Raw genomic sequence first — 55,290 nt, forward strand, 5'->3', positions numbered from 1 at the left:
CGAATTCCGGGCCCATCTGGACCTTGGCCTTGATCCACTCGGGCTTGCGTTCGACCGGGACGGCTTTGTTGCGCTGTTCAACGCGCAGCAGCTTACGGCCTTCAGGTGCCAGGGTCATGAGGAACTCCATAATTCAGGTGGCGCGGACGCACCACGATGATTCGGTTCCTCCCCGCTCTGTATTGGACCTGAGAGTTTCCGCGTCCCTGCCTTGCGGCTGGACGCTTGCACCGTCGGTGAGTCCGGTTGCCCGGGCTGCTTTCCAGAGTTGCCTTGCCGCGGCGGTACATGGGCCTGAGAGATTCCTGGGGAGGATTTGCTCCTACGGCGCCTGCTGAAACGTACCGGCAGGGCTCTCCCGCCGCAGATCATAAGCGTGTGCCGCCTTCCGGTGACACGTCTCACATGGTATCCGGTGCCTGTGCGGCACGCAAAGGGCACGTGAGCATTCGTGAAGCTAAATCCTGCGGTAACTAAGGTCGAAGATCATGCGCCCGGCCTCGTGGGCCTTGTTTTCGAAGCTGGTGCGGATGCGGCCATCGAAGCGCGGAGCCCATCCGCCTACGTGGTCCACTCCCTCGTTGGGGCCGGTGTGCTCGGTGCTGACCGGTGCCCGGCCTTCCTTGACGGGGGCCCCGCCCACGATGGATTCGACTCCGGATTCCCACACTTGGGTAAGGGGGCTGTCCGCGCCGGCCCGCTCGCCGTCGTGCAGGTTTTCAAACTCGGTTGAGCCGGCCAGGACCTCGCGGACGTGGACGGCGTAGTTGGACCAGTCGGTGGCGATCCGCCACAGGCCACCCTTCTTGAGGGACCGCGCAGCGAGTTCGGCGAACGCGGGCTGGATGAGGCGGCGTTTGTGGTGCCGGGACTTGTGCCAGGGGTCGGGGAAGAAGACCCAGAGCTCGCTCACCGAACCGGCAGGAAGCATGGTAGCCAGGACCTCGGGCGCGTTGGCTTCGACCACCCGGACGTTGCTGAGCCCGCGGCTGTTGATCTTGATCATGGTGTTGGCCAGGCCCGGGGTGTAGACCTCCACGGCGAGGAAGTCCTTGTCCGGGTTCTCCTCCGCAGCGTGGCATACGGCGTCGCCGAGTCCCGAACCGATTTCAACGATCAGCGGTGCCTTGCGCCCGAACTCCGCTTCGGCGTCGAACACGTAGTCCGGGTGCACCGAGGTGTTGGCGACATGCCGCGGAACCTGGATGGCCCAGCGGTCCGAGTGCTCTTCCCACGCTGCCTGGCGGCGGCCCTGGAGGCGCGTCCCGCGGCGCACGAAACTGACCGGCCGGCCGCCGTAGGTGCCGAAGGAGGCCTGGCTGCCGGGGGTCACGGGGCGCGAAGACTGCGGTGTTTCAGGGGATTCTGGGGTTTCACTCATCCCCTCCAGAATACCGTTGCAGGACCAAACGCCCGCGGCGGAACCTGCGCACTCTCCCGTCACGAGGCGTCCGCGCACGGGAGTGACTGCCAGAATGGGTTGGTGACCCCCGCTTCAAGCGCCCCCAAGAACACCAAGCCACACTCCGGCGTCGCCGAGATACTTGTCGACGCCGAGATCGACGAGCTCCCCGCCGCCGAGCCCACCCAGGTCAAAACGCGCGGCGGACTCGTCTTCCTGGGGATCTGCCTGGTGCTCATCGGGCTGAACCTGCGGACGGTCTTCTCGAGCTTTTCGGCTGTCCTTCCGGAAGTCACCGCCAACGCCGGTCTGCCGGGCTGGGCGGTGGTTGTCCTCACCACCGTGCCGGTGACCTTGCTGGGTGTCTTCGCTCCGCTGGCGCCCATCCTGGCCCGCCGTTTCGGTGCCGAGAGGGTGCTGCTCGGCGCGATGGCCGTGCTGACAGCGGGGCTGCTGATCCGACCCGTGGACCTCGCCGGAGCGGGGCACTTGCCCGCACTGCTCACCGGAACCGCGGCGTGCGGCGCCGCGATCGCCCTGTGCAACGTGCTGCTGCCCGGCGTGGTCAAGCGCGACTTCCCACATCGGCTCGGACTCATGGGCGGCCTGTATACGACGGCGATTTGCGCGTCTGCCGCGCTTGGTGCCGGTTTCACCTACCCCGTCTTCACGGCGGCCGGGCACTGGACCTCGGCGCTGTGGTTCTGGGCGCTGCCCGCCGCCGTCGTACTTTTGCTTTTCCTGCCGCTGGCGATCCGCCAGCACCCCGTCCGCCACAACGCGGCCGACGGCGGTGCGAACGTCTGGCGTTCCGCCGTCGCCTGGCAGGTCACCGCCTTCATGGTGTTCCAGGCGATGATGTCCTTCAGCGTGTTCGCCTGGTTGGCGCCGATCCTGCGTGACCGCGGGATCGACGGCGGGACGGCCGGCTTGATCGTGTCGGTGTCGATTGTCCTGCAGATGCTTGGTTCGTTCGTTGCTCCGGGGCTAGCGGCCCGGTTCAAGGACCAGCGCGTCATCAACACCGTGGTGGCCCTCATGACCGGCGGCGGCTTCGCCTTGAGCATTTTCGGCCCCACGGACCTGATCTGGGTGTGGACCGGACTGTTGGGCCTTGGCCAGGGGAGCCTCACGGCCGTGGCGTTGACCATGATCATGCTGCGTACCCGCGATTCGCACACCGCCGCGCACCTTTCGGGCATGATGCAGGGCGTCGGCTATGGCTTGGGCTCCACGGGAACACTGATGGTCGGCCAGTTGCACCAAGCGACGGGTGGCTTCGCCGCAGCCGGCATCCTGTTCCTCGTGGTGGGGTCCCTGGCGGCCTTCTTCGGGTTCCGCGCCGGTCGGAACCGCTACGTCGGCTAGCCCGACTGACTCGCAGTTGTTGTCGTTTTCAGGGCTCAAAACGACGTTAACTGCGAGTCAGTTGGGTCCGAAAGGGGGAGGTTAGTGCGTCAGGTCCTTGCCCTTGGTTTCCGGGATCATGAAGGCGAACGCGATACCGATGGCCAACAGGATCACGGCGTAGACGTTGAACATGTTGGCTTGGCCGATGCTGCCGAGCCACGTCTGCAGGTACGGGGCCGTCCCGCCGAAGACCGCAACGCAGATGGAGTACGGGACGCCGACGCCGACGGTGCGGATCTTGGTCGGGAACAGTTCGGCGTACACGGCCGGGACAATCGAGGCGCTGCCGGCAATGAAAAACAACATCACGGACATCGAAACGGCCAGCTGCCAAGGGGAGTCCTTCAGGAGCCACGTCATGGGGAAGTGCAGCAACGCCGCCCCGGCGGAACTCACGATCAGCACGGGCTTGCGGCCGATGCGGTCGGACAGCTTGCCCCAGAACGGCAGCGACGCGATGAACGCGACGTTGCCGATGACGCCGGCCCACAAGGCTGCGCCACGATCCATCTTGAGGCTGCTGGCCGCGTAGCTCGGCGCCACGACGCCCCAGATGTAGTAGACGACGGTGAGGCCGACGGTCAGCCCGATAACCTGCAGGGCCTGCTTGCGGTATTTGACGATCTGCGGCCACATGGGCTCGCGCTTTTCCTTCGGAGCTTCGGCTTGGAACGCCTCGGTCTCCTTCATTTTGGCCCGCATGACCAAGGCGTAGATGCCCAGGGCGCCGCCCACCAGGAACGGCACGCGCCAGCCCCAGGCGTTCATGTCGGCCTTGCTCAGCACACCGGTCAGGATGGCGCCCAGCAGCGTCCCGGCAAGGATGCCGGCTGTGCCGGAGGTGTAGATGAGGGTCGCCCAGAAGCCGCGCTTTTCCTTGGGCGCCATTTCGGACAGATACGTTTGCGACGACGGCAGCTCGCCACCGTGGGCGAGGCCCTGGATGAGGCGGGCCACCAGGAGCATGACGGATGCCAGGGCCCCAACGGCCTGGAATGTCGGGGCGATACCGATCAACAGGCTGCCGACAGCCGCGAGGCCGACGGCGATGGTCATGGACGTCTTGCGGCCGATCCGGTCGCCGATCCAGCCGAAGACGAAGCCGCCGAACGGCCGGGCCACGAATCCGACGGCGAAGATCGCCAAGGTGGAGAGGACCGCGGACGTGGGGTCGGCGCTGCTGAAGAGCGCGCTGGCGATGAAGGGCGAGAACGTGGCGTAAATGGCCCAGTCGTACCATTCGACGGCGTTGCCGATGCCGGTGCCGACGAGGGTTCGCAGATGGGACTTGTGAACCTGGGCTGTGGCTGAAGCGCCTACGGTTGCGGTCATGTCTTGCTCCAAGGTCTGGGGGTGGTGGTTAGTTGCCGGCGGCGAGGGTGGCGATACGGGAGACCGCGAGCTCTGCGTAGAGCGCCGCACCATCGGACAGGACGCCGTCGTCGAACGTGGCGTAGGGAGAGTGGTTGAACGGTGAGGTGGTGTGGTCCACGCCCCGCGGCACGGCGCTGAGGCCCACGAAGGTTCCCGGAACTTCGGCCAGGACCCGGGAGAAATCCTCCGAGCCACTGATCGGCGTGGCCCAGCGGGAGAGCCGGGAATCGCCGAACATTCCCGAGATGACGTCCTCGGCGGTGTGCGTCTCGTCCTCGTCAGTGACGGTCATGGGGTATTCGCCGCGGTAGTCGACGTCCACCTCAAGGCCGTGCGCGGAGGCAATGCCCTTGAGGAGCTGCGGAATCGCAGTCATCATCCGCTCGCGGGAGGCTTCCGAGAATGTGCGGATGGTGGCTTCGAAACGCGCGGATTCGGGGATGACGTTGCGCTTGGTACCCGCCTGCAGCACGCCCACGGTCAGGACTACGGGATCGAACATGTTGAACTGACGCGTGATCATGACCTGCAGCGCCGTCACCATTTCCGCGGCCGCGGTCACGGGGTCCTTGGCCGAATGCGGCGCCGAGCCATGGCCGCCGGCGCCCAGGACCGTGACGAAGAGTCCGTCCGAGGCGCTCATCATCACGCCAGCTTTGGTGCAGAACTGGCCGTGAGGTTCCAGTGAGGAGAAGACGTGCATGCCGTAGGCGGCGTCAACACGGCGGCCTGCGGCGTCCAGGACGCCTTCGCGGATCATGTGGCCCGCGCCGTCGAAGCCTTCCTCGCCGGGCTGGAACATGAGGACGACGTCGCCGGCCAATTGATCGCGCCGCTCGGCCAAGAGGGTTGCGGCTCCGGCGAGCATGGACGTGTGGAGGTCGTGGCCGCAGGCGTGCATGGCGCCGTCGATCTTCGAGGAGAACTCGACGCCGGTGCGCTCCTGGACGGGGAGTCCGTCCATGTCGGCACGGAGCAACACAGCCGGCTTCTGCGCTGAGGCGTGCGCCGCCCCGCCCCGCAGGACTGCGGTGACCGACGTCGTGCTCTCGCCAAGGGTGATTTCGTACGGGAGTCCGTCGAGCGCCTTGAGCACCTTTTCCTGGGTGCGCGGGAGGTCCAGGCCGATTTCCGGTTCCTGGTGGAGCTCGTGGCGGAACCGGGCGATTTCTCCCTGCATCTCTTGGGCGTCTGCGGCGATCGACATCTGTTCTCCTGTTTCCTGAACGATTGGTAGGTATCCATAGCCATTGTGGAGTGACTAGCCTCACAATCTTCCAAAGCCCTGTAAAAATTCAGGAACATGCCAGAATTAACAAGAATCGCGCATCGACTAGGAGAGGATCGCTGATGGAACTCAGTGAGGAGGACCTCCGGCTGATCAATGCCCTCCAGATCTCGCCGCGGATCAGTTGGTCCGACGCCGCGGAGGTCCTGGGCGTCCATGCCACCACGTTGGCCTCCCGATGGGACCGCCTGCGGGAATCCGGAGCCGCTTGGACCACGGCGCACCTCATGGGCGACCCCAAGCATGCCTGCCTTGCCCTGTTGGACGTGGACTGCGAAATGCACCTCAGGCCAGAGGTAACGGCCGCGCTCGCGGCAATTCCGGAGATCATCACGGTCGAGGAGGCCGCCAGCAACCGTGACCTCATGCTGACCGTGATCACCCAGGACCTCGGTGAGTTCAGCAGCCGGCTATTGCCCCAGCTCAAGGAAATCCGGGGGCTCACCAAATACCGGACCTCGCTCTGCACCCGGATCCACACGAGCGGCTATGCGTGGCGGCTCAACGTCCTGAGCCGGGCGGAGCAGCAGGCCCTGCGCGCCCTCGCCGGGCCGGAAGCGCTCAATCCGTCCGCCCCTTACGCGCAGGTCACCCCGTTGCCGGCGAGCCATATGGAGCTCTTTCCCTTCCTCGCCCGGGACGGACGGGCTTCGGCCGCGGAAATCGCACGCGCACTGGGGCGGCACCCTGCAACGGTGCAACGGCAGCTCGGCCGGGTGCTCGCGAGCCGGATGCTGTCCTTCCGTTGCGAAATCGCCCAGCAATTCTCCGGCTATCCCATGACGTGCCAGTGGTTCGCGAATGTCCCAGCAGGCCAGCACGAGGCCGCGGCCGCCGAGTTGCGGGCCGTCAGGAACGTCAGGTTCACGGCCTCCACCACCGGCAGCACCAACTTTGTGATCATCATGTGGCTGCGCTCGCTGGCCGAGGTCATGGAGATGGAACTCGCCATCCAGCAACGCATTCCCGGGATCGAACTCGTCGAAAGCGTCGTGATGCTCAGCACGGCCAAGCGGGTCGGCTGGATGCTGAACCCGGACTCGACGGCGACCGGCGCCGTCGTGCCGACCGCCGCCGTCGGCTTGGCTTAGAGGCCGGCGTTGTAGACGTCTAGTCCGAAGCGGTTCAGCCCAGGGGTGCCTGCGTAGCCGAGATACGGGAGGCCGAAGGTGTCTTCAATGCTGGCCAGCAGACTGTAGTGGTTGTACGGCGTGGTGGACCAGGTGCCGCCCTTGGTGAAGGGGGAGATGACCAAAGCGCCCACCCGGCCGCCGCCCTGTCCGACAATCCCGGGAAGCGGGGAGTTGGGCCCGGGGCCCTCGCCGCAACACGCGGAAGCGTCTGATTGGGGGCTGTCGGATTCGTCGAAGGTGATCACCAGGACGCCGTCCTGGCGGAAGGCGGGAGACGAGGTGATCAGCGGAACGTACTGCTTTAGCCAGGCATCGGCGCTGGTCAGGCCGCCGGGCTGTCCGTCAACGCAGGGGGAGTCGTGTCCGTCATGGCAAAGGTTCGGCGTGATCATGGACAGGTTGGGCGTGGTGGAGACCGAAGCGAGATCGGTCTTCAGGGCTCCGAGGTCCACGTTGTTCTTCGCACAGTCCGGCGACCCCGTGATCCCCGCGAAGTAGACAAAGGGGTTGTGGCGGGCCGCGTACTGGTCCCCGACCCTTGCTTTCTGGGTGTCATCGGGTGCGCCGAGGGCCGGGTGGCGGCACGGCGTGCCCATGTCCTCCATGTAGCCCTTCCAGGTCTTGCCCGCTGCCGTCAATTGGCCTGCCACCGTGGGCACATCGGCGGGGAAGACGCAGCCGTCCCCAACGGCCTGGCCGGGATCTGCTGTTCCGGTCTTCGCGAACGGGGAGTACGTCTGGCAATCGGCCTGCATCTGCGGGTTGGGTCCTTGACCGGAAATCTGGGCGACGTAGTTCGGCTGCGAGTTGTGTGCCGTGCCGAAATACTGGTTCAGCAGGACGCCTTGGTTGCGCAGTGTGGTGGAAAGGTACGGTGCCGCCGAACCCGGTCCCCATGTGGTGTCGTACCCCTTGTTCTCGAGGTTGATCACGAACACGTGCTTGGCTCCCGGGAGGTACCCGGAGCTCTGGACGGTTTGGGGTTCGCTCGCTTGTGCCTCGGTCTGCTGCAATCCGAAGGCGATGCAGGAGGCGCCCAGCAGGACAACCAGCAGCGCAGCGAATCCGAGCCGCATCTTGGAAATGGCGAAGTTCTTGAAGGTCATGGCAGGGTCCATCCGTCCGCAAGTGCTTTCTGTTTCAGGCCGGCCCACTCTTCCTCCGCCGGCGGCCCGACAGGCGAGCAGGCCGGTCCGGCGGCATAAGGCGGCACGAGGTACGTGGGAGCGGTCAAATTGGGTGCTGATTGGAAATCAAGCACTTCGGCGATGTTGCGCGCGGCATTGTCCCGAGGCGTCAGGGCTTGAAGCCCCCAGCGCCACTCGATGGCCTTCAGGATTGAGGTGTGGTCGTAGGTATCGTGCGCCACGTATTGCCTGCGGGCGCGCGGAGAAATGACCATGGACGGGACGCGGAAGCCGCGCCGGGCGGTATCCGGATTGCTGTCCGGTGCCGTTTCCGGTGGCACGTGGTCGTAGAACCCGCCCCATTCGTCGTAGTTGACCACCAGCATGGTGTTCGCCCAGTTGGGGCTTTTGGTCACGGCGTTGTAGACCTCCGCCAGGAAGAGCTCGCCCGAGCGGATGTCGGCGTGCGGGTGGTCGTCGCCGGAGGTTCCGCTGGACTCATCCGTAAAGCGCGGATCCACGAAGGACACCGAGGGCAGCTTGCCGGAACTGCAGTCGCTGAGGAACTCGGCGTAGGGCCTGGAGATGCCGAGGTACTTTGTTCCCCAGAGGGCGGTAAAGGGAACGTCGCCGTAGTAGTACTTTCCCTGAACGCCGGCGGCTGCCAAGCGGTCCCAGATCGTGGGCAGGGTGCTGGTGACGGTCGAGTTATGGAGCCTGTCCGTGGCAGCAGAGTGCTGGTAGAAGCGGTTCGGATACGTTTCGGCGAGGGTGGCTGCGAAATAGCGGTCGCAGACGGTCCAGTCGGGACCCGCTTGACGCCAGAAGTCGAGGTCGCTCGAATCGTAGTATCCCACGGCGAATTCATCGTTCTCGCCTGCCCGCAGCCAGCCGTCGTTCTTGCCGTTGTTGAACTGGATCCGGCCGCCCTCGTAGGAATGGTCAGGGTCCGGATGCCCACAGCCCTGGAAATCCGTCAGGTGGTGGGTTGTATGCGGAATGCCGTAGCGGTCAACGAACGTCAGTCCGGCCTGTTTTCCGTCCGCGCCAGGCATCCAGCCAAGGAAATGGTCGAACGAGCGGTTTTCCATCATCACCACGATGATGTGGTCGATGCCTGAGGAACCGGGCTGTGGGAGTGCGGTTACAGCGGGCACGGTCCTCACGGTGGCGCCGCTGACAAGCGTCGCAGCCGTGGCAGATCCGGCAACGGACAGGAAGTTGCGTCTTGTGAAGTTCACGCCAAGCAGTGCATCACGGAATGATTACGGGAACAACCGATAGTCGGCTATTTAGTACAGAGTTTGCCCAGAGTTAATTTCAGGTGAATATTAATCACTTGAATGGATTTTGAAGGTGGCCCCAAACTCGTTTGGGCTTCTAGGCTGGGATGATGACAAGCCACGACGCAACAGCCGGCATACTGCAACGCCCCTATCTCCTGGCGACGGCGGGTGCCTGTGCGTTGGTCTTCCTGGCAGCGTTCGAATCCATGGCCGTCACTACCATCATGCCGCTCGTGAGCCGCGATCTGGACGGTGCCGGACTCTATGCGTTGGCCTTCGCCGGTCCGCTCGCCACGGGCGTGATCGGCATGGTGGCCGCAGGAAACTGGGCGGACAGGCGTGGGCCGGCCGCCCCGCTGTACGCATCCGTTGCGCTGTTCGCGGCCGGGCTGCTCATCGCCGGTACCGCGCTTTCCATGCAGATGCTCGTGGCAGGCAGGCTGGTCCAAGGCCTCGGCGGAGGCGCCATGACCGTGGCGCTGTATGTGGTGATCGCCCGGGTCTACCCCGCCAGGTTGCATGCCCAAGTCTTTGCCGCGTTCTCGGCGGCCTGGGTCATTCCCTCGATGATCGGTCCCTTCGCCGCCGGCGTGGTTGCCGAGTTGAGCAGTTGGCACTGGGTGTTCCTCGGGGTCGTGGGTTTGGTGGTTCCGGCCTTGGCAATGATCCTTCCCGCCATGCGGGGGGTGCGGTCCACGCCGGACGCGCGGGAAGCGGGCTCCTCGGAGCCAAGCTCCCCCAAGGCGGGCGCCGGAGGGGCGAAGCCTGGAGGCGCCGATGTTCCCTGGGCCTTCGGCCGCATGGGGTGGGCCGCCCTCGCCGCCCTTGCGGTTCTCGGCCTGAACCTCTCCGGACAGCTGCCCGGTGTCGGATGGGTGATTGCCGCCGTCGCGCTCGTCATCGCCATGCTGGCAGTGCGGCCGCTGGTCCCGCGCGGCACGCTCGGCGCGCACCGCGGATTGCCAAGCGTCATCCTCATGCGCGGAGTTGCCTCAGCAGCCTTCTTCGGTACCGAGGTTTACGTGCCGTACCTCCTCACGGAGCGGTACTCGTTCTCCCCGGCATTCGCAGGACTTGCGCTGACGGGATCGGCGATTGCCTGGGCAGCGGCGTCCGCAGTCCAGGGCCGCATGGGTTCCCGGCTCGGCAACGCCCTTGCAGTCAAGATCGGGTCTGCGCTGGTGCTCGGTTCGGTGGTCATCGTCCTCGTGACCACGGTGCTCGCGTGGCCCGCCGGAGTGGCGATTGCGGGCTGGCTGTTCGCGGGCGCCGGGATGGGCCTGATGTACCCGCGGTTGAGTGTCATGACCCTGGCGCTCTCCAAGCCCGAGGATCAAGGCTTTAACAGTTCTGCGATGTCCATCTCCGATTCCCTCGGCGGCGCCCTCTCGCTCGCCGTGACGGGTCTCGTCTTCAGTGCGCTGACGACGACGGCGGGTTCCTTCGCGGGGGTGTTCGTCCTGACGTCGGCCATCGCCGTCGTCGGGCTCGTCATTGCGCCACGGGTCGCGGCCCGGCGGCCTCCTGGTGTTGAACATGCGGTGGACGCCGAGGCGCACCGCGCAGCCGAAGCGGACGACGTGCGGGCCTAGGACGTGTGAGCCCCGGATGTCCGGGTGGCCCGGAGCACGCTGTCGATGGTGGTGGCGTGTTGGCCTTCAGGGCCCGTCACCGCGCGTTCGCGGGAATCGGCAACGTTGATCCGCCACGTCCCCGGACCGTTTGTGAGCGCCTCGACCAAGTCCTCGGGAGTGAAGAACTTGTCTTTCATGTCCTTGTGCCCGCTCCACGGAGTCAGGCCATCCGGATGATGCCCGACAACCAACAAAGCGCCGCCGGGAGCCACGGCCGCCGCAGCCGAGGCCAGGAAATCGCGCCACGGAAGAAGCGGAGAATGCAGGAACTGGGAGGACACCAGATCGAAGCCCGCTTCCGGGTGCCACGAGCCGAAATTCCGTTGCAGCCACGTGATCCGGTCCGGTAGCCCGATGTCGACGGCATGGGCTTCTGCCCGTTCAAGCGCGACGGCGGAGACGTCCACCGCGGTCACCGTCCAGCCGTGCTGGGCGAGCCAGATGGCGTCCGCACCCTCCCCGCAGCCGAGATCCAGGGCGGTGCCGGGAGCCAGTTCCTTGGCTTCCGCGATGAGTTGCGGATTGGGATTCCCGCTCCACCTCTTCGCCTTCTCCCGGTAGACCTCGTCCCAAAACAGCGCCGGGTCGGCGTCCTGGTCAGGGTTGCTGTGAAGGTGGGCTCCGCTGTCGTGGATTTCGCCGTGAAGGTGGGCTCCGCTGTCGTGCTGGTGCGTCATGGCTCAAGCCTGCCCTGACGTGGCCCCGCGAGGCAACGCCTGTACCCACCCAACTGACTCGCAGTTGTTGTCGTTATAAGCCCTCAAAACGACAACAACTGCGAGCTACTTGGGGGAACACCGCCTGCGTGAACCTGCCCTGTGGAAAGGCCCGCGGCCCGCGGATGCTAGAATAGATCTACTTGATGTGCAGTGATGCCCGCTTAGTCCCCGAATTTGGCTTGGTTCCAAAGTTGGGAAGTGGGCTTTTTTCATGTGAGAGGCACATCCTGCGTCGATGAACGCGTTTTCTCTGGTCCCGGCCACGGCTTATTGCCTACCGGTCGATCACTGACTTTTTCCTCGGCGAACCCTTGGCCCAACCGGCGTCGGGGGACGATGTCCGTTGGACACCGCCAGAAAGACCTTTGAAACACATGACTACTTTTGCTGCCCTTGGCACGCCCAAGGCCATCGCCGAGTCCCTCGCTGCGGATGGCATTGAAGAAGCTTTCCCCATCCAGGTCAAGACCCTCCCGGATACGCTCGCAGGCCGCGACGTCCTGGGCCGTGGCCGCACGGGCTCCGGCAAGACCATCGCTTTCGCTATCCCGCTTGTGGCACGTCTCGCCGAGCGCGAAGCCAAGCACTTCCGCAAGCCCGGCCGCCCCATGGGACTGGTCCTCGCGCCGACCCGTGAGCTGGCCACCCAGATCAACGCCACCATCGAACCGATGGCCAAGGCCATGGGCCTGAACACCACGGTCATCTACGGCGGCATCTCGCAGGCACGCCAGGAAAAGGCGCTGCGCGCCGGCGTCGACATCGTCATCGCTTGCCCGGGCCGCCTCGAGGACCTCATCCGCCAGCGCATCCTGACCCTCGAAGCCGTCGAGATCACGGTCCTGGACGAGGCCGACCACATGGCAGACCTCGGCTTCCTCCCGGTGGTCAAGAAGCTCATGGACATGACCCCCACCCAGGGCCAGCGCCTGCTCTTCTCTGCGACGTTGGACAACGGTGTTGACAAACTGGTCAACCGTTACCTGTCCAACCCGCTGACCCACTCCGTGGACGACCCCCAGGCCGCCGTCACCACCATGGAGCACCACGTCCTGGTGGTCAACGACCAGACCGTCAAGAAGCAGCTGATCGTGGAGCTGGCCTCCGGCGCCGGCCGCCGCGTCCTCTTCATGCGCACCAAGCACCACGCCCGCAAGCTTGCCAAGACCCTGACCGATTGCGGCATCCCCGCCGTCGACCTTCACGGCAACCTGTCGCAGAATGCCCGTGACCGCAACCTCGCCGAGTTCTCCAGCGGTGAGGTCCGGGTCCTGGTGGCCACCGACGTCGCGGCCCGCGGCGTGCACGTCGACGACGTCGAACTCGTCATCCACGTCGACCCGCCCACAGAGCACAAGGCTTACCTGCACCGCTCAGGCCGTACGGCCCGCGCAGGTTCCGACGGCACCGTGGTGACGCTGACGCTCCCCGAGCAACAGTCCGACGTCAAGAAGCTCATGAAGGCTGCCGGCGTCGACGTCTCGTTCGAACGTGTCACGGCCAACTCTCCCCTGATTGCCGAGCTCGTGGGCCAGGTCGCCGACAAGGTTGATCCCCGCACCCGTGCGGCACTGCTCGCAGCGAAGACCCAGCAGCCGGGCGGCGGCACATCCACCGGTGCCAACGCCCAGCGCAAGCGCAACCGCCGCACCACCCAGGCTGCACCCACTGCGGGTGGCCGTGGTGGTCGCGGTGGCCGTGGCAAGGTTGCGGCCGAGCCCGTGCGCACCGACATCAACCGCGCTGAGCGTCGCGCAGCAGCGAACGACGACGTCGCCCGCAGCACGCGTGGACGCGGCAACGCAGCTTCCGCTCACCGCAACGACGTTCCTGCTGCTCGTGGCCAAGGTGCGCAGGGTGGTCGCAGCGGACGCCCGGCAACCGGCCAGCGTGCAGCCGCAGGCAACCGCTCGGCATCGGCTCCGCGCACGGAATCCGCAACCTCAACGCGCACCGGTGGCAACAAGGCTGTCTGGTCCTCGAACACGGGTGGCAACTCCGGTGGCTCCTACGGCTCGGGCTCGGGCAATTCAGGGGCCGGTCGTCCGGCCCGCAGCGGTCCGCGCCGTGCGTCGGCTCCGGCGTCGAACGAGCGCCGCGGCCGCTAAGCCGCGCGGGGTCTAGGGGCTCCCGTCCCCGTAGGGACTACCACCCGCGCTCGCGCCATTCCGCAAGGTGTGGACGCTCTGCACCGAGCGTGGTCGGATCTCCATGGCCCGGATGCACCACGGTGTCGTCCGGGTAGGCCTCGAACAGCCGTTCGCTCACATCGTTCAACAGCGACGTGAAGCGGGCGGCATCGTTCTGCGTGTTGCCAACTCCTCCGGGGAACAACGAGTCGCCGCTGAAAATGTGCGCTGGCCCTTCGGGGTCCAGGTACACGTAGGCGATCGAACCCGGGGTGTGGCCGCGCAAGTGAACAGCGGTGATGTCGAAACCGTCGAAGTTCCCCACATCGCCATGCCGGAGCGGCACATCCACGGGCACGGGCAGCGCGTCGGCGTCGTCCACTCCGGCTGAAGTCTTCGCGCCCGTGGCTTCCACCAACCCGGGAAGCGCGCGGACGTGGTCCCAATGCTGGTGTGTCGTGGCGATGAGGGCCAGTTTCGGCGGCAACGCGGCGTCGGCGATCGACTCCGCAAGCATTGCTTGGATGGCCGGAAGGTCGTCCGCGGCGTCGATCAGGAGCTGCGCGCCGCTTGCCTTGGCGGTGAGCAGGTACACGTTGTTGTTCATCTCGCTGACCGAGATTCGCCGGATGGTGATGTCACGCAGTGAATGAATGAGTGAGTCCATTCGTCCACTCTACGGAAGCCGCCTGCGGCTCACCGACTACTCGCGGCCCTGCGAAACCCAGGTGGGATCCGCGGACCGTGAGCCGACGACGGCGTCCGCGGCGCCGTCGAGCACGTCCAGTTGGGCGGCACTCAACTCGAGCGACAAGGCACCCAGGTTCTCATCGATCCGGTGCGCTTTGCGCGTTCCGGGGATGGGGACCACGCTGAGCTGGAGGCGGCGGCCCTGGGCGTAAAGCCAGGCCAGAGCCACCTGGGCGGGAGTCGCCTCCCGGCCGGTGCTCTCGGACAGCTCGGCGGCCACGGCCCGCACTGCGGCAACAACTGCCTGGTTGGCGTCGAGTGCTCCGTCGGCAAAACGGGGGATGCGGTGCCGGAAATCGTTCTCGCCGAGTTGCTCGGCACTGACGGTGCCGGTGAGGAATCCCCGGCCAAGCGGCGAATAGGGTACGAAGCCCACACCCAGCTCTGCCGCGGTCGGGACGACGTTGCGCTCAACGTCCCGGCTCCAGATCGACCACTCGCTCTGCACGGCTGCGATCGGGTGGACGGCGTTGGCTTCCCTCAGCTCCTCGGCTGTCACTTCCGACAGGCCAAGGTGCCGGACTTTGCCAGCCCGGACAAGCTCTGCCATGGCCTCCACGGTTTCCACAATCGGAACGCGGAGGTCGCGGCGGTGCATGTAGTAGAGGTCGATGACGTCGGTGCCCAGGCGGCGGAGGCTCGCTTCCGCCGCCTGGGCCACGTACGCGGTATCTCCCCGGACATCGGTGTAGCCCTCGCGCGGGTTGCCCACGATGCCGAACTTGGTGGCCAACTGAACCTCGTCGCGTCGGTCGCTCAGCAGCTTCGCGATCAGTTCTTCGTTGTCGCCCGCGCCGTAAATATCGGCGGTGTCAATGAAGCTGATGCCGGCATCCACGGCGTGATGCAGCGTCTTGAGGGATTCGGCGGGATCCACCTCGCCGTACACGGGGGTCAATGCCATCCCGCCGAAACCGAGGGGGCTCACGGTCAGGCCGTCACCGAGTTGTACGATCGTGGTTTCCGGGCTCATGGTGCTTCTCCTTCGCCGAGTGTTCGTCTCACTGCTGGCAACCCCGTGGCGCGGGGGAGTATTCCGCGCTTATCGTTGGGCGGGCTCGCTCACTTCTTCACGCTTCTCCGTGGGAAGGGCCTTCAACCCGGCCGCGCAACCCACGATTCCTGCAATGAACAGCAGCTTGAGCGGGCTGGCCGGTTCGACGCCGGTGGCCATCGCCCAGCCAACGGTCAGTGCTGCCCCGATCCCGACCCAGACGGCGTACGCCGTGCCCAAGGGAATCCGCTTCACCGCGATGCCGAGTCCGATCATGCTGAGGCTTGCCGTGACGGCGAAGACCACGGTGGGGAGGGCTTCGCTGAAGCCGTCGGACAGCCCGAGAGCCGTCGCCCATACAGCTTCGAGCACGGCGGAGGCCAGCAGAATGGCCCATGCGAACTTGGCGGTCATGGCTACGCCACCACTTTCAAGCCGACTACGCACACACCGATTCCGGCGAGCAGGAGCAGCCGGGCCGCCGTCGGGCGCTCAACTTTGGTGATCATCGCGTATGCCGCCGTGAGGACGACGCCGACTCCCACCCACACCGCATACGCGGTTCCGGTGGGGATGGATTGCATCGCGAAGGCCAGGCCCGCGGTACTCGCAACCACGGTGACGAGGAAGACGGCTGAGGGCAGCGGCTTGCGGAAGCCCTTGGAGCGGTGGAGAGCTGCGGCCCAGACGGCCTCTAGGGCGCCGGACAGAATGAGGATTAACCACGACATGACAGATCCTTTGGCCAGTCTTGTCGCGTGCCGGGTACTGAACCGTCGTCCGGAGGTCCCTCTGCGGGCCTTCCTTCGAGGCTAGCAAATCCCGACGCCGGGTGGCCAGCTTTGGTGGCGAGCCTCACCAAGGGACATGTCGCCGCTGGGACTAGGAGTGCGCATGCTCCACGCGGTCGATGGAGATGACGGCGAGGAAGCCACGGCCCAGGATTTCCGGGCTGCGGGTATCGGAACCTACTACCGCGTCGTAGCGCGCCAGTTCCACGGACTCGGACTCAGCGGGTGCGACGGCGGTTCCACCCTCCGGGCCGTCCGCGGACACAGCCGATTCCGCGGGCTCCGCGCCGGGACTAACAGAAGCCTTGCCCTCCAAGAGGACTGCCAACTGACCTTGGAACACCGGGTGTGCGCGCTTCTTGGAGAGCTCGATGATGGACGTGTAGCCCTTGAATTCGCCGGCCCTGGCGATCACATTGAGGTCCCGGATGTCGCCGGTCGGGAGTGCGCTGGCCGAAGCCGCCTCGCCGGAAAACCGGAAAGGCCGGTACTTTTCCAAGGGGTGCTCTTCGCCGTCCACCGTGAGCAGCAGCAATTCGCCGTCGATCACGGTGATGACGCGCTCCATGCCGGGGAACGTCGAGAAATCGCCGGCCGATCCGACGTCGGCGATGCTGACCCGCCAGTCCCATGCTCCGTCCTGCGCCGATGCCGCTTTCGGATGGCTGGCGAGTTCGCGGGTCACCCCGCCTCCGTTGCGCCACGGTTCGGGTTTGAGCTCGGCAAAGCGGATGATCTCCATGCGCTCCAGCCTAGCCCGGGCCCGCGGTTGGCCGGCTGAACGCTCGCGTAACATCGGTGCAATCTTGGCGCGGTTCAACAATCCCCGAGGCGCTTGCTAACGTCATAGGGAGGGAAACGGTTGGAGGCGCGGCATGTTCGTCAAAGTGTGTGGTTTGAGCACGCCCGAATCCGTGCAGGCCGCCGTCGAGTCCGGCGCGGACGCCGTGGGTTTCGTGCTAACGAAGAGTCCGCGCGAAGTATCGCCTGACCGTGCCCGAGACTTGCTGGTCCATGTACCGGAAGGTGTCGCCGCCGTCGGGGTCTTCCGCCACGAGACAGCCGCCGATGCCGTCGCAACCGCGCTCGAAGCCGGCCTCGAGTGGGTCCAGCTCCACGGAAGCCGCGCGCCGGAAGACGTTAAGACCGTGCACGACGCCGGCATGCGGCTTATCCGGGCCGTCACCATGGGTGCCGCCCCGCACGAGTTCGAAGAGTGGGGCGAGGACCTTCTCCTGATCGACGCCGCCGTGCCGGGTTCGGGGGAGGCGTGGGACTATGCCTCGGTCCGGAACCTGGGCCTTGGTGCGCGCCACTGGTTGTTGGCCGGAGGATTGACCCCGTCCAACGTCGGAGCCGCGGCGCTCGAAGCCGAGGCCTGGGGCGTCGACGTGTCCAGCGGCGTGGAGTCCTCCCGCGGAGTCAAGGACCTCGACCTCGTGCGCGCCTTCGTCCAAGCCGCCAAAGCCTGACGTCCCCCCCAACGCTCGCTCACCTTTAACGCCTTTCCCCCCAACGCGCGCTCACCTTTAACGCCCTTTCGCCAAACGCTCGCTCAGATGATGTGAGCGGGCGTCTGCGGTTTTGCCCCCAAAAGTGAGCGAGCGCCGCAAGAAGCCCTTGACAGCCGCCGTCCGTCGTCGCATATTTAACACATCGGCTAATTAACCGAGGTGTTAAATATAAAGGCGCAAGAAATGTCCACAGACCGGCTCAGTCTCATCTTCTCGGCACTTGCCGACCCCACACGAAGGGCCATTTTGGCCCGGCTTTCGGAGGGTGACGCCACCGTGAACGAGCTTGCCGAACCGTTCGACATCAGCCTTCCCGCCGTCTCCCGGCATCTCAAAGTCCTGGAAAAAGCAGGGCTGATCAGCCGGAGCCGGAGTGCGCAGTGGAGGTCTTCCAAGCTTGAAGTGGAACCACTGCGCGAAGCCACCGAGTGGATGGACAAATACAGGCGCTTCTGGGACGCCAGTTTCACCCGCCTCGACGCCCACCTACGCAAGATTCAGCACGATTCAGAGGATCCAGGAGTCAAACCATGAACACCGAACAGCACATCCTTACCATGACCCGCGATTTCGATGCGCCACGCGAGCTCGTCTTCGACGCCTTTGTGGACCCCGAGCAGCTCGCCGCATGGTTCGGGCCTGTCGGAGTGGATTCGCCGCGCGAGCGGATCGTCGTCGACCCTCGTGTGGGCGGAGCCTGGCAGCTCGTCATGACCTGGGACGAGAACGGGGTCGCCAAGGAATCACCCATCGACGCGGTCATCACCGCATACGACCCGCCCGCCCTGCTGGTCGCCACCCAGAAAGCAGAGCCCGACGCCGGAATCACACTCTTGCTGGAAATGCGCCTTGAGTTCGAGGTACTGGATGGCGGCCGCACCCGGCTTCATCTCACCCAGGGCCCCTTTGACTCCGACGAATGGGTGGACATGACCCGCGAGGGATGGGGCACCTCGTTCACCAAACTGGACACGTTGCTGGTGCGGGAATAGGGAAGCGGTCCAAAAGGGGGCCGAAGTCAACTTGGAAGGTCGGTGCCCATCCGGGCTACACTCCACGGCGGGGACAGAATGCCATTGCTCTGGAGACCGAACGGTTCCGGAGACCGACGATCAAGCAGAATGCGACCTTTGAAAATTTCTTCCAAACTTCTTAACGGCCCTATCCGATACCTGACAGTCGCCCTCTTCGCCGCACTGGCGCTGTCCGGATGCTCCACACCAGGAGGGGGATCCGCAGCGGCGGGCACGCCGTCGTCCTCTTCCACGGGCGACCCGGCATCCGCAAGTGCAAGCCCGACTCCATCATCGGGGCCATTCGGGGGCTTCGCGTCGGCGGCCGAAATGTGCTCCACCATCTCCAAAGAAGCTACGGGAGCGTCGTTGTTGCCAATGTCGGCGGCGCAAGGCAAGACCGCCGAGCTGGAGCAATATAAGGCCGAGCTCGCCGCAACGGCGGATCGTGTCCCGGACGCGCTCAAGGCTGATTTCACCAACCTCAAGGACACTGCGATTGCCGGGTTGAAAGACCAGACCGTCTACTCAAGCGGCAAGTTCGAAAAGGCGATGGCTCCCGTTACCACTTGGCTGAGCGCCAACTGCAAGTAGCGGTTTTATCCACTTAAGCGAATAAACAGCTAGCGCAGTCCCGTTGCCGCGGCAAGAATGGCTTCATGCAGCTGCCAGTCATGCCTCCTGTCGCACCCATGCTTGCCAAGGCGGTTGGTGCCGTCCCGGATGGCGCCATGAGCTACGAACCCAAATGGGATGGTTTCCGCTCCATCGTTTTTCGTGACGGTGACGATGTCGAAATCGGTAGTCGCAACGAGAAGCCGATGAACCGGTACTTCCCGGAGCTCATCGAGGCGTTGAAGGCAAACCTGCCGGAACGCTGCGTCCTCGACGGCGAGATCATCCTGGTCGGCAGGTCCGGTGACCGCTTGGACTTTGAAGCCCTCCAGCAACGCATCCATCCGGCAGCCAGCAGGGTCAAGCTGTTGTCCGAGCAGACGCCGGCGAAATTCGTGGCCTTCGACCTGCTCGCCCTTGGCGATGAGGACTTCAGGGGACGGCCCTTCGCCGAACGGCGGGCAGCGCTTGAACAAGCGCTCGCAGACGCCGCCGCTCCCATCCACCTCACTGCGGCAACCCGGGACAAGGGAACTGCGGAGCAGTGGTTCAACCAGTTCGAGGGCGCAGGCCTGGACGGCCTGCTCGCCAAGCCGCTGGATGGTACCTACCAACCGGACAAGCGCGTGATGTTCAAGGTCAAACACCAGCGGACCGCCGACTGCGTCGTGGCCGGCTACCGGGTTCATAAGACGGGTGACGATCTTATTGGTTCGCTATTGTTGGGGCTTTATGACGACGGCGGCCGGCTTTCCAACGTGGGCGTGGTGGGATCCTTCTCGATGCAGCGGCGCAAGGAACTGTTCGACGAACTCCAACCCCTCGTGACCGGGTTCGAGGGGCATCCCTGGGCATGGGCCGAGCAGGAGGAAGGCAGCCGGACACCCCGCAACGCCGAAGGGAGCCGCTGGAGCGCAGGGAAGGACCTGTCGTTCACGCCCCTGCGGCCAGAACTCGTGGTGGAAGTGGCTTACGACCATATGGAAGGGGAACGGTTCAGGCACACAACGCAGTTCGTGCGGTGGCGGCCGGACAGGGATCCGGAGTCGTGCACCTATGAGCAGCTTGAGGAACCCGTGAAGTTCGATTTGTCAGCGGTCCTGGACACCGGGAAACCATAAATCAGGGAGATTTCAGGGCGAACCCCTAGGCCCAGGCCATCGCCCGCAAGGGACAATGGGAGATATGAAAACGCTGCTCAACATCATCTGGCTTGTCTTCGGCGGCTTCGTCCTGGCCTTGGGATATTTCATGGCCGGAATCGTCTGCTGCTTGTTGATCGTCACCATCCCGTGGGGCATCGCGTCGTTCCGGATTGCCTCGTACACGCTGTGGCCGTTTGGCCGCATGGTGGTGGACAAGCCCGGGAGCGGGGGCGTCTTTACGCTCCTAGGCAATGTCATCTGGTTGCTGGTCGCGGGCATTTGGATCGCGATCGGGCACGTGGTCACGGCCTTCGCCATGGCCATCACCATCGTTGGGATCCCGCTGGCCATAGCCAACCTGAAGCTCATTCCGGTATCGCTCATGCCGCTGGGCAAGCAGATCGTGCCGAGCAACCGACCGTTCGTCAGCGCCTACCGCTAGCACGGCGACGCCGGCCACCCGACCCCGGCGTCGGGCAGCGGGGCGCCATGGAGTGTTCCGGAGTAGCGTAGGCGGTGTCTGCACTGCCTCCCCTCGAAAGGAACAGTCCATGTCCGCCGCCAGGAACACTGTTGCCAAGAACATCGTCTCCACCCTCAAAGCCAACAATGTCCAACGCGTCTACGGGATCCCCGGGGATTCGCTGAACGGTTTCACGGACGCGCTGCGGGAAGAGGAGAGCATCCGTTGGGTGCACGTCCGGCACGAGGAAGCCGCGGCGCTAGCGGCCGCCGCCGAGGCGGGCCTCACGGATGAACTCGCGGTGTGCGCCGGATCCTGCGGCCCGGGCAACCTTCACCTGATCAACGGCCTCTACGATGCCAACAAGTCCAGGGTTCCGGTGCTGGCCATCGCCGCCCACATTCCCAGCGAAGAGATCGGCAGCCAGTACTTCCAGGAGACGCATCCCCAGGAGTTGTTCCGGGAGTGCAGCGTTTATGTCGAGCACGTCGCGCATCCTTCCCAGATGCCCAGGGTCTTGGAAATCGCCATGCGGACGGCCGTCGAGAAGCGGGGCGTCGCCGTCGTCGTGATTCCCGGTGACGTGGCCCTCGCGGAGGCGCAGAGTGACCGGACCTCCGTGATCCGGGCCGCCCGGCCGCAGATCCGGCCCAACCCCCGGGAGCTCGCCGAGGCAGCGAACATCCTCAACGCGGCCGGCAAAGTCACCATCCTGGCCGGTGCCGGCAGCGCGGGTGCGCACGCCGAGGTCATGGCCCTGGCGGACGCACTGGGCGCGCCAATCGTCCACGCCATGCGCGGCAAGGAGCACATCGAATACGACAACCCGTTCGACGTCGGCATGACCGGCCTTTTGGGCTTCAGTTCCGGCTATCGCGCGATGGAGAGCTGCGAAGCCTTGCTCATGCTGGGCACCGATTTTCCGTACCAACAGTTCTACCCGGAGAACGCAAAGATCATCCAGGTGGATATCAGGGGCGAGCAACTCGGCCGGCGGTCCCGGATCGATCTTGGCCTGGTGGGCACGGTCAGGGACACTGCAGCCTCGCTTCTGCCCTTGATCGAGCGCAAGGTAAAGCGCACACACCTGAGTACCTCGCTCAAGCATTACGCCAAGTCGCGCGCCAAACTCGATGACCTGGCTTCGCCGGCGAAGGACGGCCAGCCGATCCACCCGCAGTTCGTGGGCAGGCTCGTGGATGAGTTGGCCGGCCCGGATACGGTTTTCACGTGCGACGTCGGGTCCCCCACCGTGTGGGCGGCCCGGTACCTGAGCATGAATGGCCGACGCCGGCTGCTCGGCTCGTTCAACCACGGAACCATGGCCAATGCACTGTCGCACGGAATCGGTGCGGCGGCCGCGTATCCCGGGCGCCAGGTGGTGGCCCTCGCGGGGGACGGCGGCCTGACCATGCTTCTCGGCGAGCTGATCACCTTGGTGCAGAACAAGCTCCCGGTCAAAGTGGTGGTTTTCAACAACTCCTCGCTGAACTTCGTGGAGCTCGAAATGAAGGCCGCCGGATTCGTCAATTTCGGCACTGAGCTCGAGAATCCGGACTTCGCCAAACTGGCAGAATCGCTGGGCATCCGCGGAATCCGGGTGGACAACTCCTCCGGGTTGAAGGCGGGGTTGGCTGAAGCCTTCGCGCACGACGGTCCGGCCCTCATCGACGTCCGCACGGCCCGGCAGGAACTGTCCATTCCGCCGGCGATCAGTGCCGAGCAGGTCAAGGGCTTCACGCTCTACGCGATCCGGACGGTACTCTCCGGCCGCGGCGACCAGCTCATCGACCTCGCGAAGACCAATATCCGCCAGATTTTCTAGCCGGAATCGTTACCGGGCGGGGCCAGCCGTCACGGCTCCGGTGCGCAGATCGAAACTGAAGCTGCGCTCGATCACCCGCGCGCCGCCGTCGTGCGCCACCGCAAAAGTCAGCTCAAGCGAGTCCCCCGCCAGATCCTCCTCGGTGACCGTGTAAACCGGCGTGAAATACAGTGCTTCCGCGCCCGGTGCCAGATCGGAGGGCGGGAAGTCCGCCGGGTTCGCGTGCGGTCCCAGGAGTACGACGCCGGACGCCGCCAGGGTGCCGAGGTTGCGGGCGCGTCCAGTGAACGCGAGGATGTCCCCGGCTTTGTAGCCCGGAATGATGGGCCCGTAGTTGAGGTCCTGGGCTTCGCGGGTTCCGAGGATCTGCGCCTGCTCCGCTGAGTATCCTTGGCCGATTTCCTTCCACGTCTGAACGTCCCAGTCACGATCGTTGTCACAGGGGAGGACATGGAATTCACCGGCGTTCTGCCACACAGGGGGCCGGCCGGGAGTGATGGAGCGCAGTTCCATGTGAAACTCGAGGTGGTCGGGCTGGGTTCCCGGCGCACCCGCCGCACTAGGCGCACCCGCCGCACCCGCCGCACCCGCCGGGCCCGAAAGCTGCTCCGTCAGCTGCTCCACCGGCACGGAAACGAAGACGATCTCGCGGTATCCCTGCCGCTCGTACAAGACGCCGATGTTGCCGTCCGGAAGCCGCGCCGCCGTCGAGTAAGCCGAGCTTCCCTCGCAGAGGACCAGCTTGGCGGGCCAGCTGGCCCCGTTGTCCGTGGACAGGCTGAGGACCGTATTGCGGCGCAGGGAAGTGTCCTGGTTGTTGCTCGCGAGCAGCCAGCTGCTCGTGGCTGGGGTGGCCAGGGTTGCCACATTCGGCAGGCCGTCGAAGCGGACAAGCGAGCCGTTGTCGCTCGGGTCGGGGAGGTCCCCGACCGGTTCCAGCCGGCTCCACGTCTCGCCGCCGTCATGGGAGATTGCCGCCAGCCGCCGGGGCGTGGCGCGCGAGTGCAGGAGGAGGCGGCCGTCGTCGAGGCATGCCACTTTGTTTTCGTTGGGGCCGACCCCATCCGGACCCTTTCCGATGAGCGATCCGAGCGTCCAGTTCTCGCCGTGGTCGTCGCTGTATGCGGAAGCCGCCATGATTTCGCCGTCGACGAGCACCACGAACTGCTGGACCAGTCGCCCGGCGAACGGACCGGCGTGCATCTGGATTCCCTGACCGGCTGCGGCGAAAATCCCCGTGATGCCGCGGTCGCCGGCACGAGCGCCCGGAACACTGCCCCGCTTGAGCTGTCCGGTGAGCCGCCGATGCTGCCAGGTGACGCCGTCGTCGTCGGAAAAGCTGACATCGCAGTGCTGCACGTCGTCATCCGGTTCCAGGCCGCCTACCGCTTCGAAGAAACCGGCCTGCGTCCCCGCGGCATGGAACATGAAGATCCGCCCGGTCACTGCGTCCATCAAGAGGCTCGGATCGCCGTAGCCATTGAGCCCCGAGCCGCTGCGGACCACGCGCTGTTCCTCCCAGCTGCGGCCATTGTCCGTGCTGCGCCGCAGCAGGAGATCGATCGGATTGGGCAGGTCGTCCAAGTTCGGCCGGCCGTCATAGGCGGCGAGCACTGTCCCCGCCGTCGAGACGGCCAGCGCCGGTATGCGGTACTGCCGGTAGCCTCCCGTGCCGCGCACCGCCAGGACGTGCTCGACGTCGGGACGGGCTTGGGGGAGTGCGGCACCACGGCGCTGGAGGTAGGAGGTCACACCTCCATGATACGAGACGACGCCTTCGGCTAGAACGACCCTTAGCTGATCCTGCGCCGGTAGGCGGCCGTGGCGAAGAAGTACGCGATAATCAGGATGCCGAGGCACCATGCGAGGGCGACCCATATGTCGTTTCCGATCGGCCGTTGTTCAAACAGATCCTGGATCGTGTTGACGATCGAAGTGACCGGTTGGTTCTCGGCGAAGGCGCGCACGGGACCCGGCATGGTGGCCGTCGGGACGAAGGCCGAACTGATGAACGGCAGGAAGATGAGCGGGTAGGAGAACCCGCCGGCACCGTCCACTGACTTCGCTGTCAGGCCTGCAATGATCGCGAGCCAGGTGAGTGCCAGGGTGAACAGCGCCAGGATTCCAACGATCGCGAGCCATGCCAGCAGGCTTGCGGAGGTGCGGAATCCCATCAGGAGGGCCACCAGCATGATGATCACGAGCGAGAGCCCGTTCGCCACCATGGAGGTCAGCACATGTGCCCACAGGACCGATGATCGTGCGATCGGCATGGAGTGGAACCGCTCGAAAATGCCGCTCTTCATGTCGGTGAACAAGCGAACAGCGGTGTACGCGATGCCCGAGGCGATCGCGATCAGCATGATTCCCGGCAGCAGGTAATTGACGTAGTTCTCCGTGCCTGTCCTGATGGCGCCGCCGAACACGTAGGCGAAAAGCAGCATGAGGGCAATCGGCGTGATCGCGGTGGTGATGATGGTGTCCGCGCTGCGGAAGATGTGACGCATGGAGCGGCCCAGCAAGACGGCCGTGTCTCCGAAGAAATGTGTGCTCATGACTGGTCCTTACTTGACGTGACCTTGCCCTCGTTCCCCACCAGTGCGAGGAAGATGTCCTCCAGGCTGGGCTGTTTTTCGACGTACTCGACCTTCGCCGGTGGAAGTAGTTGCTTGAGCTCGGCGAGAGTCCCGTTCGCGATGATGCGCCCTTGATGGAGGATGGCGATGCTGTCCGCGAGTTGTTCTGCCTCGTCGAGATATTGCGTGGTGAGCAGGACGGTGGTGCCCCGTTTCGCGAGCTCCTGGATTACCTGCCACACCTCGATGCGTGCTTCGGGGTCGAGTCCGGTGGTCGGCTCATCGAGGAAGATCACCTCGGGCTGCCCGATCAGGCTCATGGCGATGTCAAGGCGACGGCGCATGCCTCCGGAATACGCGGACACCTTTCGGGACGCTGCCTCGGACAAGTTGAAGCGCGCCAGGAGATCGTCCGCCGCTTGCCCGGGGTCCTTCAGGTGCCGCAACTTGGCAACCAGCACCAGGTTTTCCCTGCCCGAGAGGATTTCATCGACCGCTGCGAATTGTCCGGTGAGGCTGATGGATTCCCGGACCTGCAGCGGGTGGGCCACGACGTCGAATCCGTTGACGGTCGCCGTGCCGGCGTCCGGACCGAGCAGCGTCGACAGGATTTTCACCATCGTGGTCTTTCCTGCTCCGTTGGAGCCGAGAAGGGCGAAGATGGTGCCCGGTGCCACGTCGAAGTCCACGCCGCGCAGCACGTGCAGCTCTTTGTAGGACTTTTCCATGCCCTGCACGCGGATCGCGGGTTCGCGGGTGGTGGATGCATTGTTCACGATTCCCGCTCCTTCCCATCGTCTCCGGCAGCGGCGTCGATCGCCTTGACCAGGCGTTCGCGCTCCTTGTTGATCCACTGACCGACCGTGTAGTTGCGCATGAACGTTTCGGCGAACTCCACGGGGTCGTCACCAACGACGTCGCGGATCGGCGTCCCGTCCGCGGCGCTCTGTTCGAAGAGATCGGTGAGGTCCCCGAGCATCCGCAGCAGCACATCGCCCTTGGTGATGGCACCGAAGTACATCAGGTACCGTTCCAGCGCGGTCGCCGCCGCGCGATAGTCCGCGGGAAGCTGCTCCACGCGTGCCTTGTTTTGCCGGTATTGCTTCTTCTGTTCGAGCGATCCCGTAAGCTGCTCGATCCACCCTGCGGCCATGTTCACTTTCCTCCCTTTCGGAGCTGTTCCAGTCGCTCGGACAGGAAACTCCACGTATTCCAGAATTCGTCCAGTTCCTTTTCGCCCTGCTCGTTGAGCGAATAGACCTTGCGCGGCGGGCCCTTCTCGGACGGCCGTTTCTCGACGTCGACAAGGCCTTTTTGCTCGATCCTGACGAGCAGCGCATACACGGTGCCCTCGGCGATCTCGGTGAAGCCCTGGCCTCGGAGCAGCGTCGTGATTTCGTACCCGTACGCGGGATTCCCGGTCAGGAGGGCGAGAACGATGCCCTCGAGGGTCCCTTTGAGCATCTCCGTCATTTGCCTGCCCATCGGACACCTCCTTTCACTACTCAGTGTTACTAGCTACTGGTACATAGTACCGCTAAGTAGTGGAAGCGCAAGCCCCTTCGGAAACCGCACCGAAGTGCACTCAGGGCTGCTGGAACGCGCCGTCCCTCAAGAGGGCCACGGCGGTCCCGGCGTCAAGTTCGGCGGCAATCTCGACGTCGTCCGCGTGCCCTGTACCGATCAACTCCCGGCCGCTGGAGCAATCCCGCAACGCGTGATGTAGCCGCGGCTCGACGGCGTTGAAAACAGCCATCGCCGCATCAGCCTCCGGCGAGAAACCTTCCCTGCCGTCTTCCGGCGTGAAGCCGCCCCGCCCGGCGGCAGTGAGTCCGGCAATGAAGGCGCCGGCCCCGATCTGATCTTCCAGGGCGGGCCGGAGGGAGCCGCCTGGCCACAGTTCACCGGCCGCGATCACCGTCACCACTAAATCCGGAGGGAGTTCGGCGGCCACCCACTCGGCGGTGGCGGCTGCGTTCCGCAGAGACACGGCCGCGATGAGCGGGACTTCCTGGGCGAGCTCATAAGCGATCGAAGAGCCGTTGGGCGATGGCAGCACGACGCGGCTCAACGACCGCGCGTCCCGCAGGCTCGACGGCGAGAGGCTCAATCCGCCTCCACCCCGCGGACCAGCCAGCTGGGCGTCCTGGTGGGCGGCGAAGTCCTCGGCCCCGGCGTCCTTCCACGCGTAGGGGAACACGATGGCACCGCGGTCGACGGCGACGCTGACGCATGTGGTGAAGGTGAGGACGTCAACCACGACGGCGAGGTCCGCTCCGGACGCAACCGCACGGGCGCCGTCGAGCCCCCATTCAAACCTCACGGTGAACGGAAGCTGCCGGTGCACCGTCCCTGGCGCGCTCATGACAGTTCGGCCTCCAGGTTGCGGCGGGCGGCATCCAGCCACAGGCTCCGCGCGCGTTCGCTGTGGAAGAGTGGATCCAAGGCGAGCAGATGGCGGACGACGGCGGCCCGGCCGGCAGCGAAGTCGGCATCGCTGACGTGGGCGTAGTCCTCGCGGACAGCAGCAAGGTAGCGGGCGTAAGCCGTTGGTTCCGCGCCGAGGATGGAGAGATCGGCGTCGCACAAGAGGGCGCCGAGTCGGTCTCCCGGTTCGGGGCTGTGGGTGGAGGTCAGCCTGACCAGCCGGGCAACTTCGTGGATCGTCGGTTCCGGGAGTCCCGCAAGAGCCAGGCGGTCTTCGGCCAGCCGGGCCGATTGCTCTTCGTCCTGCCCTGCGATTCCCTCGTAGACGGCGTCATGGAACCAGGCGGCCAACGTCACTGAGCGCGCGGGCGGCCCGGGTTCGGTGAGGAGATCCAAGGCTTCCAGGACCGCCAGCAAATGCGTGCGGCTGTGGTATTTCCGATGGTCCTCGCCCCAGCGTTCGAGGAGCTCAAAACCCAGCTCCTCATGTCCTGGAAGAGCCGAATTCCAGCGCTCCAGCAAGGGTACGGTGAGCGCCTTGCTGCGTTGGCGGGCGGGGATCCGCAAACCGCTCGCGATCAGTTTCCGCACAAGAATGCGCGCCTCCACGGGGATGGCGCCTGCGGACAGGAGGTCCTGGTAGCGGCGTTCCGGGACGTCGTAGTGGTCGCCATCGAAGGCACGCCCGGGAATTCCCGCGGCCCCGGCGAAGGCGTGCAACTCCTCGAGCGAGGTGTCCGAGACGAGGTGGGAAAACACGGTCCCGTGCGCGGGCCACAGCGGCGGATCAACGTAGACGGCCATGGCCCGCGCCAGAGAACTAGGAGTTTTTCCGGGTGGCTACCGCAGAGAGAGCGGTTAAACCCTTTTCGAAGTCGCCGCCCACCATCTTCTCCATGTTCATGAACAAAGCGAAGATTTTGCCGAGGCCTTTGTTCTCACCGGTCATGGTCCAGGTGACGCGGGTGCCGTCCCCTTCGGGCACGAACGTGAACCCTGTGGGATTGACTGCCTTCATCGGCTTGGTGAACTCGAGGCGGATGTCGATCCTGCCGGGCTCCTCCGAGCCGACGATTTCCATGGTTCCGGTGCCGGCCTTGTTGTTGCCGCTCCAGGCATACTTTGCTCCGACGCCGGATTCGTTGCCGGAATAGCTCCGGTTCAGCTTGGGGTCCACGGCTTCCCACGGAGACCACTTGGTCCACTCGTGGAAGTTGTTGACGAAGGGGAAGACGTCGGCGGGTGCGGCGGGGATCAGCGCATTGCGAGTGACTGTGAAGGGTGCCATGTGCATATCGTACGGCGCTTTGCCGGGATCGTGGGCGCGGGCCGAGTGCTGCGTTCCGGCACGCGGCGCGCGGCCCGGACCCACGATTTCGACGGCGGGTGCTGCCTTACATGCCCGGGACGTCGAGCGCTTCGTAGACGGTGATCGAGGCTTCGGGGGCCATGAGGAAATGCGGGTGGCCTTCGAGGAGCTTTAGCGCTCCGTCCATGTCTTCGGCTTGGAGGACGCTGTAACCGCCCACGCCGGTCTCTGCATCGGATACTCCAGAGTTCCCAACCACTTTGCCGCCACCGAGGGGTGTGCCAAGATCGGCAAGCCCAGCGCCAGCCTTCGCGGCCCAGTCCATCCACAGCTTCATGCCTTCGGCTGCTGCCTCAGGGGAGCTGTCAGCCATCATCGATTCCGCCGATTGTGGTGCATTGTAGAGAACTACGAACTTCTTCATTGCGTGTCCTTTTTCTCATGCGCGCCCCGGGGGGTGTTCCACCCGGTCACGCCTGATCCTAGGGCCAGGGAACGCAAACAGCGAGGGACTTTTCACCGTAAGCGGGGAAGGCTATGGACAGCAGTTTCGCCGTCGGCAAACATGGAGCAGGAGGGACGCTTCGCCAAAGTTGAGCATAGTAGACTCAACTTTGAGAAATAGTCATCTTTCCCGAGAGGAGCTCTTCCATGGACGTCAAATTCACCACCAAGAGCCAGGAGGCTCTTTCCGCGGCGGCCATGAACGCCTCCACCGCCGGAAATCCGCAGCTGGAGCCAGCCCACTTGCTCAAAGCCCTCATGGATCAACGCGAGGGCGTCGCGGTGGCGCTTTTGCGCGCCACTGGAGCGGACCCGGATGCCGTGAGCGTCCAGGCGAGTTCGGCCATCAAGGCCCTGCCGTCGTCGTCGGGCAGTTCAGTGCAGCAAGCGCAGCTTTCCCGCCCTTCGATGCAGGCCATCCAGGCCGCCCAGAACGAGGCCGAGAAACTCGGCGATTCCTTCGTGTCCACTGAGCACCTCCTCTTGGGGCTCTCTGCCGGTAGCGAAGCCGTGGGGAAGCTATTGCGCGACGCCGGCGCCTCCCACGAAGCGCTCCTCGCCGCCTTGCCGGGTGTCCGCGGTGACCGGAAAGTCACTTCGCAAGACCCGGAAAACACCTTCCAGGCGCTTGAGAAATACGGCACGGACCTCACCGCCATCGCGCGCTCCGGCAAGCTGGATCCCGTGATCGGGCGGGACAGCGAAATTCGCCGAGTGGTCCAGGTCCTGAGCCGCCGCACCAAGAACAACCCCGTGCTGATCGGCGAACCCGGCGTCGGCAAGACCGCCGTCGTCGAAGGCCTCGCCCAGCGCATGGTGGCAGGTGACGTCCCGGAAAGCCTGCGGGGCAAGACCCTCATCGCGCTGGACCTCGCATCCATGGTGGCCGGCGCGAAGTACCGCGGCGAATTCGAGGAACGGCTCAAGGCCGTGCTGGAGGAGATCAAGAACTCCAACGGGCAGATCGTTACATTCATCGACGAAATCCACACTGTGGTGGGCGCCGGTGCCACCGGTGAAAGCGCCATGGACGCAGGGAACATGCTCAAGCCCATGCTGGCCCGCGGCGAGCTGCGGCTCATCGGCGCCACCACCCTGGACGAGTACCGCGAGAACGTCGAGAAGGACCCTGCCTTGGAACGCCGCTTCCAGCAGGTCTACGTGGGCGAGCCAAGCGTGGAGGACACCATCGGCATCCTCCGCGGCCTCAAGGAACGCTACGAGGCCCACCACAAGGTAGCCATCGCGGACTCCGCCCTGGTAGCCGCCGCCACGCTCTCCAACCGCTACATCTCGGGCCGTCAATTGCCGGACAAGGCCATCGACCTCGTGGATGAGGCGGCGTCCCGGCTACGCATGGAAATCGACTCGGCTCCCGAGGAAATCGACCAGCTCCGCCGTGCCGTGGACCGTCTCACCATGGAGGAATTGGCACTCGAGCGCGAGACGGATGCGGCCTCCATCGAACGCCTCGCCGCGCTCCGCGCGGACAAAGCGGACAAGAAGGAAGCCTTGGGTGCGCTGAACGCCCGCTGGGAAGCCGAGAAGGCCGGGCTCAACCGCGTGGGCGACCTCAAGGCAAAGATCGACGAATTGCGGTCCGCCGCCGAAAAGTTCCAGCGCGAGGGCGACCTTGAAGCTGCCTCGCGCATTCTCTACGGCGAACTGCCCGCGTTGGAGCGCGAGCTCAGCGCAGCAGCCGAGGAAGAATCCGCCCGGGAAGCGCGCGGTGAAGCGAAGGCCGCCCTGATGGTCGCGGACGAAGTCACGGCGGACGATATCGCGGAGGTTATTTCGGCCTGGACGGGCATCCCCGCCGGCCGCATGCTCCAGGGGGAATCCCAGAAGCTGCTGCACATGGAAGAGGAGATCGGAAAGCGGCTGATCGGTCAGTCCAAGGCCGTGGCCGCCGTCTCCGACGCCGTCCGCCGCGCCCGCGCGGGCATCAGCGACCCCAACCGCCCCACGGGTTCGTTCCTGTTCCTGGGCCCCACCGGCGTCGGTAAAACCGAGCTCGCCAAGGCACTCGCCGACTTCCTGTTCGACGACGAACGCGCCATGGTGCGGATCGACATGTCCGAGTACGGCGAGAAACACTCCGTGGCCCGGCTGGTCGGTGCCCCTCCCGGATACGTGGGCTACGAGGAAGGCGGCCAGCTCACCGAAGCGGTCCGCCGTCGCCCGTACTCCGTGATCTTGCTCGACGAGGTGGAGAAGGCCCACCCGGAAGTGTTCGACATCCTCCTTCAAGTGCTCGACGACGGCCGCCTCACCGACGGGCAGGGCCGCACCGTGGACTTCCGGAACACCATCCTGGTGTTGACCTCCAACTCGGGTAGCCAGTTCCTAGTAGATCCAACGCTGGACTCCACGGCGAAGCGGAATGCGGTCATGGCCGTGGTCAACGCCTCCTTCAAGCCGGAATTCCTCAACCGGCTCGACGAGATTGTGCTGTTCGATCCGCTCAGCGTCGACGAGCTCGCCAGGATCGTCGAATTGCACGTGGACGAGCTGACCAAGCGGCTGCACGACCGCCGGCTCACCCTTGAGGTCAGTGACGGCGCCCGTGCCTGGCTCGCGATGTCCGGTTACGATCCCGCCTACGGCGCCCGTCCGCTGCGAAGGCTGGTTCAACGCGAGATCGGTGACCGCCTGGCCAAGGAAATCCTTGCCGGACAGATCGCGGACGGCGACACGGTACTGGTGGACACCGCGGCCGACGTCGACGAACTCACCATCGAGGGTCTCGAGGCTTTGACGGGTCCCGACGGCGGTGCTCCGGCGGGTAGCGGCCTGACGGTGAGGCGGAAGGAATAGCTACTTCTGCAGCACGGATTCCTTGAGCGTGTTTCCCGAGTTCACCACGATGAAGCAGTCCACGCGGCGGTCGCCGTTGTCCCAGCTCGTGGCACTCGGGTACACGTTCTGCTGCAGGAGCGCGTACTTCGTGGATGCCTCGTTGAGCACCAGATCACGGCAGATTTCGCGGCCTTTGTCACGCAAGGCAGTGGCGCCGGGGAAGGTGTCGTCAGCCTTGTACCGGAAGATGGCGCCCAGCTGGGCCGAATGGTCGGTGGTGCAGTCCACCACCTTGGACTTGATGGCGTTGGAGTCGAAATCGGCGAAGCAATCTCCCAGCTGGTAGTCCTTTGCCTCCACATCCGCCGGGAGGGGGCCGCGGCTGGTGGACGTGGCCGGCGCGGGGATGGGCGCGGCCGCCGGGCGGTTGGCCAGTGCCCCGACGAGGACCCAGATCACTACGCCGATGAGGATCAGCACGGCCAGCACGATGCCGCCAATGATGAGCCGATACCGCGTTATGGCGTCCAAAGCAGTCCGCAGGGACGAGCCTTTCTCGGAGGGAGCAGGGCCCTCGGGCCCGGTTTCGCCAGGCATGCCGGCGTCGGGGTACGTGCCCGAAGTCCCGGAATACCAGGTCCCGGAACCAGGGTCTACCGGCGACTCATTGTCGCCCGTACCGTTGTTGCCCTGGATCATGTTGTCCTGGCCCATGTCTGAGTTCGCGCCTTTCATGCCTGCCGCCCCATATTAGGGCGACTCTACCCAAGTTTTTCATGCCAATGAATGGAGATACTGCCAGGTGGAACTGTGACGGCGCTTTCGCGAAGCAAGTGGCAAGCAGTTGCTCCAGAAAGCATGTAATCTAGACATACGACAAATTGACCAAACATTCCGGGGCCTCACCGATCGCCAAGGTGACCACCTCCGGTCCAAGTACAAAAGGGGGTCACGCCATGGGGCGCGGCCGTCAAAAGGCAAAAGCTACCAAGCAGGCTCGGGACATCAAGTACTACTCCCCGAACACTGACTATTCGGCCCTTCAGCGCGAGCTGACTGGGCCATCAAGTCGTGCGACGAGCCGATTCGCGGATGATCCGCCGGAGCCGGACTACTCGGCTTACGAGGACAAGTACGCACAGGACTTGGAAGACGATGACGACGAGGTAGACACCCGCCGTATCGGATAGCTGTAGCAACAATCAGGTGCCTTTCGGCATCGAGTTGCGTACCGCCGTCGTACACGAGGTCGTTTGGCATCCCCGGATGCCTCCCAAAACGATAGAGCCCGTAGGGCGCGCCATGATTGGCGTGCGCTACGGGCCTTTTTCGTGCCCTCTAGCCGGTCAGTCCTTCTCGTGGCACAGATCCAGCAGGGGGATCAGTGTTTCGAGGTCGTTGGCGCGCGCTGCGGCCAGGATCTTCCGGTGGGCGTCCGCCACGCGCTCAAGCTTGGCGTCGTCCAAGGGGTACGAGCGGCTGATGAGCCGTTGAACCGGGTTGTCCCAGACGGATTCGAGGGTTTTCAGCAAGAATCCGTTGGGCGCAGGCGCCGCCAAGCCCAAATGGAACGCCCGCGTGGCGGTGAACAGTTCCTCCGGGTCGGCGCTTGCCGCACCCTCGGCGATAAGCAGCTCCAGCCTCGCAAGCTGAAGGTTGGTGTATTTTGCCCCACACTGCCTGATGGCCATGATCTCGAGGGCCTTGCGTACTTCGTAGACTTCCTCGACGGCTGATCGGGTCAGCGTCGTCGCGAAATACCCCGAGCCCGGGACCAAAGTGGCGAGTCCTTCGTGGACCAAGCGGTTCAGGGCGTCGCGGACCGGCGTCCGGGACACGCCGTATTCTTCGGCCAGCTGTTCCTGGACCAGGGGAGCGCCAGGCTCGACCACTCCGTTGACGATCTCATTGCTGATCCTGTCGTAGACGTGCTCGCTCAGCGGCCTCATCCCCTTGGCAGCTTGCGTGGCCATTCGCCTCATCCCCTTTTTCGTATCAAAACTCGTTCAATCCTACGTGCTTTACATCACAGGATTCACTGTATACAGTGAATCCAATTCTACCAACCCTGAAGAAAGTTGCCCTATGAGCCTGCGCATTCCACGCATACCCGGCATCGATTTTGCCGCCGTCGGCAAGCAGCTGGGTTACCTGGAGATCGAACATTCGGACAATGAGAATGACGCCGCTGTCATCCCTTCGCCGATCGCGGTCCTGAGTGGTGGGGACGGCCCCACGGTCCTCCTGATCGCCGGTACGCATGGCGACGAATATGAAGGACAGATCCTTCTCCAGGAACTCATCCGCACCTTGAACCCTGATGAGGTGACCGGGAGATTGATCATCCTGCCCGCCCTCAACATCCCTGCTGTCCGCGAAGGAAGACGTGTTTCCAGCGTGGACCGGGTCAATCTGAACCGTGCCCTCCCGGGCCGCGCCGACGGTGGACCGGCACTGCAGATCGCCTCGATCGTGGCCCAGGAACTCATCCCCATGGCCGACTTTGTGATGGACATCCACTCCGGGGGGATCGCGTCGGAGTATGTGCCGTCCGCGTTCGTCTACCAAGGACCGACGCCGGAGCTATGGGCCGCGAAGGTGGCGGCGGTCGCTGCATTCAAAGCCCCTTATTCCGTCGTGGTGAAGCCCATGCTGAAGGCCGGCTCCATCAGCAGCGCGGCCGATCAGGCCGGCGTGCCGATGATCTCGACCGAACTCGGTGGGAGGGGAACCGTATCCCTGCCGATCCTCGCAAGGGCCCGGACGGGACTTCGCTCGCTGCTTGGGCACTGGGGCGTGCTCAAGGACACCGGCCTCTCAGGTATCGGAGACCCGATCCAGTGGGTCGAACTCACGGCCCAGTCCGCAGTCCATTCCACCATGGCAGGCATCCTCGAGCCGGTGGTCGGACTTGGCCAGAAAGTCGCGGCCGGAGAGCTCGTGGCCCGCGTTCACTCAGTGGAAGAACTCGAGCGTCCTCCAAAAGACTTCTTTTCACCCATGGACGGGGTGGTCGCAATCATTCGGCATCCCGCCCTCGTCAATATCGGCACCACCGTGGTCAACATCGCCGTTGACCATGGAACAAGCTATGCGAAAGGCAATCATGAACCGTCCTAGATACATCTCCACAGCCGCCCTGCTGCTGGCCGCCGCCGTCGGGCTCAGCGGCTGCACCACTGCGTCACTCGACGCCGGCAAGGAAGCCGCCGCCAGTTCGATTCCCGGCAAGGACGCTGCGATTCCGGCGGCGCCCTTCAACAAGTCCGCCGCGAATCTCTTGCCCCCGGACGTCAAGGCCAAGGGGACATTGGTGGTCGGCACCGACCCCACCTTCGCGCCTTATGAGTTCTACGCGGCTGACAGCAAGACGGTTGTCGGCTGGGACGCGGACTTTGCGAAAGCAGTCGGCGAGACGCTGGGGCTTGAAGTCAAGATGGTTCCCGCGACCTTCGACACCATCCTCCCGGGCGTGAGCTCCAACAAGTACGACGTCGGCATCTCGGGTTTCAATGTCACGGCCGAGCGTAAGATGAATGCCGATTTCGCCTCCTACCAAAGCAGCGGCTCCGGCCTTGCCGTCAAGGCCGGCAACCCCAAGAAGCTGGCCCTCGACGCGATGAAGCTGTGCGGCACGAAGGTGGGTGGCGAAAAGGGGACCACGCAAGGGATCGAGACCCTTCCGGCGTTTTCGAAGCAGTGCGTCGTCGCCGGCAAAGCGCCGATCGACATCCAGTTGTTTCCCTCCCAGAACGAAGCCAACCTGGCACTCATCTCCGGCCGCGTGGACAGCGTCCTCTCAGGCCTTGTTGGCATGGGTTACGCAAGCAAGCTTTCCGGCGGTGCCTTCGAGCTCGCCGGCAACCAGGACTTCGAACCGACGCCGGTAGGTATCGCCATGCCCAAAGGCTCGCCCCTGACCAAGGCGATCGTCGCGGCGGTCAGGGCGCTGATCGCTGGCGACACGTACAAGGCGATCAATGCGAAGTACGGAATCCCGGACTCGGTGACCATCAGCGCTGATGCCGTGGACGCGAGTGGTGCGAAATGAGCACCGTGATCACCGTCCCGAAGATGGGAACAACGGACCGCGGACAGTTCACCGTGGTCTCGGCCAGGCACCCCTGGCGATGGGTGGCTGGCACTGCGGTAGGCGCCGTCGTGATCCTGTTGCTTGTTTCCGCGGTGAGCAATCCCCGTTTCGGCTGGGTCAAGGTGGCCCTGTATTTCCGTGACGTTGCCATAGTCAACGGGATCGGCATCACCCTGTTCCTGACGGTTGTCTGTATGGCTGTCGGGGTGGGGCTTGGCGTAGTGCTTGCGGTCATGCAGCTTTCGGCAAACCCCGTGGTCAAGGCCTCGGCAAGCGCCTATGTGACGATCTTCCGAGGCACCCCCGTCCTGGTCCAGCTGTTGTTCTGGTTCAACTTGTCGGCGCTGTATCCGGAGATCACCTTTGGTATCCCCGGCGTCAGCCTCGACGCCAACCAGATCATCACACCCCTCGCCGCGGCGATCCTTGGCCTGGGCCTCAACGAGGCTGCCTACATGTCGGAGATCGTCCGGGCAGGAATCCAGTCCATCGATCAAGGTCAAGGCGAAGCTGCGGGTGCCCTCGGCATGTCCCGCATCCAGACCCTCATCAGGGTGATCCTGCCGCAGGCCATGCGCGTCATCATCCCGCCTACGGGCAATGAGTTCATCGGCATGCTCAAGATGACCTCGCTGGTCAGTGTCCTGGCGGTCCCCGAGCTCCTGTACTCCGCCCAGATCATCTACTCGAAGAACCTGCAGGTTGTCCCGCTGCTCCTGGTCGCCAGTATCTGGTACATCATCGTCACCACGGTGTTCACGGTGGGCCAAGGCTACCTGGAACGGCACTTCGCCCGGGGAACGTCCCGTTCCGTCCCGCCGACCGCCGCCGAGCGGTTGCGGAAATTCTTCAGGGTACATTCCGCGCAAGGCTCACGAAAACAAGGATCAGGAAAGGAAAGCCAGTCATGACTATCGAGACGAAGGAAAGCCGCAAGGCGCCGGAGGCGCTTCCGCTGGTACGCGCGGAAGGCGTGCGCAAGAGTTTCGGCGACAATGAGGTCCTCAAGGGAATCGATCTCCACGTCCAGAGCGGCGAAGTGGTCTGCCTGATCGGCGCCTCGGGCTCCGGGAAAAGCACCTTCCTGCGGTGCGTGAACCACCTGGAGAAGATCGACGGTGGCCTGCTGTGGGTGGGGGACAGGGCCGTGGGCTACCGGATCAAGGGGGACAAGCTCCATGAACAGTCCCACAACGAAATCTGCGCCGACCGGACCGATATCGGGATGGTCTTCCAGCACTTCAACCTCTTCCCGCACATGACCGTGCTGGAGAACCTGATGGAAGCCCCGATCAGGGTGCTCAAGCACCGCAAGGCGGATGTCCGCCGTCGGGCGTTGGATTTGCTGGAGAAGGTGGGCCTGTCGGAGAAGGCGGGGGCCTATCCGCGGCACCTCTCGGGCGGGCAGCAGCAGCGGGTGGCGATCGCCCGGGCCCTGTGCATGCAGCCGAAGCTGATGCTGTTTGACGAGCCGACGTCGGCGCTGGATCCGGAGTTGGTGGGCGAGGTCCTCAGGGTGATGAAGGACCTGGCCCGGACGGGGATGACCATGATTGTTGTGACGCACGAGATGGGCTTTGCCCGCGACGTGGCGGATCGAGTGGTGTTCATGCATGGCGGCCGGATCATTGAGGAAGGTCCCGCCGAAGCCGTCATTGGCAACCCGCAGCATGAACGGACCAGGGCGTTTTTGTCCGCGGTCTTGTAGTTGTTGATAGTGCGCTCTCGGAAGCGATTGACAGAATGCGTTAGTGACGGCTAACGTATTAATCATGCTCGACCGACTGGAAGTTGCCGCGGAGCCGAACAGGCGGCGCCTGTTGCACCTGCTTGCGGCGGGCGAGCGCACCGTGACGGAGCTGGCTGGCGAATTCACGGTGAGCAGATCCGCCGTCTCGCAGCACTTGTTGTTGCTGGAGCAGGTAGGCCTCGTTGCGGCCCGCAAAGAGGGACGCAACCGCTACTACCGCTTGGATAACGACGGCATGAGAGAACTCCGGATGCTTTTTGAGCAGTTCTGGACCGCTGAGCTGGACATGCTCCTCGCTGACGCACAAAACTTCACCACCGACCGCCTTCAAACAACAGAGGAATGATCATGATTTACGACAAGACCGTTCTTCTTCCCCTCAACGTCGACCAGGCGTTCGAACTCATTACGCAGCCCGCACGCCTCCGCCGCTGGCAGACCGTTGCCGCCCGCGTCGACCTCAAGGTTGGCGGCGAGTACCGCTGGACCATCACCCCGGGTCACCACGCGGCGGGAACGTTCACGGAAATCGAGCCGGGCAAGCGCGTCGTCTTCACTTGGGGCTGGGAGCAGCCCGAAGCGCCGGCGGATAACGTCTCCACGGTAGCCATCACCCTTGAGCCGGCCGATGGCGGCACCTCCGTGCGCTTGGTGCACGAAGGCCTTCCGACTCCGGAAGCCCTGGCAGGCCACTCCGAGGGCTGGAACCACTACCTCGACCGTCTCCTCGCCGAGGCGTCCACGGGCGACGCCGGTGCCGACGAATGGGCAGCTGCCCCTGCCGATCTCAATGAGCTCACCTCCGCGGACGCCACGCTCGCCATCGTGCAGCGCGTGCTGGCGCACGTCACCGAAGCCGACGCGCAGACCCAGACTCCGTGCGCCGACTTCAACGTGTCGCAGTTGCTTGACCACCTTGCCGGCTCAATTGCCAACATCGCCAAGGCCCTGGGCGCCGAAGTAGCCGACGACGCCGGGAAGTCGCCCGAGGTGCGCATCGCCGACCTCGCCCAGCCGACGCTGGAAGCCTTCTATCGCCGCGGACTCGAAGGCACCATTGACATGGGCTTCGCCGAACTGCCGGCCACGATGGTCGCCTCCATCCTCAACCTCGAGTTCCTGGTCCACGCTTGGGACTTCTCCAAGGCCCTGGGCTTCGAGGTGTCGGTGGCGGATGAGCTCACCGACTACGTCGAGGTCCTCGCGCAGAACACCATCAGCGAGCAGGTCCGCGCAAGCGGCAGCTTCGCCCAGGCCAAGGAAGTCGCCGAGACGGCATCCAGCCTGGAGCGCCTGGTCGCTTTCACCGGCCGGACTGTTCACGCATAAGCTCGAGGCTACTCAACGAAGGGATAGCAATGCCGCAGGTTGATAGCTACAAGCAGGGAACCCCGTGTTGGGTGGACCTGTCGTCGTCGGACATCGAGGCCTCCAAGGCCTTTTACAGTGATCTGTTCGGCTGGGAATTGGACGCGATGGATGCCGGCAACGGCATGACCTACTACATGGCCAAGCTGCAGGACCGCTACGTGGCGGGCATGATGCAGCAGATGCCGGACATGGCTGCGGCCGGCGCACCGTCCTTCTGGGCCAACTACCTCGCCGTCGATTCGGTAGATGACGCCGCTGAGCGCGTCACGGCGGCAGGCGGCAACGTTCTCTTCCCGCCGGACAGCGTCCCCAACGGAAGCGGGCGGATGTTCTTCGCAGCCGATCCCACGGGTGCACAGATTGGCTTCTGGGAGGCCGGAACCCACCACGGCGCCGGGTTGGTCAATGAACCGGGCACGGTGGTCTGGAACGAACTGCAGACGAACGACGTCCCCAAGGCCGTCGCCTTCTACGAATCCGTGACGGGATGCTCCAGCGAGACGGCCGCGGCCGGAGACCTGCAGGAATACACCCAGCTCGTAGTGGACGGGAAGTCCGTAGGCGGCGCCATGAAGCAGCCCGTCGAGGGAATGCCGCCGTTCTGGATGACCTACTTCAATGTTGCGGACGTGAACGAGTCCGTGGCGAAGGCCGTCGAGCTCGGCGCCCAGGTCTTCGCGCCTGCCTTCGACGTCCCTGGCGTCGGCCGCATGGCAGTCCTCGGTGATCCAGCCGGAGCAGCCTTCAGCGTCATGGCCGCCGAAAGCAACTAGGCCTCAAACAAAAGTGCCCACCCAACTGCCGGATCGGCAATGGGGTGGGCACTTTTTGCGCGAAGAACCCTTAGGCGTAAGCGTTCACGAGGCGCACGGCGCCGCCGTCGACGCCCTTGGCGCCCTGGACGTAGTCCGGACCGCTCTTGATGATCGAGTCGGAGTCCGCGGCCACCGTACCCATGACCCACGACGGCAAGCCGCGCTCGTTGAGGCGGGCCACGGCGGCGTCGGCGATTTCGGGAGACACGATGGCCACCATGCCGACACCGAGGTTGAGCGTGCGCTCGAGGTCGGCAAGGGGAACATTGCCGAGCTCGGACACCAGCTTGAAGATGGCCGGCAGTTCCCAGGTGGCGCGGTCAACCGTGGCCACGAGGCCCTGCGGCAGGACGCGGGCCAGGTTGGCTGCGAGGCCGCCGCCGGTGACGTGGCTGAAGCCGTGCACGGCGCCGGGCGCAGTACCCAGGCCGCTGACCGGGAACGCGCGGGCGAGGTCCAGGCAATCGGCGGCGTAGACGCGGGTGGGCTCCAGCAGTTCTTCGCCCAGCGTGCGGCCGAGTTCGGAGACCTGGCGGTCAAGGGCCCAGCCGGCGTGGTTGATAACGCGACGGACCAGGGAGTAGCCGTTGGAGTGCAAGCCCGAGGAAGCCATGCCGATCACGACGTCGCCGGCGCGGACGCGGTCCGGGCCAAGCAGGGCGTCGGCTTCGACAACACCGGTAGCTGCACCGGCGACGTCGTACTCGTGCTCACCCAGCAGGCCCGGGTGCTCAGCGGTTTCGCCACCCACCAGGGCAGTGCCCGCCACGGAACAAGCGGCGGCGATGCCGCGGACGATGTCCGCGATGCGCTCGGGGACAACCTTGCCGCACGCGATGTAGTCGGTCATGAAGAGCGGCTCTGCGCCGACTACGACGATGTCGTCCACCACCATGCCCACCAGGTCGAAGCCGATGGTGTCGTGGATGTCCATGGCTTGGGCGATGGCCACCTTGGTGCCGACGCCGTCCGTGGACGTGGCCAGCAGGGGCCGCTTGTACGTGAGCAGCTTGGAGACGTCGTACAGGCCGGCGAAACCGCCGACGCCGCCGAGCACGGAGCTGTTGTGGGTCGCCTTGACGGCGTCCTTCATGAGTTCGACGGCGCGGTCACCCGCTTCGACGTCGACGCCGGCGGACGCGTAGGTGATGCCGGTTGTGTTCTCAGCGGCGGAGGATGCGGAGGTCATACAGACTCTTTCTTATCGGCGTCGGTCAGCAGGTTCTCAAACTCGGCGTCGGGTCCGGGATCGCAGCCCGTGGCGCCGGGCTTGTTGGCCGGGTCGTCCGAGTCCGCGGTTACGGCTTCGGCGGAGATGCCCGACGTCGGCAGCCCGCCGAGGTCGGTGCGCTCCAGGAGGTTCTTGCCCAGTTTGTCCGAACCCGGAAGTGCGATGGGGTACTGGCCGGTGAAGCAGGCGGTACAGAGGCGTTCGCGCGGTTGCTGGGTGGCGCCGATCATGCCGTCTTCGGAAATGTAAGCCAGCGAATCCGCTCCGATGGCCTGGGAGATTTCCTCGATGGTGGCGCCGTTGGCGATCAGTTCAGCGCGGGACGCGAAGTCGATGCCGTAGAAGCAGGGCCACTGGACGGGCGGGGAGGAGATCTTGACGTGGACGGCTGCGGCTCCGGCCTCGCGGAGCATCCTGACGATGGCGCGCTGGGTGTTGCCGCGGACGATCGAGTCATCCACTACCACCACGCGCTTGCCGCGGATCACGGATTCGAGGGCGTTGAGCTTGAGCCGGATGCCGAGCTGGCGCAGGGTCTGCGAAGGCTGGATGAACGTGCGGCCCACGTAGGAGTTCTTGACGAAGCCGTGCGCGAACGGGATGCCGGATTCCTCGGCGTAGCCCACCGCTGCCGGAGTACCGGATTCGGGGACCGGGATGACGATGTCCGCTACCTGGGTGTTCTCGCGGGCCAGCTGGCGGCCCATCTCCACACGGGACTCGTACACGGAGCGACCGGCAATCGACGCGTCGGGGCGCGCAAGGTAGACGTACTCGAAAACGCAACCGGCCGGCGTCGCTTCTGCGAAACGCTGGGAACGGACGCCGTTCTCGTCAATGGCGATGAACTCGCCAGGCTCGATCTCGCGGATGAAGCTCGCGCCGACGGTTGCCAAGGCGGACTGTTCCGAGGCGACAACCCAGCCGCGCTCGAGGCGGCCAAGGCACAAGGGGCGGATGCCGAAGGTATCGCGGGCCGCGTAGAGGGTGCCTTCGTCCATGAACACGAAGCAGAAGCCGCCCCGGATCTTGGGAAGCAGCTCAAGCGCAGTCTGTTCCAGGGTCTTGCCCTCTTCGCCTTCCAGGAGGGCGGTGACCAGGGCGGTGTCCGAGGTGTTGCCCTGCTTCATTTCTCCGGTCAGCTGACCGCCGTTGAGTTCGAGGATCATTTCCCGGAGCTCAGCCGTGTTGGTCAGGTTGCCGTTGTGCGCGAGGGCAACGGTGCCAGTGGCGGTTGCGCCCAGGGTGGGCTGCGCGTTGGCCCAGTGGCTTGCTCCGGTGGTGGAGTAGCGGCAGTGGCCGACGGCGAGGTGCCCGGTGAGGGTGTTCAGGGTTGTCTCGTCGAAGACCTGGGACACGAGGCCCATGTCCTTATAGACATTGATGCGCTTGCCGTCACTGGTAGCAATACCAGCCGATTCTTGTCCGCGGTGCTGCAACGCATACAGCCCGTAATAGGTGAGTTTTGCTACTTCTTCGCCCGGCGCCCAGACCCCGAAGACGCCACAAGCGTCCTGAGGTCCTTTTTCGTCGGGGAGAAGATCATGAGAAAGTTTTCCGTCGCCACGTGCCACTGGTCAATTGTCGCATGATGTTGGCGTGGTACTTTCCCTCACGCGACATTGTGACCCGGATCCTATGCCCCGGCGTCGTCCTCTGTGGGGCTGGGCACGGACTCGACGACGGCACGCTGGGAACGCCGCACGCTGACTTTGTCGAGGACGAGGGCCGCGACGGCGCCCAGCAGCACGCCGCCCGCGGCGAAGGACACAAGGAAAAAACCGAAGACCGCCCCCGTGTCGAAACTTTGGTCACCGGGGATCCCGTAGGCAACGAACGCGGCAACAATGATGCCGAGCACCCCGCCGAGTCCCATGAAGGGAACGAACTTCGGCGCACGGCGGACCGTGATCCCGCGGCGTTCCGGAGTGCCGTTGTCTGCCGCGGCGTTGCGTGCCGGGCTGTTGTGTGACGTGCTGTTTTGCGATGTGCCGTCGGCGTTCGCGCCCTCAGAAACCATGCCTTCCAGCTTACCGTTCCGAAGAGGTTGGTTTGTGGTCTGAAGTCAGACCATTGACAGATTGATGTGAAGTGGGTCACTATCGATGCGAGCGGTGTCGGCCCGTTCCCCCCTTCCGTTTAGAAAGAGAATAATCATGAGTGATCGTTCTACGGCAGCGAAGGTGCAGGCTGTGCAAGACGCAGATGCTGCGGCCCTCGCCGAGCTTGGCTACAAGCAAGAGTTACATCGCGGCATGTCCGGCTTCTCCAACTTCGCAGTCTCGTTTTCCATCATTTCGATTTTGGCTGGCTGCATTACCTCCTTCAGCATTGCGCTCAAGTCCGGCGGTCCGGCTGCCATCAATCTGGGTTGGCCGCTGGTTGGCGTTCTGGTCCTGTGCGTGGCGCTCTCCATGGCCGAGGTTTGTTCGCGGTACCCGACCGCCGGTGGCTTGTATTTCTGGGCCGGCAGGCTCGCCAAACGCAACAAGCGGGCCTGGGCCTGGTATGTCGGGTGGTTCAATTTCCTCGGTGAAGTGGCCGTCACGGCCGCAATCGACTTCGGCTGCGCCACAACAATGATGGCTTTCGCGGCGCTGACTTTCGGCGTTGAGCCCACCCCGGGCGGTACGTTCGCGCTGTTCGTCGTCCTCATGGTTATCCACGCCCTGCTCAACAGTTTCGGCGTCAAGATTGTCAGTTTCCTGTCCAATGTCTCGGCCTGGTGGCACATCGTGGGTGTTGCGATCATTGTGGCGGCGCTGTGGCTCATGCCCACGAGCCACCAGTCCTTTGACTGGACGATGACCGCGTGGCACAACGAAACCGGCTTCACTTTCGGGCCGTACGTCTTCCTCATGGGCCTGCTCATGTCGCAGTACACCTACACCGGCTACGATGCTTCGGCCCACGTTGCCGAGGAGACCAAGAACGCAGCCATTGCGGCTCCCAAGGGGATTGTCATGAGCGTCGTCATCTCCATCATTGGTGGCTGGATACTGCTCTACTCACTCGTCGCGGCGATCCCGGACGGCTCAGAGGAAGGCCTGACCACTCTTGGCGCTACGGCAACAGGCTTGCCCCCGGCGCAGATTTTCCTGGATGCATTGGGCAACCCCGGCGTAGCGAAATTCCTGCTGGCCATCGTGGTGGGCGCACAATTCTTCTGTGGCATGGCCTCAGTGACCGCCAACTCACGCATGACCTACGCTTTCTCCCGCGACAATGCACTGCCAGGCTCCCGCATCTGGGCCAAAGTCAACGCCCGGAGCGGCACCCCCACAAACTCCATCTGGCTCTGCGTTGGCTGCGCGATCGTGCTCGCTTCACCCGCCCTGTTCAACACCACCGCGTACTTTGCCGTAACGAGCGTGGCCGTCATTGGCCTCTACATCGCGTACATCACCCCGGTGTTGCTCCGCAGGCTCAACAAGAACTTCGTACCGGGCCCGTGGCACCTCGGGAAATGGAGTCCCGTCATCAACTGGATAGCGATTGTGTGGGTCGCCATCATCGTGATCCTCTTCGTTCTTCCGCCCGTCGCAGACATCACCATCGACACGTTCAACTACGCGCCCATCGCCGTCGTGGTCGTCTTCCTCCTTGCCACCGTGCTTTGGTACACCACGGGGCGCCGGACGTTCATGACGAGTGCCGAGCAGGAGCACCTGACGATCGACGCGGATAAGCTGCTCAACTAGCAACACACGCGGGCCGCCGGCGGTTCTCGCCGGCGGCCTCCCACCAAGGAAGGCCACCATGTTGTTCGCCGAACCGATTGAATCCCCCCTCCTGGAGACGGTCTTGCTTCCCGTGCGCGGACACATGGCTTTCGAGTCATGCGTTGAGCACTTGGGATCGGCAATCCAGTTGGGGATCTTCAAAACCGGTGAGCGCCTCCCGCCCGAGCGCGACTTGGCCGAGCGCATGCAGGTCTCCCGGGCCACGCTGCGGGAAGCGATCAGCGCGTTGCGAGCCGCGGGCTTCGTCACGACCGTCCGGGGGCGGGGCGGCGGAACCATCGTGGAACCGGTCGGCAACGCCCGGCCGCCGGAGCGCCTCGACAACAAGGACAGGCAGGGGGAAATCAGCGACATCCTCATCTTCCGTTCCGTGATTGAACCCGGGGCTTGCCAGCGGGCGGCCTCGATGCGGCTCAGCGAGGATCAGCGTCAGCTCCTGATTGATTCCTTGGCCGAGGTTGAAAACGCGGGTTCCCCGGTGGAATACAGGCAAGCCGACGCCCGCCTCCACCTGGCTTTCTCCGCTGTTGCGGGGTCGTCCGAACTCAATAAAGCCAGCACCACCATCCAGACAAAGATCCACGAGTTCCTCGCGGAAATCCCCTTTCTGCAGCGGAACATCGAACATTCAAACCAAGAGCATCGATTGATAGTGCAGGCCATCCTCGACGGCGAGCCTGCAGCGGCCCGAAGCGTCATGGAATTGCACTGCGAGTCCACTGCCGCACTACTCAAGGGACTACTGAAATGAGCAGCACTATGAACGACATTTCGAACACCGCGGACACCACTGTTCACCCCCGCAATGACCGTATGCTCACCGTTGAGCAACTCAAGGCGCGGATTGCCGAGGGCGCCATAGACACCGTGATTCTCGGCTTCACCGACATGCAGGGCAGGCTTCAGGGCAAGCTCCTTCACGCGCAATTCTTCCTGGATTCCGTCCTGGAGCACGGCACTGAAGGCTGCAACTACCTCCTCGCCGTTGACACCGAAATGAACACCGTGGATGGCTATGACATTTCCTCGTGGGAAAAGGGCTATGGTGACATGCTCTTCGACATGGATTTGGACACCATCCGTGTCCTTCCCTATCGCGAGGGGAGTGCGCTGATCCAGTGCGATCTGTCCACGACCGACGGCACTCCGGTCTCCGTTTCGCCCCGCGCCATGCTCAAGCGCCAGACGGCCAAGGCGGCCGAGCGCGGTTGGAAGGCACTTGCCGGAACCGAGCTTGAATTTGTGGTCTACAACGACTCCTACGAGCAGGCATGGGAGCTGGACTACAAGCACCTCACTCCTGCCAACCAATACAACGTGGACTACTCGCTCCTCGGATCCGGCCGCGTGGAACCCCTGCTTCGCCGGATCCGGAACGAGATGTACGCAGCCGGCATGACCGTGGAATCAGCCAAAGGTGAATGCAACTTCGGCCAACACGAGATCGCGTTCAAGTACGACGAGGTGGTCACCACGGCGGACAACCATTCCGTCTACAAGACCGCGGCCAAGGACATCGCCCATGACATGGGCCAATCCATTACCTTCATGGCCAAGCCCAACGAGCGCGAGGGCAATTCCTGCCACATCCACCTGTCCCTTCGCGGACTCGACGATGAACTGGTCTTCTGGGACAAGGCCACCGGCGCCCGCACCAAGACCTACGATCACTTCATCGCCGGGGTGCTTGCCACGATGCGGGAATTCACGCTCTTTTACGCTCCCAACATCAACTCCTACAAGCGGTTCGTCAAAGGCTCGTTCGCTCCGACGGCGGTGGCCTGGGGCCTCGACAACCGCACCTGCTCAGTGCGCCTCGTGGGCCACGGTCAGAGCGCCCGGCTGGAAAACCGGCTACCGGGTGGTGACGTCAACCCGTACTTGGCGCTGTCGGCCATGCTTGCCGGCGGGCTCTACGGAATCGAAAACGAGCTCGAACTCGAGCCCGCAACCCTTGGCAACGCCTACACCTCGGGCGCTCCCACCGTGCCGACGACGATGCGGGAAGCGCGGGATCTGTTCGCCAACTCCGTGATCGCCAAGGAAGTCTTCGGCGAGGAAGTTGTGCGGCACTACGTGAACTACGCCGACGTCGAACTGGCAGCTTTTGAGTCCGCCATCACGGACTGGGAGCTCCGCCGCGGCTTCGAAAGGCTGTAGGCGATGACTCAGAATCAGACACAGGCTCCAGGTTCAAGCCGGCCTCCTCGCATCGCGTTGACCACTTATCTTCAAAACGCGAAATGGGGGATTTGGGACGCGCGGGCAGCGGTACTGCCGGCAACGTATTTGGAAGCCGTGGTGGCGGCAGGCGGCACCCCTCTCCTGCTGCCGCCCATCGGCACCGATACTTCCGTCCTTGACCTCGTGGATGGCCTCGTTGTGGTGGGAGGCGCCGACGTCGACCCCGGAAATTACGACGCCGAGCCCCACCCGAGCACACGCAGCCAGCCCGAGCGGGACGAGCACGATATCTCGTTGACGCTGGCGGCCTTGGAGAAGGGCATTCCGCTCTTCGCGATCTGCCGCGGCGCGCAAATCCTCAACGTGGCCCTGGGCGGAAACCTCATCCAGCACGTGCCGGACGTGCTGCCCGAGGCGAACTACCAACCTGCTCCCGGAGTCTACGGGGAGGTTGAGTTCGATACTCGGCCGGGCAGCATCAGCGCGCAACTACTAGGTGAAAAGGCATCGGCGCCGGTCTATCACCACCAGATTCTTGACCGGGTTGCCGAAGGCCTTTGCGTCACCGCGCGTGCGGCGGACGGGACGGTCGAGGCCGTCGAATCGACCCAAGGAAGTTGGGCGTTGGGCGTTCAGTTTCATCCTGAACAAAATCGTTCCGACGTGCGGCTCTTCGAAGGATTCATTGAGGCTGCCAGAAGGTACCGGGACGGGGAACTCTACGCTGAGCGCCTCAACCCATCGACGGAATTCACAGCGACAGAAAAGAGCTGGGCGTGAGTGCCACAATTTTTGACATCATCAATCCGGCCACAGAAGAGTTCCTTCAAACCGTTGAGCTGGCATCCCTCGCCGAAACGGACGCGCTGATTGCCCGCGCGGCCGCTGCCTTCGAGACCTGGCGGAACGTGTCGCCGTCGGACCGGGCACTGCTCCTGCGCCGGTTCGCGGCCGCCGTCGACGCCGATCTGGAGAACCTCGCACAACTGGAAGTCCGCAACGCGGGGCATACGATCGGCAACGCCCGCTGGGAAGCGGGCAATGCGCGCGACGTCATCAGCTACTACTCGGCGGCTCCTGAGCGGCACTTCGGGCGGCAGATCCCCGTTGCCGGAGGCCTCGATGTGACGTTCCACGAGCCATTGGGCGTTGTCGGCATTATTGTGCCGTGGAACTTTCCGATGCCGATCGCGGCGTGGGGCTTCGCTCCGGCGCTCGCGGCGGGCAACACAGTGGTCCTCAAGCCTGCGGAACTTACGCCGCTGACCGCGATGAGACTCGGGGAGCTGGCGCGCGAGGCCGGCCTGCCCGATGGCGTGCTGACTATCATCCCCGGGAAGGGCTCCGTTGTGGGGGCGCGCTTCGTCACCCACCCTGCGGTGCGAAAGGTCGTCTTCACCGGGTCCACCGGGGTTGGCAAGCAGATCATGGCCGGTTGTGCCGACCAGGTGAAGCGCGTGACGCTCGAGTTGGGGGGCAAGAGCGCGAACATCGTGTTCGCCGACGCCGACCTTGAGGCCGCTGCTGCCGCAGCACCAGGCGGCGCGTTCGACAACGCCGGCCAGGACTGCTGTGCCAGGTCCCGGATCCTGGTGGAAAAATCGGCCTACGACAGCTTCTTGGAGCTTCTCGAGCCCGCCGTTCGGGCTGTCAAAGTCGGCGACCCGGCGGATGAAAGTACCGTCATGGGGCCCTTGATTTCCGCCCGGCAAAGGGAAACCGTTGCAGGCTTTGTGCCCTCGGGAGCGCCCATAGCCTTCCAAGGCGACGTGCCCGAGGGGCCGGGATTCTGGTTCCCGCCCACGGTCCTGGCTCCCGACTCCTTCGACGACCCGGCAGTGCGGGAGGAGATCTTCGGACCGGTCGTCGTCGTCGTTCCCTTCAACGACGAGGCGGACGCCGTCCGGATTGCCAATGACACCGAATACGGCCTCTCCGGATCGATCTGGACCCAAGACATTGGCCGGGCCTTGCGCGTGGCCCGCGGGGTGGAAGCCGGAAACCTCTCGGTGAACTCCCACTCTTCAGTCCGGTATTCGACGCCGTTCGGCGGCTTCAAGCAATCGGGCCTGGGCCGCGAACTGGGTCCCGATGCCCTCGATTCCTTCAGCGACGTAAAGAACGTCTTCATCGCGCACTGAACCCACCAACTTTGGAAGCCCCATCATTCAAGGAGAGATCACCATGACCGAATTCATTTCACACCGACTCAAGGACCGCACTGCCGTCATCACGGGCGGCGGCAGCGGGATCGGCCTGGCCACCGCAAAGCGTTTTGCCTCGGAGGGTGCCAACGTGGTCATCGCCGATATCGATCCGGCAGCCGGAGAAGCAGCCGCGGCCGCCGTCGATGGCATCTTCGTGAAGGTCAACGTCACAGACGAGCAGGAAGTCATTGACCTCTTCGCCGCTGCCAAGAGCCACTACGGCAGCGTCGATATCGCGTTCAACAACGCGGGCATTTCGCCGCCGGACGATGCATCCATCCTCGACACCGGAATCGACGCCTGGCGCCGGGTCCAGGAGGTCAACCTGACGAGCGTCTACTACTGCTGCAAATACGCGCTGCCTTACATGTTGGAGCAGGGCAAGGGCTCGATCATCAACACCGCGTCCTTCGTGGCCGTGATGGGTGCGGCGACCTCGCAGATCTCCTACAGCGCCTCCAAGGGCGGCGTGCTGGCCATGACCCGTGAGCTCGGCGTCGAATTCGCGCGCAAGGGTGTGCGAATCAACGCGCTGTGCCCGGGACCGGTCAACACTCCGCTGCTGAAGGAACTCTTCGCCTCCGATCCGGAGCGGGCCGCGCGGCGCTTGGTCCACGTGCCCTTGGGCCGCTTCGCCGAGCCCGAGGAACTGGCCGCTGCGGTCGCCTTCCTGGCGAGCGACGACGCCTCGTTCATTACCGCTTCGACCTTCATGGTTGACGGCGGAATCTCCGGAGCCTACGTCACGCCGATCGACTAGCGGAAGCTTCCAGGTCGGTTCCCCACTCCAGTGGTGGGTGGGGAACCGATGGGTTAGCTGCCCCGGTACGTGGAGAACGCGAAGGGGCTGAGCAGGAGCGGCACGTGGTAGTGCTCACCGGCGTCGGACACCGTGAAGCTCAAGTCCACCTCCGGGAAAAAGGTGTCAACGCCTTGTGCCTTGTAATACGGACCGGTCGCGAAGTTCAAGCGGTAACTGCCGCCGTCGACCCTCTCAGGGCCAAGGTCCTTGATCCGGCCGTCCGCGTCTGTGGTGCCGCTAGCTACGTGGCGCCAGTTGTCGCCGTCGCGCACGGAGAGAACGACGGCGACGCCGGCCGCCGGGCGCCCGGAACCGGTGTCCAGGATGTGGGTGGTGATCTGGGAAACACTCATTTGCTGGGTTCTCCTTCGCTGCTCCCGCTGTCTTCGCTGATCATGCCGGCAAGACGCAGCAGGGCGATTTCGCGCAATTGTCCGGCCACGATCTGGTCTTCTTCTTCCGCGGTATGGGTCAGGCGCTCGTGGAGGGAGGCCAGGATGTCGTTGGCTGTCCGTCCTGCTGCCCGGATGAGGAAGACGCGGCCGAACTTGGCCTCGTACTCTCGGTTGCCTTCGGCCAAAGCGGTGACGACTCCGTCATCGCCGGGGTCGACGCCCGCCTGTTCGGAGCGCGACATCGCGGCTTCGGTGGTCTGCGCCTTGGGTCGTTCGCCGATCCGAGGGTGGTGGGCCATCGCGGCCGCCACTTCGTCCGACGTGAACGGCTCGGCGGTTTCCCGGGCGAAATCGAGCAAGGAGTCCAAGCCGCTGAACGGACGCGCATCTGCGACGTGCTCCACCCAACGCTGGATGTCGAGGCATGGGCGGAGGACGTCGATGGCGTCCGCACGGTCCACGCTGTTGAATACTTCAAGCTGCATGCTTGTTCATTCCTCGTGCGAGTGCTGGCATCCATGGTGTTGGCTATGCGGAACTCCGGCGATTCCTGCCGGATGGACCTGCGCGCCTCCGCACTCCAGGCCTTCCACATCATGGAACTGTTATTTCAGCATACGTAATAGTGAATCCAATGACAGCCGTGGTGTCAAGAGAATACCGCACCCCGGTCCTCCCTCCTTCCCGCTTTGGCCTCTCTGCGACGCTCGCTCACTTATGCCGCCGTTTCCCGAAACGCTCGCTCACCTTCGGTGGGTTCTACCGAAACGCTCGCTCACCTTCGGTGGGTTCTACCGAAACGCTCGCTCACCTTCGGTGGGTTCTACCGAAACGCTCGCTCACCTTCGGTGGGTTCTACTGAAACGCTCGCTCACCTTCGTCGCCTGGTGGACAATGTCAGCAACGAGCCAAAGGAGTTCCGTCATGCCAGAGGTCCTGACTTCCCGGTATCTGTTCGGGCCGGGTCCCAGCAATTGCTATCCGGAAGTGACGGCCGCATTGGCGTATCCGGTGATCGGGCACCTGGATCCCGTGTTCATCGAGCGACTGGACCGGACATGCGCGGGGCTTCGGACGGTGTGGGGGACCCGGAATGCCCGCACCCTGCCATTGAGTGCCACTGGTTCCGGCGGCATGGAGGCTGCCTTTGTTAATACAGTGTCCGACGGCGACGTGGCAGTAATTGCCGTCAACGGGCTTTTCGGGGAGCGCATGTGTGAGGTCGCCCGGCGGTGCGGTGCCACGGTGGTCCGCGTCGACCATGAATGGGGCCAACCGGTGGATGCGGAGCGGGTCCTCGCCGCGCACCCCCATCCCAAGGTGATTGCCGCTGTCCATGCCGAAACCTCCACGGGTGTCCTGTCCGACGTCGCGCCCCTTGGCGCCGGCAAGGGCGACGCCTTGCTGATCGTGGACGCGGTGACGTCCATCGGCGGACTGGAACTCCTGTCTGACGACTGGGGGATCGACGTCGGGTATGCCGGGACGCAGAAGTGTTTGGGAGCGCCCCCTGGCTTGTCCCCGTTCACAGTGTCCGAGCGCGCTTTCGAGCGGCGCATCAAGGAGCCGCGTTCGTGGTACCTGGATATCGGCCTTCTGGGTGGGTATGTTGGCGCGGCGAGTGGCAGCCGGACGTATCACCACACGGCGCCAGTGACCATGATCGCGGGGCTAGAGGCGGGACTTGACCGCATCTTGGCCGAGGGGCTCGCGGCTGTTCAAGCGCGGCACCGTGCCGCCGGGGCCGAGTTGCGCGACGGCCTCGAAGCGATGGGGCTCGAGCTGTTTGCCGCGGAGGGCTCGCGATTGCCGAGCCTCACCACGGTCAAAGTGCCCGACGGCGTGGACTCGGCCGCCGTCCGCGCCTACCTTCTGGAGAACTTCAGTATGGAAATCGGCTCCGGGGCGGGTGCGTTTACGTCGACCGTTTGGCGGATAGGCATGATGGGGCCGAATGCCAACAGGGCGTCGGTGAAGCTCGTGCTTGGCGCGCTGGAAGAAGCGATCGCGAAGGCCTGACCCTCGCTCACATATCGACGCTCATGCCGTGACGCCCGCTCACATATCGACGCTCATGCCGTGACGCCCGCTCACATATGAAGGCAATTCCGAAATGCCCGCTCACTCCTGGCCGAAAATAGAGAGTCCTCCTGCAGATCATGATCTGCAGGAGGACTCTCTATTTGGCCTCATAGGTGAGCGAGCGTCGACCCGGGAGTCGTCATAGGTGAGCGGGCGTCGACCCGGGAGTCGTTATAGGTGAGCGGGCGTCGGCCCGGACGGCCTTGTTTGTGAGCGGGCGTTACAGGCCGAGTTCGGCCTTCAGGGCTGCTACGTGGCCTTGGGCCTTGACCTGGTACTGGGTCAGCTTGACCTTGCCTTCGCCGTCGAGCACTACGGTGGAGCGGACCAGTCCGTCTACCACTTCGCCGTTCACGAGCTTCTCGCCCCAAGCACCGTAGGCGAGGGCCACGGCGTGGTCTTCGTCGGAGAGGAGCGGGAAGGTCAGGGAGAAGTCGCCGGCGAAGTGTGCGATCTTTTCCGGGGCGTCGGGGGAGATGCCCAGGACTTCGTAGCCGGAGGACTGCAGGCTGGCAAGGCTGTCGCGGAAGTCGCAGGCCTCGGTGGTGCAGCCGGGGGTGGCGGCTTCCGGGTAGAAGTACACGATGACGTTGCGTCCGCGGTAATCGGACAGGGAAACTTTCTGGCCTTCGGAGTTAAGCAGCGCGAAATCGGGGGCCTGGGTTCCGGCGAGGAGTTTCTGGGTCATGTTGCGATCCTTGACTTGTCGGGCAACCGCCGTGGCCGGCGATCAATCTAATGGTGTAACGGGCTGCCTAGATGCAGTATTCCGCAGGTCCGCGGACGGTGGAGCCTGGTCCGGGCACGAACTGGTAGCCGCCTCCACGCACCGTGGCGATGACATGGCGGGCTGAGCCCAGCTTGCGCCGGACGCGTCCAACATACACGTCGATCGACCGAAATGCCGCGCCGGGACAGTCAAGTGACTCCAAAAAGCGTTGCAATTCTTCACGTGGGATGGGGCGGGACAGGTTTTCCACGAGGTAGCGGAGGAGGCTGTGTTCCATCGCGGTGAAGCTGACAGGCACACCGTCGAGGAGGACGGTATTCGCGGCCAGGTCTACTGCCACGGTGCTGCGTCGTCCGGCCAGGGAGACCGGCGACGGAGCGGTTGCGCGGTTTTCGGCGTCGGGCACTTCCGACGCCGAACCGCCGTCGGACGCTGCCGCACCGTCGGACGAGCCGGAAGAATCACCGGACGTTGCAGCTCCGGCGGCGGGCCAAAGGAGGACTTCCGCCCCCGGAGCAAGTTTGCGGGCCCGGGCCAGGACCGCTTCAGCGGCCCGGGCCCAAACCTCGGGATCGATCTCGCGGCCTTCGCCGGGCTGTACCCACACGGCGAGTCCGCGCGGGTGCATCCCGGGCCGAACCAGTCCGGGCCGAAGCGCGGAAGGCCGGGGGGCGGGCTGGTGCCGCGAGGCGTTGAGCCGTGCGGGCAGTTGCCCGTACGGGGCATGGACGTTGACGGCCATGGCTTGGCCTTACACGCCGCCGCGGCGAATCAGCTTGCCGCTGGGCGTCCGGCCGTCGATCTCGCTGCCGCGCAGGTACGTTTTGCGTACGACGCCGGAGAGCGCCTTGCCGTCGTACGGCGTGATCGGGTTCTTGTGCTTGAGCTTCTTGACGTCGACGACGAACGCGTCATCGGGCGCGAAGATGGAGAAATCAGCGTCGTACCCGAGCGCCAGCTGGCCTTTATTGTGCAGGCGGGCCAAGGCGGCAGGCTTCTCGGACATCCAGGAAACCACCTGCTCCAGGGTGATGCCGCGGTGCCGGGCTTCGGTCCAGATCAGAGAGAGCCCCAGCTGCAACGAGGAGACCCCGCCCCAGGCCACGGCGAAGTCGCCGTTTTCCAGGTCCTTCAGGTCAAGCGTCGAGGGCGAGTGGTCCGAGACGATGCAGTCGATGGTGCCGTCCTGTAGGCCCTGCCAGAGCAGCTCGCGGTTGGAGGCCTCGCGGATGGGCGGGCAGCACTTGTACGCGGTGGCGCCGTCGGGGATTTCCTCGGCCATGAGGGTGAGGTAGTGCGGGCAGGTCTCAACGGTGAGGTGCACGCCGTCGCGCTTTGCCGAAGCGATCATCGGGAGGGCGTCCGACGACGAGAGGTGCAGTATGTGCGCACGTGCACCGGTCCAGCGGGCCCTTTCGATGACCTCCGCGATCGCCTTGTTCTCGGCGCCGCGGGGGCGGGAAGCAAGGAACGTGGAGTAGTGTGCGCCGCCGGGGTGGGGTGCGTGGTCGATCGCGTGGGAGTCTTCGGCGTGGACGATCATGAGGGAGTCGAAGGACTTGAGCTCGGCCATGTCCTCTTCCATCTCGTCCGCGTCGAGATGCGGGAACTCGTCCACGCCCGAGTGGAGGAGGAAGCACTTGAAGCCGAAGACGCCCTC

The 55,290-nt window shown here is 64.5% G+C and carries 57 protein-coding genes, 1 pseudogene and 3 riboswitches (1 of these 61 only partly in view); of the genes and pseudogenes, 27 read left to right on the forward strand and 31 right to left on the reverse strand.

Translation table 11 applies throughout. The annotated features are described in order from the left end of the window. Both VLA65_RS14535 and trmB read right to left on the reverse strand, forming a co-directional pair. A pseudogene (locus VLA65_RS14535) lies at positions 1-118 on the reverse strand (lipoyl synthase); the annotation flags it as partial. Positions 119-167: 49 nt separating this feature from the next. Further along, positions 168-271, reverse strand: a riboswitch (glycine riboswitch). 1 nt (position 272) lies between these two features. Beyond that, a riboswitch (glycine riboswitch) is annotated at positions 273-371 on the reverse strand. 86 nt (positions 372-457) lie between these two features. Then, positions 458-1,381 carry a tRNA (guanosine(46)-N7)-methyltransferase TrmB gene (gene trmB, locus VLA65_RS14540; RefSeq protein WP_332602921.1) on the reverse strand — a complete coding sequence of 308 codons (924 nt, stop codon included), beginning with the start codon at positions 1,379-1,381 and terminating at the stop codon, positions 458-460. 102 nt (positions 1,382-1,483) lie between these two features. On the opposite strand from trmB, the gene VLA65_RS14545 reads away from it, so the two are divergent. Beyond that, positions 1,484-2,770: an MFS transporter gene (locus tag VLA65_RS14545; protein ID WP_442880311.1), complete on the forward strand. Its 1,287-nt coding sequence runs from the start codon at positions 1,484-1,486 to the stop codon at positions 2,768-2,770. An 81-nt stretch (positions 2,771-2,851) separates the two neighbouring features. Here VLA65_RS14545 and VLA65_RS14550 read toward each other — a convergent pair whose 3' ends face one another. Next, entirely contained in the window at positions 2,852-4,144 is a 1,293-nt protein-coding gene (locus tag VLA65_RS14550; protein ID WP_332602922.1) for an MFS transporter, read from the reverse strand. 28 nt (positions 4,145-4,172) lie between these two features. Continuing rightward, on the reverse strand, positions 4,173-5,393 hold the full coding sequence (locus VLA65_RS14555) for a M20 metallopeptidase family protein (RefSeq protein ID WP_307055427.1): 1,221 nt from the start codon (positions 5,391-5,393) through the stop codon (positions 4,173-4,175). Between the two features lie 143 nt (positions 5,394-5,536). Here VLA65_RS14555 and VLA65_RS14560 point away from each other — a divergent pair, with 143 nt between their 5' ends. Continuing rightward, positions 5,537-6,565, forward strand: a complete 1,029-nt coding sequence (locus VLA65_RS14560) for an Lrp/AsnC family transcriptional regulator (RefSeq protein ID WP_284991885.1) — start codon at positions 5,537-5,539, stop codon at positions 6,563-6,565. Here the strand turns inward: VLA65_RS14560 and VLA65_RS14565 are convergent. Beyond that, positions 6,562-7,713 carry an alkaline phosphatase family protein gene (locus VLA65_RS14565; protein WP_284991886.1) on the reverse strand — a complete coding sequence of 384 codons (1,152 nt, stop codon included), beginning with the start codon at positions 7,711-7,713 and terminating at the stop codon, positions 6,562-6,564. The genes VLA65_RS14560 and VLA65_RS14565 overlap by 4 nt on opposite strands. After that, positions 7,710-8,975, reverse strand: a complete 1,266-nt coding sequence (locus VLA65_RS14570; protein ID WP_332602923.1) for an alkaline phosphatase family protein — start codon at positions 8,973-8,975, stop codon at positions 7,710-7,712. The genes VLA65_RS14565 and VLA65_RS14570 overlap by 4 nt, the downstream gene beginning before the upstream one ends. A gap of 152 nt (positions 8,976-9,127) precedes the next feature. On the opposite strand from VLA65_RS14570, the gene VLA65_RS14575 reads away from it, so the two are divergent. After that, positions 9,128-10,612, forward strand: a complete 1,485-nt coding sequence (locus VLA65_RS14575; protein ID WP_332602924.1) for an MFS transporter — start codon at positions 9,128-9,130, stop codon at positions 10,610-10,612. Here the strand turns inward: VLA65_RS14575 and VLA65_RS14580 are convergent. Then, a complete protein-coding gene (locus VLA65_RS14580; RefSeq protein WP_332602925.1) occupies positions 10,609-11,331 on the reverse strand; it encodes an SAM-dependent methyltransferase in 723 nt (240 codons plus the stop codon). The genes VLA65_RS14575 and VLA65_RS14580 overlap by 4 nt on opposite strands. Before the next feature lie 416 nt (positions 11,332-11,747). Between VLA65_RS14580 and VLA65_RS14585 the strand changes: the two genes are divergently transcribed. Then, a complete protein-coding gene (locus tag VLA65_RS14585) occupies positions 11,748-13,481 on the forward strand; it encodes a DEAD/DEAH box helicase (RefSeq protein WP_284991890.1) in 1,734 nt (577 codons plus the stop codon). Between the two features lie 37 nt (positions 13,482-13,518). Here VLA65_RS14585 and VLA65_RS14590 read toward each other — a convergent pair whose 3' ends face one another. From VLA65_RS14590 to VLA65_RS14610, 5 genes are all read right to left on the reverse strand, one after another. After that, a complete protein-coding gene (locus VLA65_RS14590) occupies positions 13,519-14,169 on the reverse strand; it encodes an MBL fold metallo-hydrolase (protein WP_332602926.1) in 651 nt (216 codons plus the stop codon). Positions 14,170-14,205: 36 nt separating this feature from the next. Next, complete coding sequence (locus tag VLA65_RS14595) at positions 14,206-15,225, reverse strand: aldo/keto reductase (RefSeq protein ID WP_332602927.1); 1,020 nt, start codon at positions 15,223-15,225, stop codon at positions 14,206-14,208. Between the two features lie 69 nt (positions 15,226-15,294). Beyond that, positions 15,295-15,660 carry a DMT family transporter gene (locus VLA65_RS14600; RefSeq protein WP_059389909.1) on the reverse strand — a complete coding sequence of 122 codons (366 nt, stop codon included), beginning with the start codon at positions 15,658-15,660 and terminating at the stop codon, positions 15,295-15,297. Between the two features lie 2 nt (positions 15,661-15,662). Then, entirely contained in the window at positions 15,663-15,977 is a 315-nt protein-coding gene (locus VLA65_RS14605; protein WP_059389910.1) for a DMT family transporter, read from the reverse strand. A 9-nt stretch (positions 15,978-15,986) separates the two neighbouring features. Continuing rightward, positions 15,987-16,052, reverse strand: a riboswitch (guanidine-III (ykkC-III) riboswitch). Between the two features lie 76 nt (positions 16,053-16,128). Then, the gene (locus VLA65_RS14610; protein ID WP_332602928.1) at positions 16,129-16,779 is read right to left on the reverse strand and encodes a HutD/Ves family protein; all 651 of its coding nucleotides are present in this window, start codon (positions 16,777-16,779) and stop codon (positions 16,129-16,131) included. A gap of 133 nt (positions 16,780-16,912) precedes the next feature. Here VLA65_RS14610 and VLA65_RS14615 point away from each other — a divergent pair, with 133 nt between their 5' ends. From VLA65_RS14615 to poxB, 7 genes are all read left to right on the forward strand, one after another. Continuing rightward, positions 16,913-17,509: a phosphoribosylanthranilate isomerase gene (locus VLA65_RS14615; RefSeq protein ID WP_332602929.1), complete on the forward strand. Its 597-nt coding sequence runs from the start codon at positions 16,913-16,915 to the stop codon at positions 17,507-17,509. 225 nt (positions 17,510-17,734) lie between these two features. Beyond that, positions 17,735-18,085: an ArsR/SmtB family transcription factor gene (locus tag VLA65_RS14620; RefSeq protein ID WP_059389912.1), complete on the forward strand. Its 351-nt coding sequence runs from the start codon at positions 17,735-17,737 to the stop codon at positions 18,083-18,085. Beyond that, positions 18,082-18,543, forward strand: a complete 462-nt coding sequence (locus VLA65_RS14625) for an SRPBCC family protein (RefSeq protein ID WP_059389913.1) — start codon at positions 18,082-18,084, stop codon at positions 18,541-18,543. Before VLA65_RS14620 ends, VLA65_RS14625 begins: the two co-directional genes overlap by 4 nt. A 138-nt stretch (positions 18,544-18,681) precedes the next feature. Continuing rightward, entirely contained in the window at positions 18,682-19,158 is a 477-nt protein-coding gene (locus VLA65_RS14630) for a hypothetical protein (protein ID WP_307055444.1), read from the forward strand. A gap of 65 nt (positions 19,159-19,223) precedes the next feature. After that, positions 19,224-20,300 (forward strand): ATP-dependent DNA ligase, encoded by a 1,077-nt coding sequence (locus tag VLA65_RS14635; protein ID WP_332602930.1) that lies wholly within the window; start codon positions 19,224-19,226, stop codon positions 20,298-20,300. 64 nt (positions 20,301-20,364) lie between these two features. Next, positions 20,365-20,766 carry a YccF domain-containing protein gene (locus tag VLA65_RS14640; RefSeq protein WP_332602931.1) on the forward strand — a complete coding sequence of 134 codons (402 nt, stop codon included), beginning with the start codon at positions 20,365-20,367 and terminating at the stop codon, positions 20,764-20,766. A 109-nt stretch (positions 20,767-20,875) separates the two neighbouring features. Further along, on the forward strand, positions 20,876-22,612 hold the full coding sequence (gene poxB / locus VLA65_RS14645; RefSeq protein ID WP_332602932.1) for a ubiquinone-dependent pyruvate dehydrogenase: 1,737 nt from the start codon (positions 20,876-20,878) through the stop codon (positions 22,610-22,612). Between the two features lie 9 nt (positions 22,613-22,621). On the opposite strand, the gene VLA65_RS14650 is transcribed toward poxB, so the two are convergent. The 9 genes from VLA65_RS14650 to VLA65_RS14690 form a co-directional block, all read right to left on the reverse strand. Continuing rightward, a complete protein-coding gene (locus tag VLA65_RS14650) occupies positions 22,622-24,364 on the reverse strand; it encodes a sialidase family protein (protein ID WP_332602933.1) in 1,743 nt (580 codons plus the stop codon). Positions 24,365-24,405: 41 nt separating this feature from the next. After that, the gene (locus VLA65_RS14655; RefSeq protein WP_332602934.1) at positions 24,406-25,167 is read right to left on the reverse strand and encodes an ABC transporter permease; all 762 of its coding nucleotides are present in this window, start codon (positions 25,165-25,167) and stop codon (positions 24,406-24,408) included. Beyond that, entirely contained in the window at positions 25,164-25,916 is a 753-nt protein-coding gene (locus VLA65_RS14660) for an ABC transporter ATP-binding protein (RefSeq protein ID WP_332603015.1), read from the reverse strand. The genes VLA65_RS14655 and VLA65_RS14660 overlap by 4 nt, the downstream gene beginning before the upstream one ends. A gap of 44 nt (positions 25,917-25,960) precedes the next feature. Next, positions 25,961-26,341, reverse strand: coding sequence for a DUF1048 domain-containing protein (locus VLA65_RS14665; protein ID WP_332602935.1), 381 nt, complete (start codon positions 26,339-26,341; stop codon positions 25,961-25,963). A 2-nt stretch (positions 26,342-26,343) separates the two neighbouring features. Further along, the gene (locus VLA65_RS14670; RefSeq protein ID WP_059389920.1) at positions 26,344-26,673 is read right to left on the reverse strand and encodes a PadR family transcriptional regulator; all 330 of its coding nucleotides are present in this window, start codon (positions 26,671-26,673) and stop codon (positions 26,344-26,346) included. A 100-nt stretch (positions 26,674-26,773) separates the two neighbouring features. After that, the gene (locus tag VLA65_RS14675; protein WP_332602936.1) at positions 26,774-27,553 is read right to left on the reverse strand and encodes a 2-phosphosulfolactate phosphatase; all 780 of its coding nucleotides are present in this window, start codon (positions 27,551-27,553) and stop codon (positions 26,774-26,776) included. Beyond that, complete coding sequence (locus tag VLA65_RS14680; protein WP_332602937.1) at positions 27,550-28,419, reverse strand: DUF4031 domain-containing protein; 870 nt, start codon at positions 28,417-28,419, stop codon at positions 27,550-27,552. Before VLA65_RS14680 ends, VLA65_RS14675 begins: the two co-directional genes overlap by 4 nt. Before the next feature lie 16 nt (positions 28,420-28,435). Then, positions 28,436-28,903, reverse strand: coding sequence for an SRPBCC family protein (locus tag VLA65_RS14685; RefSeq protein WP_332602938.1), 468 nt, complete (start codon positions 28,901-28,903; stop codon positions 28,436-28,438). A 106-nt stretch (positions 28,904-29,009) separates the two neighbouring features. Next, on the reverse strand, positions 29,010-29,348 hold the full coding sequence (locus VLA65_RS14690; RefSeq protein ID WP_306962042.1) for a hypothetical protein: 339 nt from the start codon (positions 29,346-29,348) through the stop codon (positions 29,010-29,012). A 227-nt stretch (positions 29,349-29,575) separates the two neighbouring features. Between VLA65_RS14690 and clpB the strand changes: the two genes are divergently transcribed. Then, positions 29,576-32,245 (forward strand): ATP-dependent chaperone ClpB, encoded by a 2,670-nt coding sequence (clpB, locus tag VLA65_RS14695; RefSeq protein WP_332602939.1) that lies wholly within the window; start codon positions 29,576-29,578, stop codon positions 32,243-32,245. Here clpB and VLA65_RS14700 read toward each other — a convergent pair whose 3' ends face one another. Then, positions 32,246-32,962, reverse strand: a complete 717-nt coding sequence (locus tag VLA65_RS14700) for a septum formation family protein (RefSeq protein ID WP_306962038.1) — start codon at positions 32,960-32,962, stop codon at positions 32,246-32,248. It lies immediately after the preceding gene. Between the two features lie 221 nt (positions 32,963-33,183). Here VLA65_RS14700 and VLA65_RS14705 point away from each other — a divergent pair, with 221 nt between their 5' ends. Then, on the forward strand, positions 33,184-33,417 hold the full coding sequence (locus VLA65_RS14705; RefSeq protein WP_028265518.1) for a DUF3073 domain-containing protein: 234 nt from the start codon (positions 33,184-33,186) through the stop codon (positions 33,415-33,417). 156 nt (positions 33,418-33,573) lie between these two features. Here the strand turns inward: VLA65_RS14705 and VLA65_RS14710 are convergent, their stop codons facing one another. Next, positions 33,574-34,200, reverse strand: coding sequence for a GntR family transcriptional regulator (locus VLA65_RS14710; protein ID WP_059389925.1), 627 nt, complete (start codon positions 34,198-34,200; stop codon positions 33,574-33,576). Between the two features lie 112 nt (positions 34,201-34,312). On the opposite strand from VLA65_RS14710, the gene VLA65_RS14715 reads away from it, so the two are divergent. The 7 genes from VLA65_RS14715 to VLA65_RS14745 all read left to right on the forward strand — a co-directional run bounded on the left by VLA65_RS14715 (position 34,313) and on the right by VLA65_RS14745 (position 40,214). After that, a complete protein-coding gene (locus VLA65_RS14715) occupies positions 34,313-35,347 on the forward strand; it encodes a succinylglutamate desuccinylase/aspartoacylase domain-containing protein (RefSeq protein ID WP_332602940.1) in 1,035 nt (344 codons plus the stop codon). Beyond that, a complete protein-coding gene (locus VLA65_RS14720; protein WP_332602941.1) occupies positions 35,334-36,278 on the forward strand; it encodes an ABC transporter substrate-binding protein in 945 nt (314 codons plus the stop codon). Before VLA65_RS14715 ends, VLA65_RS14720 begins: the two co-directional genes overlap by 14 nt. Beyond that, entirely contained in the window at positions 36,275-37,231 is a 957-nt protein-coding gene (locus VLA65_RS14725) for an amino acid ABC transporter permease (RefSeq protein ID WP_332602942.1), read from the forward strand. The genes VLA65_RS14720 and VLA65_RS14725 overlap by 4 nt, the downstream gene beginning before the upstream one ends. Then, entirely contained in the window at positions 37,228-38,028 is an 801-nt protein-coding gene (locus VLA65_RS14730; RefSeq protein WP_284991911.1) for an amino acid ABC transporter ATP-binding protein, read from the forward strand. Before VLA65_RS14725 ends, VLA65_RS14730 begins: the two co-directional genes overlap by 4 nt. A gap of 64 nt (positions 38,029-38,092) precedes the next feature. Continuing rightward, the gene (locus VLA65_RS14735; RefSeq protein WP_332602943.1) at positions 38,093-38,416 is read left to right on the forward strand and encodes an ArsR/SmtB family transcription factor; all 324 of its coding nucleotides are present in this window, start codon (positions 38,093-38,095) and stop codon (positions 38,414-38,416) included. 2 nt (positions 38,417-38,418) lie between these two features. Beyond that, a complete protein-coding gene (locus tag VLA65_RS14740; RefSeq protein WP_332602944.1) occupies positions 38,419-39,399 on the forward strand; it encodes a TIGR03086 family metal-binding protein in 981 nt (326 codons plus the stop codon). Between the two features lie 29 nt (positions 39,400-39,428). After that, on the forward strand, positions 39,429-40,214 hold the full coding sequence (locus VLA65_RS14745; protein WP_332602945.1) for a VOC family protein: 786 nt from the start codon (positions 39,429-39,431) through the stop codon (positions 40,212-40,214). A gap of 70 nt (positions 40,215-40,284) precedes the next feature. Here VLA65_RS14745 and purM read toward each other — a convergent pair whose 3' ends face one another. The 3 genes from purM to VLA65_RS14760 all read right to left on the reverse strand — a co-directional run bounded on the left by purM (position 40,285) and on the right by VLA65_RS14760 (position 43,507). Next, positions 40,285-41,445, reverse strand: coding sequence for a phosphoribosylformylglycinamidine cyclo-ligase (gene purM, locus VLA65_RS14750; RefSeq protein WP_236813108.1), 1,161 nt, complete (start codon positions 41,443-41,445; stop codon positions 40,285-40,287). Further along, on the reverse strand, positions 41,442-43,061 hold the full coding sequence (gene purF, locus VLA65_RS14755; protein WP_284991916.1) for an amidophosphoribosyltransferase: 1,620 nt from the start codon (positions 43,059-43,061) through the stop codon (positions 41,442-41,444). The genes purM and purF overlap by 4 nt, the downstream gene beginning before the upstream one ends. Positions 43,062-43,123: 62 nt before the next feature. Beyond that, entirely contained in the window at positions 43,124-43,507 is a 384-nt protein-coding gene (locus VLA65_RS14760; RefSeq protein WP_306962021.1) for a hypothetical protein, read from the reverse strand. A gap of 136 nt (positions 43,508-43,643) precedes the next feature. Here VLA65_RS14760 and VLA65_RS14765 point away from each other — a divergent pair, with 136 nt between their 5' ends. The 6 genes from VLA65_RS14765 to VLA65_RS14790 are packed head-to-tail and all read left to right on the forward strand — an operon-like array spanning position 43,644 to position 50,381. Further along, entirely contained in the window at positions 43,644-45,188 is a 1,545-nt protein-coding gene (locus tag VLA65_RS14765; protein ID WP_332602946.1) for an amino acid permease, read from the forward strand. A 58-nt stretch (positions 45,189-45,246) separates the two neighbouring features. After that, positions 45,247-45,981, forward strand: a complete 735-nt coding sequence (locus VLA65_RS14770; protein ID WP_284752949.1) for a FadR/GntR family transcriptional regulator — start codon at positions 45,247-45,249, stop codon at positions 45,979-45,981. Next, a complete protein-coding gene (locus tag VLA65_RS14775; RefSeq protein ID WP_332602947.1) occupies positions 45,978-47,390 on the forward strand; it encodes a glutamine synthetase family protein in 1,413 nt (470 codons plus the stop codon). The genes VLA65_RS14770 and VLA65_RS14775 overlap by 4 nt, the downstream gene beginning before the upstream one ends. A 3-nt stretch (positions 47,391-47,393) precedes the next feature. Then, entirely contained in the window at positions 47,394-48,194 is an 801-nt protein-coding gene (locus VLA65_RS14780) for a gamma-glutamyl-gamma-aminobutyrate hydrolase family protein (RefSeq protein WP_059389935.1), read from the forward strand. Beyond that, positions 48,191-49,555 carry an aldehyde dehydrogenase family protein gene (locus VLA65_RS14785; protein WP_332602948.1) on the forward strand — a complete coding sequence of 455 codons (1,365 nt, stop codon included), beginning with the start codon at positions 48,191-48,193 and terminating at the stop codon, positions 49,553-49,555. The genes VLA65_RS14780 and VLA65_RS14785 overlap by 4 nt, the downstream gene beginning before the upstream one ends. A gap of 43 nt (positions 49,556-49,598) precedes the next feature. After that, positions 49,599-50,381, forward strand: coding sequence for a 3-oxoacyl-ACP reductase (locus VLA65_RS14790; protein WP_171983479.1), 783 nt, complete (start codon positions 49,599-49,601; stop codon positions 50,379-50,381). 53 nt (positions 50,382-50,434) lie between these two features. Here VLA65_RS14790 and uraH read toward each other — a convergent pair whose 3' ends face one another. Both uraH and uraD read right to left on the reverse strand, forming a co-directional pair. Next, on the reverse strand, positions 50,435-50,776 hold the full coding sequence (gene uraH, locus VLA65_RS14795) for a hydroxyisourate hydrolase (RefSeq protein ID WP_265979873.1): 342 nt from the start codon (positions 50,774-50,776) through the stop codon (positions 50,435-50,437). Continuing rightward, positions 50,773-51,303, reverse strand: coding sequence for a 2-oxo-4-hydroxy-4-carboxy-5-ureidoimidazoline decarboxylase (uraD, locus tag VLA65_RS14800; protein ID WP_332602949.1), 531 nt, complete (start codon positions 51,301-51,303; stop codon positions 50,773-50,775). Before uraD ends, uraH begins: the two co-directional genes overlap by 4 nt. A 439-nt stretch (positions 51,304-51,742) precedes the next feature. Between uraD and VLA65_RS14805 the strand changes: the two genes are divergently transcribed. Continuing rightward, a complete protein-coding gene (locus VLA65_RS14805; RefSeq protein ID WP_332602950.1) occupies positions 51,743-52,837 on the forward strand; it encodes a pyridoxal-phosphate-dependent aminotransferase family protein in 1,095 nt (364 codons plus the stop codon). Between the two features lie 283 nt (positions 52,838-53,120). Here the strand turns inward: VLA65_RS14805 and bcp are convergent, their stop codons facing one another. From bcp to allB, 3 genes are all read right to left on the reverse strand, one after another. Beyond that, positions 53,121-53,588, reverse strand: a complete 468-nt coding sequence (gene bcp, locus VLA65_RS14810; RefSeq protein ID WP_306962004.1) for a thioredoxin-dependent thiol peroxidase — start codon at positions 53,586-53,588, stop codon at positions 53,121-53,123. 67 nt (positions 53,589-53,655) lie between these two features. Next, complete coding sequence (locus VLA65_RS14815) at positions 53,656-54,372, reverse strand: winged helix-turn-helix domain-containing protein (protein WP_332602951.1); 717 nt, start codon at positions 54,370-54,372, stop codon at positions 53,656-53,658. Positions 54,373-54,381: 9 nt separating this feature from the next. After that, positions 54,382-55,290, reverse strand: partial view of an allantoinase AllB gene (gene allB, locus VLA65_RS14820; RefSeq protein ID WP_306962000.1) — the 3' portion only. Its footprint extends 453 nt past the window's final position; only the last 909 of its 1,362 coding nucleotides appear in the window; the start codon falls outside the window, past its right edge — the gene reads right to left on this strand; it ends in the stop codon at positions 54,382-54,384.

Origin of the sequence: Arthrobacter sp. S2(2024), assembly GCF_036662515.1 — a bacterium.
GTDB lineage: Bacteria > Actinomycetota > Actinomycetes > Actinomycetales > Micrococcaceae > Arthrobacter.

Bases quoted from the DNA above. Each gene is read 5' to 3' on its own strand.
- VLA65_RS14770 (WP_284752949.1), top strand. From the start codon at position 45,247: ATGTTGTTCGCCGAACCGATTGAATCCCCCCTCCTGGAGACGGTCTTG.
- VLA65_RS14690 (WP_306962042.1), bottom strand. From the start codon at position 29,348: ATGAAGAAGTTCGTAGTTCTCTACAATGCACCACAATCGGCGGAATCG.
- VLA65_RS14595 (WP_332602927.1), bottom strand. From the start codon at position 15,225: ATGAGCCCGGAAACCACGATCGTACAACTCGGTGACGGCCTGACCGTG.
- VLA65_RS14805 (WP_332602950.1), top strand. From the start codon at position 51,743: ATGCCAGAGGTCCTGACTTCCCGGTATCTGTTCGGGCCGGGTCCCAGC.
- VLA65_RS14680 (WP_332602937.1), bottom strand. From the start codon at position 28,419: ATGGCCGTCTACGTTGATCCGCCGCTGTGGCCCGCGCACGGGACCGTG.
- VLA65_RS14780 (WP_059389935.1), top strand. From the start codon at position 47,394: ATGACTCAGAATCAGACACAGGCTCCAGGTTCAAGCCGGCCTCCTCGC.
- VLA65_RS14600 (WP_059389909.1), bottom strand. From the start codon at position 15,660: ATGACCGCCAAGTTCGCATGGGCCATTCTGCTGGCCTCCGCCGTGCTC.
- VLA65_RS14775 (WP_332602947.1), top strand. From the start codon at position 45,978: ATGAGCAGCACTATGAACGACATTTCGAACACCGCGGACACCACTGTT.
- VLA65_RS14565 (WP_284991886.1), bottom strand. From the start codon at position 7,713: ATGACCTTCAAGAACTTCGCCATTTCCAAGATGCGGCTCGGATTCGCT.
- VLA65_RS14790 (WP_171983479.1), top strand. From the start codon at position 49,599: ATGACCGAATTCATTTCACACCGACTCAAGGACCGCACTGCCGTCATC.
- VLA65_RS14625 (WP_059389913.1), top strand. From the start codon at position 18,082: ATGAACACCGAACAGCACATCCTTACCATGACCCGCGATTTCGATGCG.
- VLA65_RS14765 (WP_332602946.1), top strand. From the start codon at position 43,644: ATGAGTGATCGTTCTACGGCAGCGAAGGTGCAGGCTGTGCAAGACGCA.
- VLA65_RS14655 (WP_332602934.1), bottom strand. From the start codon at position 25,167: ATGAGCACACATTTCTTCGGAGACACGGCCGTCTTGCTGGGCCGCTCC.
- VLA65_RS14620 (WP_059389912.1), top strand. From the start codon at position 17,735: ATGTCCACAGACCGGCTCAGTCTCATCTTCTCGGCACTTGCCGACCCC.
- VLA65_RS14685 (WP_332602938.1), bottom strand. From the start codon at position 28,903: ATGGCACCCTTCACAGTCACTCGCAATGCGCTGATCCCCGCCGCACCC.
- VLA65_RS14660 (WP_332603015.1), bottom strand. From the start codon at position 25,916: ATGGAAAAGTCCTACAAAGAGCTGCACGTGCTGCGCGGCGTGGACTTC.
- VLA65_RS14735 (WP_332602943.1), top strand. From the start codon at position 38,093: ATGCTCGACCGACTGGAAGTTGCCGCGGAGCCGAACAGGCGGCGCCTG.
- VLA65_RS14610 (WP_332602928.1), bottom strand. From the start codon at position 16,779: ATGGAGATCATCCGCTTTGCCGAGCTCAAACCCGAACCGTGGCGCAAC.
- VLA65_RS14745 (WP_332602945.1), top strand. From the start codon at position 39,429: ATGCCGCAGGTTGATAGCTACAAGCAGGGAACCCCGTGTTGGGTGGAC.
- VLA65_RS14715 (WP_332602940.1), top strand. From the start codon at position 34,313: ATGAGCCTGCGCATTCCACGCATACCCGGCATCGATTTTGCCGCCGTC.
- VLA65_RS14675 (WP_332602936.1), bottom strand. From the start codon at position 27,553: ATGAGCGCGCCAGGGACGGTGCACCGGCAGCTTCCGTTCACCGTGAGG.
- VLA65_RS14705 (WP_028265518.1), top strand. From the start codon at position 33,184: ATGGGGCGCGGCCGTCAAAAGGCAAAAGCTACCAAGCAGGCTCGGGAC.
- VLA65_RS14725 (WP_332602942.1), top strand. From the start codon at position 36,275: ATGAGCACCGTGATCACCGTCCCGAAGATGGGAACAACGGACCGCGGA.
- VLA65_RS14730 (WP_284991911.1), top strand. From the start codon at position 37,228: ATGACTATCGAGACGAAGGAAAGCCGCAAGGCGCCGGAGGCGCTTCCG.
- VLA65_RS14550 (WP_332602922.1), bottom strand. From the start codon at position 4,144: ATGACCGCAACCGTAGGCGCTTCAGCCACAGCCCAGGTTCACAAGTCC.
- clpB (WP_332602939.1), top strand. From the start codon at position 29,576: ATGGACGTCAAATTCACCACCAAGAGCCAGGAGGCTCTTTCCGCGGCG.
- VLA65_RS14635 (WP_332602930.1), top strand. From the start codon at position 19,224: ATGCAGCTGCCAGTCATGCCTCCTGTCGCACCCATGCTTGCCAAGGCG.
- VLA65_RS14720 (WP_332602941.1), top strand. From the start codon at position 35,334: ATGAACCGTCCTAGATACATCTCCACAGCCGCCCTGCTGCTGGCCGCC.
- VLA65_RS14700 (WP_306962038.1), bottom strand. From the start codon at position 32,962: ATGAAAGGCGCGAACTCAGACATGGGCCAGGACAACATGATCCAGGGC.
- trmB (WP_332602921.1), bottom strand. From the start codon at position 1,381: ATGAGTGAAACCCCAGAATCCCCTGAAACACCGCAGTCTTCGCGCCCC.
- VLA65_RS14580 (WP_332602925.1), bottom strand. From the start codon at position 11,331: ATGACGCACCAGCACGACAGCGGAGCCCACCTTCACGGCGAAATCCAC.
- VLA65_RS14615 (WP_332602929.1), top strand. From the start codon at position 16,913: ATGTTCGTCAAAGTGTGTGGTTTGAGCACGCCCGAATCCGTGCAGGCC.
- VLA65_RS14740 (WP_332602944.1), top strand. From the start codon at position 38,419: ATGATTTACGACAAGACCGTTCTTCTTCCCCTCAACGTCGACCAGGCG.
- VLA65_RS14575 (WP_332602924.1), top strand. From the start codon at position 9,128: ATGACAAGCCACGACGCAACAGCCGGCATACTGCAACGCCCCTATCTC.
- VLA65_RS14560 (WP_284991885.1), top strand. From the start codon at position 5,537: ATGGAACTCAGTGAGGAGGACCTCCGGCTGATCAATGCCCTCCAGATC.
- uraD (WP_332602949.1), bottom strand. From the start codon at position 51,303: ATGCAGCTTGAAGTATTCAACAGCGTGGACCGTGCGGACGCCATCGAC.
- poxB (WP_332602932.1), top strand. From the start codon at position 20,876: ATGTCCGCCGCCAGGAACACTGTTGCCAAGAACATCGTCTCCACCCTC.
- VLA65_RS14590 (WP_332602926.1), bottom strand. From the start codon at position 14,169: ATGGACTCACTCATTCATTCACTGCGTGACATCACCATCCGGCGAATC.
- VLA65_RS14760 (WP_306962021.1), bottom strand. From the start codon at position 43,507: ATGGTTTCTGAGGGCGCGAACGCCGACGGCACATCGCAAAACAGCACG.
- VLA65_RS14605 (WP_059389910.1), bottom strand. From the start codon at position 15,977: ATGTCGTGGTTAATCCTCATTCTGTCCGGCGCCCTAGAGGCCGTCTGG.
- VLA65_RS14670 (WP_059389920.1), bottom strand. From the start codon at position 26,673: ATGGGCAGGCAAATGACGGAGATGCTCAAAGGGACCCTCGAGGGCATC.
- VLA65_RS14815 (WP_332602951.1), bottom strand. From the start codon at position 54,372: ATGGCCGTCAACGTCCATGCCCCGTACGGGCAACTGCCCGCACGGCTC.
- VLA65_RS14665 (WP_332602935.1), bottom strand. From the start codon at position 26,341: ATGGCCGCAGGGTGGATCGAGCAGCTTACGGGATCGCTCGAACAGAAG.
- bcp (WP_306962004.1), bottom strand. From the start codon at position 53,588: ATGACCCAGAAACTCCTCGCCGGAACCCAGGCCCCCGATTTCGCGCTG.
- VLA65_RS14640 (WP_332602931.1), top strand. From the start codon at position 20,365: ATGAAAACGCTGCTCAACATCATCTGGCTTGTCTTCGGCGGCTTCGTC.
- VLA65_RS14585 (WP_284991890.1), top strand. From the start codon at position 11,748: ATGACTACTTTTGCTGCCCTTGGCACGCCCAAGGCCATCGCCGAGTCC.
- VLA65_RS14710 (WP_059389925.1), bottom strand. From the start codon at position 34,200: ATGGCCACGCAAGCTGCCAAGGGGATGAGGCCGCTGAGCGAGCACGTC.
- purM (WP_236813108.1), bottom strand. From the start codon at position 41,445: ATGACCTCCGCATCCTCCGCCGCTGAGAACACAACCGGCATCACCTAC.
- uraH (WP_265979873.1), bottom strand. From the start codon at position 50,776: ATGAGTGTTTCCCAGATCACCACCCACATCCTGGACACCGGTTCCGGG.
- VLA65_RS14555 (WP_307055427.1), bottom strand. From the start codon at position 5,393: ATGTCGATCGCCGCAGACGCCCAAGAGATGCAGGGAGAAATCGCCCGG.